This is a genomic window from Micromonospora sp. CPCC 206060, assembly GCF_036906895.1.
GTDB lineage: Bacteria > Actinomycetota > Actinomycetes > Mycobacteriales > Micromonosporaceae > Micromonospora.
This window is the reverse complement of record NZ_JBAKHU010000034.1, coordinates 1-55,951: the sequence shown is the minus strand read 5'-3', so window position 1 is coordinate 55,951 and position 55,951 is coordinate 1. Positions and strand designations below refer to the sequence as shown.

The 55,951-nt window shown below is 71.8% G+C and carries 59 protein-coding genes (1 of these 59 cut by a window edge); 27 read left to right on the top strand and 32 right to left on the bottom strand.

The genetic code is table 11. The features are described 5' to 3' along the window. The 11 genes from V6U90_RS20755 to V6U90_RS20705 form a co-directional block, all read right to left on the bottom strand. Positions 1 to 354 carry the beginning of a RecB family exonuclease gene (locus V6U90_RS20755; protein ID WP_334439173.1) on the bottom strand. Its footprint begins 468 nt before the window's first position, so 354 of the gene's 822 nt are visible here — the first part of the coding sequence; the start codon lies at positions 352 to 354; the stop codon falls past the left edge of the window. Between the two features lie 208 nt (positions 355 to 562). Next, positions 563 to 1,177, bottom strand: a complete 615-nt coding sequence (locus V6U90_RS20750; RefSeq protein WP_334439134.1) for a MarC family protein — start codon at positions 1,175 to 1,177, stop codon at positions 563 to 565. A gap of 40 nt (positions 1,178 to 1,217) precedes the next feature. Next, positions 1,218 to 2,105, bottom strand: a complete 888-nt coding sequence (locus V6U90_RS20745; RefSeq protein WP_334439132.1) for a PHP domain-containing protein — start codon at positions 2,103 to 2,105, stop codon at positions 1,218 to 1,220. Between the two features lie 42 nt (positions 2,106 to 2,147). Continuing rightward, positions 2,148 to 3,353 carry a hypothetical protein gene (locus tag V6U90_RS20740; protein ID WP_334439130.1) on the bottom strand — a complete coding sequence of 402 codons (1,206 nt, stop codon included), beginning with the start codon at positions 3,351 to 3,353 and terminating at the stop codon, positions 2,148 to 2,150. 68 nt (positions 3,354 to 3,421) lie between these two features. Then, positions 3,422 to 4,171, bottom strand: coding sequence for a SigE family RNA polymerase sigma factor (locus V6U90_RS20735; RefSeq protein WP_334439128.1), 750 nt, complete (start codon positions 4,169 to 4,171; stop codon positions 3,422 to 3,424). 102 nt (positions 4,172 to 4,273) lie between these two features. Continuing rightward, a complete protein-coding gene (locus tag V6U90_RS20730; protein WP_334439125.1) occupies positions 4,274 to 5,146 on the bottom strand; it encodes a PH domain-containing protein in 873 nt (290 codons plus the stop codon). Between the two features lie 6 nt (positions 5,147 to 5,152). After that, a complete protein-coding gene (locus V6U90_RS20725; protein WP_334439184.1) occupies positions 5,153 to 5,329 on the bottom strand; it encodes a hypothetical protein in 177 nt (58 codons plus the stop codon). Between the two features lie 98 nt (positions 5,330 to 5,427). Beyond that, the gene (locus tag V6U90_RS20720; RefSeq protein ID WP_334439123.1) at positions 5,428 to 6,111 is read right to left on the bottom strand and encodes a DUF6758 family protein; all 684 of its coding nucleotides are present in this window, start codon (positions 6,109 to 6,111) and stop codon (positions 5,428 to 5,430) included. Between the two features lie 90 nt (positions 6,112 to 6,201). Next, positions 6,202 to 6,879 carry a TrmH family RNA methyltransferase gene (locus V6U90_RS20715; protein WP_334439121.1) on the bottom strand — a complete coding sequence of 226 codons (678 nt, stop codon included), beginning with the start codon at positions 6,877 to 6,879 and terminating at the stop codon, positions 6,202 to 6,204. A gap of 61 nt (positions 6,880 to 6,940) precedes the next feature. Then, on the bottom strand, positions 6,941 to 7,450 hold the full coding sequence (locus V6U90_RS20710) for a hypothetical protein (protein WP_334439119.1): 510 nt from the start codon (positions 7,448 to 7,450) through the stop codon (positions 6,941 to 6,943). A gap of 116 nt (positions 7,451 to 7,566) precedes the next feature. Beyond that, on the bottom strand, positions 7,567 to 8,082 hold the full coding sequence (locus V6U90_RS20705) for a MaoC family dehydratase (protein WP_334439117.1): 516 nt from the start codon (positions 8,080 to 8,082) through the stop codon (positions 7,567 to 7,569). 676 nt (positions 8,083 to 8,758) lie between these two features. On the opposite strand from V6U90_RS20705, the gene trxA reads away from it, so the two are divergent. From trxA to V6U90_RS20690, 3 genes are all read left to right on the top strand, one after another. Further along, positions 8,759 to 9,121 carry a thioredoxin gene (gene trxA, locus V6U90_RS20700; RefSeq protein ID WP_334439115.1) on the top strand — a complete coding sequence of 121 codons (363 nt, stop codon included), beginning with the start codon at positions 8,759 to 8,761 and terminating at the stop codon, positions 9,119 to 9,121. Positions 9,122 to 9,282: 161 nt separating this feature from the next. Beyond that, positions 9,283 to 9,720 (top strand): hypothetical protein, encoded by a 438-nt coding sequence (locus V6U90_RS20695; protein WP_334439112.1) that lies wholly within the window; start codon positions 9,283 to 9,285, stop codon positions 9,718 to 9,720. Further along, positions 9,705 to 10,655 (top strand): HTTM domain-containing protein, encoded by a 951-nt coding sequence (locus tag V6U90_RS20690; protein WP_334439109.1) that lies wholly within the window; start codon positions 9,705 to 9,707, stop codon positions 10,653 to 10,655. The genes V6U90_RS20695 and V6U90_RS20690 overlap by 16 nt, the downstream gene beginning before the upstream one ends. On the opposite strand, the gene V6U90_RS20685 is transcribed toward V6U90_RS20690, so the two are convergent. After that, complete coding sequence (locus tag V6U90_RS20685) at positions 10,622 to 11,041, bottom strand: thiol-disulfide oxidoreductase DCC family protein (RefSeq protein WP_334439106.1); 420 nt, start codon at positions 11,039 to 11,041, stop codon at positions 10,622 to 10,624. The genes V6U90_RS20690 and V6U90_RS20685 overlap by 34 nt on opposite strands. Before the next feature lie 78 nt (positions 11,042 to 11,119). On the opposite strand from V6U90_RS20685, the gene V6U90_RS20680 reads away from it, so the two are divergent. Together V6U90_RS20680 and V6U90_RS20675 are read left to right on the top strand one after the other, a co-directional pair. Continuing rightward, a complete protein-coding gene (locus V6U90_RS20680) occupies positions 11,120 to 12,166 on the top strand; it encodes an Rv2578c family radical SAM protein (protein WP_334439103.1) in 1,047 nt (348 codons plus the stop codon). Between the two features lie 26 nt (positions 12,167 to 12,192). Continuing rightward, on the top strand, positions 12,193 to 12,600 hold the full coding sequence (locus tag V6U90_RS20675) for a CoA-binding protein (protein ID WP_334439101.1): 408 nt from the start codon (positions 12,193 to 12,195) through the stop codon (positions 12,598 to 12,600). Positions 12,601 to 13,153: 553 nt separating this feature from the next. Here the strand turns inward: V6U90_RS20675 and V6U90_RS20670 are convergent. Further along, positions 13,154 to 14,350, bottom strand: a complete 1,197-nt coding sequence (locus tag V6U90_RS20670; RefSeq protein ID WP_334439098.1) for an acyl-CoA dehydrogenase family protein — start codon at positions 14,348 to 14,350, stop codon at positions 13,154 to 13,156. A gap of 152 nt (positions 14,351 to 14,502) precedes the next feature. Continuing rightward, positions 14,503 to 15,309: an SDR family NAD(P)-dependent oxidoreductase gene (locus tag V6U90_RS20665; RefSeq protein ID WP_334439095.1), complete on the bottom strand. Its 807-nt coding sequence runs from the start codon at positions 15,307 to 15,309 to the stop codon at positions 14,503 to 14,505. Between the two features lie 116 nt (positions 15,310 to 15,425). Here V6U90_RS20665 and V6U90_RS20660 point away from each other — a divergent pair, with 116 nt between their 5' ends. After that, on the top strand, positions 15,426 to 16,064 hold the full coding sequence (locus tag V6U90_RS20660) for a DUF4190 domain-containing protein (RefSeq protein WP_334439092.1): 639 nt from the start codon (positions 15,426 to 15,428) through the stop codon (positions 16,062 to 16,064). A gap of 76 nt (positions 16,065 to 16,140) precedes the next feature. On the opposite strand, the gene V6U90_RS20655 is transcribed toward V6U90_RS20660, so the two are convergent. Continuing rightward, a complete protein-coding gene (locus V6U90_RS20655; protein ID WP_334439089.1) occupies positions 16,141 to 17,097 on the bottom strand; it encodes an HpcH/HpaI aldolase/citrate lyase family protein in 957 nt (318 codons plus the stop codon). A gap of 109 nt (positions 17,098 to 17,206) precedes the next feature. Between V6U90_RS20655 and V6U90_RS20650 the strand changes: the two genes are divergently transcribed. Then, entirely contained in the window at positions 17,207 to 18,034 is an 828-nt protein-coding gene (locus V6U90_RS20650) for an SDR family NAD(P)-dependent oxidoreductase (RefSeq protein ID WP_334439169.1), read from the top strand. Here V6U90_RS20650 and V6U90_RS20645 read toward each other — a convergent pair. Continuing rightward, complete coding sequence (locus tag V6U90_RS20645; protein ID WP_334439087.1) at positions 17,929 to 18,933, bottom strand: DMT family transporter; 1,005 nt, start codon at positions 18,931 to 18,933, stop codon at positions 17,929 to 17,931. The genes V6U90_RS20650 and V6U90_RS20645 overlap by 106 nt on opposite strands. A gap of 108 nt (positions 18,934 to 19,041) precedes the next feature. Between V6U90_RS20645 and V6U90_RS20640 the strand changes: the two genes are divergently transcribed. Then, the gene (locus V6U90_RS20640; RefSeq protein WP_334439085.1) at positions 19,042 to 19,740 is read left to right on the top strand and encodes an HAD family hydrolase; all 699 of its coding nucleotides are present in this window, start codon (positions 19,042 to 19,044) and stop codon (positions 19,738 to 19,740) included. Positions 19,741 to 19,828: 88 nt separating this feature from the next. On the opposite strand, the gene V6U90_RS20635 is transcribed toward V6U90_RS20640, so the two are convergent. Both V6U90_RS20635 and V6U90_RS20630 read right to left on the bottom strand, forming a co-directional pair. Further along, positions 19,829 to 20,371 (bottom strand): hypothetical protein, encoded by a 543-nt coding sequence (locus tag V6U90_RS20635; RefSeq protein WP_334439084.1) that lies wholly within the window; start codon positions 20,369 to 20,371, stop codon positions 19,829 to 19,831. 28 nt (positions 20,372 to 20,399) lie between these two features. After that, a complete protein-coding gene (locus V6U90_RS20630; RefSeq protein WP_334439083.1) occupies positions 20,400 to 21,269 on the bottom strand; it encodes a PhzF family phenazine biosynthesis protein in 870 nt (289 codons plus the stop codon). Positions 21,270 to 21,302: 33 nt separating this feature from the next. Here V6U90_RS20630 and V6U90_RS20625 point away from each other — a divergent pair, with 33 nt between their 5' ends. The 3 genes from V6U90_RS20625 (at position 21,303) to V6U90_RS20615 (ending at position 24,590) form a co-directional block, all read left to right on the top strand. After that, positions 21,303 to 22,634 (top strand): magnesium transporter MgtE N-terminal domain-containing protein, encoded by a 1,332-nt coding sequence (locus V6U90_RS20625; protein ID WP_334439082.1) that lies wholly within the window; start codon positions 21,303 to 21,305, stop codon positions 22,632 to 22,634. Then, positions 22,627 to 23,241, top strand: coding sequence for a DUF1003 domain-containing protein (locus V6U90_RS20620; RefSeq protein ID WP_334439080.1), 615 nt, complete (start codon positions 22,627 to 22,629; stop codon positions 23,239 to 23,241). Before V6U90_RS20625 ends, V6U90_RS20620 begins: the two co-directional genes overlap by 8 nt. Positions 23,242 to 23,441: 200 nt before the next feature. After that, entirely contained in the window at positions 23,442 to 24,590 is a 1,149-nt protein-coding gene (locus tag V6U90_RS20615; RefSeq protein ID WP_334439077.1) for an Mrp/NBP35 family ATP-binding protein, read from the top strand. A gap of 59 nt (positions 24,591 to 24,649) precedes the next feature. On the opposite strand, the gene V6U90_RS20610 is transcribed toward V6U90_RS20615, so the two are convergent. Both V6U90_RS20610 and V6U90_RS20605 read right to left on the bottom strand, forming a co-directional pair. Further along, entirely contained in the window at positions 24,650 to 25,075 is a 426-nt protein-coding gene (locus V6U90_RS20610) for a preprotein translocase subunit TatB (protein ID WP_334439075.1), read from the bottom strand. 94 nt (positions 25,076 to 25,169) lie between these two features. After that, positions 25,170 to 26,513 (bottom strand): S1C family serine protease, encoded by a 1,344-nt coding sequence (locus V6U90_RS20605; RefSeq protein WP_442933634.1) that lies wholly within the window; start codon positions 26,511 to 26,513, stop codon positions 25,170 to 25,172. Between the two features lie 351 nt (positions 26,514 to 26,864). Between V6U90_RS20605 and V6U90_RS20600 the strand changes: the two genes are divergently transcribed. Next, entirely contained in the window at positions 26,865 to 27,452 is a 588-nt protein-coding gene (locus tag V6U90_RS20600) for an O-methyltransferase (RefSeq protein ID WP_334439167.1), read from the top strand. A gap of 3 nt (positions 27,453 to 27,455) precedes the next feature. Here the strand turns inward: V6U90_RS20600 and V6U90_RS20595 are convergent, their stop codons facing one another. Further along, positions 27,456 to 28,937, bottom strand: a complete 1,482-nt coding sequence (locus V6U90_RS20595; protein ID WP_334439070.1) for a leucyl aminopeptidase family protein — start codon at positions 28,935 to 28,937, stop codon at positions 27,456 to 27,458. Positions 28,938 to 29,090: 153 nt separating this feature from the next. Further along, entirely contained in the window at positions 29,091 to 29,258 is a 168-nt protein-coding gene (locus tag V6U90_RS20590; RefSeq protein WP_007455245.1) for a DUF3117 domain-containing protein, read from the bottom strand. A gap of 189 nt (positions 29,259 to 29,447) precedes the next feature. Here V6U90_RS20590 and V6U90_RS20585 point away from each other — a divergent pair, with 189 nt between their 5' ends. Both V6U90_RS20585 and V6U90_RS20580 read left to right on the top strand, forming a co-directional pair. Next, complete coding sequence (locus V6U90_RS20585; protein WP_334438948.1) at positions 29,448 to 30,266, top strand: PaaX family transcriptional regulator; 819 nt, start codon at positions 29,448 to 29,450, stop codon at positions 30,264 to 30,266. A gap of 3 nt (positions 30,267 to 30,269) precedes the next feature. Next, entirely contained in the window at positions 30,270 to 31,061 is a 792-nt protein-coding gene (locus V6U90_RS20580) for an enoyl-CoA hydratase/isomerase family protein (RefSeq protein ID WP_334438946.1), read from the top strand. Positions 31,062 to 31,092: 31 nt separating this feature from the next. On the opposite strand, the gene V6U90_RS20575 is transcribed toward V6U90_RS20580, so the two are convergent. Genes V6U90_RS20575 through V6U90_RS20560 form a run of 4 tightly spaced genes read right to left on the bottom strand, consistent with a single transcriptional unit; the run spans position 31,093 to position 33,563 of the window. Further along, entirely contained in the window at positions 31,093 to 31,677 is a 585-nt protein-coding gene (locus V6U90_RS20575) for a hypothetical protein (protein WP_334438943.1), read from the bottom strand. Continuing rightward, complete coding sequence (locus tag V6U90_RS20570) at positions 31,674 to 32,297, bottom strand: DNA-3-methyladenine glycosylase I (RefSeq protein WP_334438941.1); 624 nt, start codon at positions 32,295 to 32,297, stop codon at positions 31,674 to 31,676. Before V6U90_RS20570 ends, V6U90_RS20575 begins: the two co-directional genes overlap by 4 nt. A gap of 55 nt (positions 32,298 to 32,352) precedes the next feature. After that, entirely contained in the window at positions 32,353 to 32,850 is a 498-nt protein-coding gene (locus V6U90_RS20565) for an SRPBCC family protein (RefSeq protein WP_334438938.1), read from the bottom strand. Next, a complete protein-coding gene (locus tag V6U90_RS20560; protein ID WP_334438935.1) occupies positions 32,847 to 33,563 on the bottom strand; it encodes a DivIVA domain-containing protein in 717 nt (238 codons plus the stop codon). Before V6U90_RS20560 ends, V6U90_RS20565 begins: the two co-directional genes overlap by 4 nt. Positions 33,564 to 33,654: 91 nt before the next feature. Between V6U90_RS20560 and folP the strand changes: the two genes are divergently transcribed. Next, positions 33,655 to 34,524 (top strand): dihydropteroate synthase, encoded by an 870-nt coding sequence (gene folP / locus V6U90_RS20555; RefSeq protein ID WP_334438932.1) that lies wholly within the window; start codon positions 33,655 to 33,657, stop codon positions 34,522 to 34,524. A gap of 46 nt (positions 34,525 to 34,570) precedes the next feature. On the opposite strand, the gene V6U90_RS20550 is transcribed toward folP, so the two are convergent. Beyond that, complete coding sequence (locus V6U90_RS20550; RefSeq protein ID WP_334438930.1) at positions 34,571 to 34,948, bottom strand: NADH-quinone oxidoreductase subunit A; 378 nt, start codon at positions 34,946 to 34,948, stop codon at positions 34,571 to 34,573. A gap of 188 nt (positions 34,949 to 35,136) precedes the next feature. Between V6U90_RS20550 and V6U90_RS20545 the strand changes: the two genes are divergently transcribed. The 3 genes from V6U90_RS20545 to V6U90_RS20535 all read left to right on the top strand — a co-directional run bounded on the left by V6U90_RS20545 (position 35,137) and on the right by V6U90_RS20535 (position 39,725). Continuing rightward, entirely contained in the window at positions 35,137 to 36,594 is a 1,458-nt protein-coding gene (locus V6U90_RS20545) for a hypothetical protein (RefSeq protein ID WP_334438928.1), read from the top strand. A 256-nt stretch (positions 36,595 to 36,850) separates the two neighbouring features. Then, positions 36,851 to 38,698, top strand: a complete 1,848-nt coding sequence (locus V6U90_RS20540) for a 2-oxoacid:acceptor oxidoreductase subunit alpha (protein ID WP_334438926.1) — start codon at positions 36,851 to 36,853, stop codon at positions 38,696 to 38,698. Then, positions 38,691 to 39,725, top strand: coding sequence for a 2-oxoacid:ferredoxin oxidoreductase subunit beta (locus V6U90_RS20535; RefSeq protein ID WP_334438925.1), 1,035 nt, complete (start codon positions 38,691 to 38,693; stop codon positions 39,723 to 39,725). Before V6U90_RS20540 ends, V6U90_RS20535 begins: the two co-directional genes overlap by 8 nt. Positions 39,726 to 39,804: 79 nt before the next feature. Here the strand turns inward: V6U90_RS20535 and V6U90_RS20530 are convergent, their stop codons facing one another. After that, entirely contained in the window at positions 39,805 to 40,824 is a 1,020-nt protein-coding gene (locus tag V6U90_RS20530; RefSeq protein ID WP_334438923.1) for a potassium channel family protein, read from the bottom strand. 195 nt (positions 40,825 to 41,019) lie between these two features. Here V6U90_RS20530 and V6U90_RS20525 point away from each other — a divergent pair, with 195 nt between their 5' ends. Then, a complete protein-coding gene (locus tag V6U90_RS20525) occupies positions 41,020 to 41,562 on the top strand; it encodes a helix-turn-helix domain-containing protein (RefSeq protein ID WP_334439165.1) in 543 nt (180 codons plus the stop codon). On the opposite strand, the gene V6U90_RS20520 is transcribed toward V6U90_RS20525, so the two are convergent. After that, positions 41,487 to 44,558, bottom strand: a complete 3,072-nt coding sequence (locus tag V6U90_RS20520) for a hypothetical protein (protein ID WP_334438921.1) — start codon at positions 44,556 to 44,558, stop codon at positions 41,487 to 41,489. The two genes, V6U90_RS20525 and V6U90_RS20520, sit on opposite strands and share 76 nt — an antisense overlap. A gap of 275 nt (positions 44,559 to 44,833) precedes the next feature. Beyond that, positions 44,834 to 47,695 (bottom strand): AfsR/SARP family transcriptional regulator, encoded by a 2,862-nt coding sequence (locus V6U90_RS20515; RefSeq protein ID WP_334438920.1) that lies wholly within the window; start codon positions 47,693 to 47,695, stop codon positions 44,834 to 44,836. A 217-nt stretch (positions 47,696 to 47,912) separates the two neighbouring features. Here V6U90_RS20515 and V6U90_RS20510 point away from each other — a divergent pair, with 217 nt between their 5' ends. The 4 genes from V6U90_RS20510 to V6U90_RS20495 all read left to right on the top strand — a co-directional run bounded on the left by V6U90_RS20510 (position 47,913) and on the right by V6U90_RS20495 (position 50,022). Beyond that, complete coding sequence (locus V6U90_RS20510) at positions 47,913 to 48,530, top strand: ClpP family protease (RefSeq protein WP_334438918.1); 618 nt, start codon at positions 47,913 to 47,915, stop codon at positions 48,528 to 48,530. Beyond that, positions 48,527 to 48,721, top strand: a complete 195-nt coding sequence (locus V6U90_RS20505) for a hypothetical protein (RefSeq protein WP_334438915.1) — start codon at positions 48,527 to 48,529, stop codon at positions 48,719 to 48,721. Before V6U90_RS20510 ends, V6U90_RS20505 begins: the two co-directional genes overlap by 4 nt. Before the next feature lie 71 nt (positions 48,722 to 48,792). Further along, entirely contained in the window at positions 48,793 to 49,479 is a 687-nt protein-coding gene (locus V6U90_RS20500; protein ID WP_334438912.1) for a hypothetical protein, read from the top strand. A 126-nt stretch (positions 49,480 to 49,605) separates the two neighbouring features. After that, positions 49,606 to 50,022: a VOC family protein gene (locus V6U90_RS20495; RefSeq protein ID WP_334438909.1), complete on the top strand. Its 417-nt coding sequence runs from the start codon at positions 49,606 to 49,608 to the stop codon at positions 50,020 to 50,022. A gap of 75 nt (positions 50,023 to 50,097) precedes the next feature. On the opposite strand, the gene V6U90_RS20490 is transcribed toward V6U90_RS20495, so the two are convergent. After that, the gene (locus V6U90_RS20490) at positions 50,098 to 50,961 is read right to left on the bottom strand and encodes an AraC family transcriptional regulator (protein WP_334438906.1); all 864 of its coding nucleotides are present in this window, start codon (positions 50,959 to 50,961) and stop codon (positions 50,098 to 50,100) included. A 298-nt stretch (positions 50,962 to 51,259) separates the two neighbouring features. Here V6U90_RS20490 and V6U90_RS20485 point away from each other — a divergent pair, with 298 nt between their 5' ends. From V6U90_RS20485 to V6U90_RS20475, 4 genes are read left to right on the top strand one after another with little or no spacing between them, the layout of a single operon-like run. Next, on the top strand, positions 51,260 to 52,624 hold the full coding sequence (locus tag V6U90_RS20485) for a glycosyl hydrolase family 18 protein (protein ID WP_334438904.1): 1,365 nt from the start codon (positions 51,260 to 51,262) through the stop codon (positions 52,622 to 52,624). Beyond that, positions 52,513 to 53,058 carry a DUF6767 domain-containing protein gene (locus tag V6U90_RS33945; RefSeq protein ID WP_442933631.1) on the top strand — a complete coding sequence of 182 codons (546 nt, stop codon included), beginning with the start codon at positions 52,513 to 52,515 and terminating at the stop codon, positions 53,056 to 53,058. The genes V6U90_RS20485 and V6U90_RS33945 overlap by 112 nt, the downstream gene beginning before the upstream one ends. Then, positions 53,058 to 53,495: a universal stress protein gene (locus tag V6U90_RS20480; RefSeq protein WP_334438902.1), complete on the top strand. Its 438-nt coding sequence runs from the start codon at positions 53,058 to 53,060 to the stop codon at positions 53,493 to 53,495. Before V6U90_RS33945 ends, V6U90_RS20480 begins: the two co-directional genes overlap by 1 nt. Before the next feature lie 55 nt (positions 53,496 to 53,550). Beyond that, entirely contained in the window at positions 53,551 to 54,171 is a 621-nt protein-coding gene (locus tag V6U90_RS20475) for a hypothetical protein (RefSeq protein ID WP_334438900.1), read from the top strand. A gap of 807 nt (positions 54,172 to 54,978) precedes the next feature. On the opposite strand, the gene V6U90_RS20470 is transcribed toward V6U90_RS20475, so the two are convergent. Beyond that, positions 54,979 to 55,875 (bottom strand): alpha/beta hydrolase, encoded by an 897-nt coding sequence (locus tag V6U90_RS20470; RefSeq protein ID WP_334438898.1) that lies wholly within the window; start codon positions 55,873 to 55,875, stop codon positions 54,979 to 54,981. Positions 55,876 to 55,951: the final 76 nt, after the last annotated feature.

Genomic DNA, 55,951 nt, shown 5'->3' with positions numbered 1-55,951 from the left:
CACCACCCGCTCCACACCCACCGGCTCGGCCGCCGGCTCCTGATTGTCGAGGTAGGACTCCAGCCAGCCGAGTGCCCGCCGGAAGGCGGCCCGCTCCTGTTCCTCGTCGCGGTAGCCGTCGCGCACCCAGGAGCCCTTGAGCAGGCCGGCGACCGCCTCCGGCCGACGCCGGTCGACCGGGAGCGCGTACCAGCCGCGCAGCGCGTTGTGCACGCTCGCGCCGAGCGAGTTGTGCGCCCAGGGCGGGCCCTTCGGCGGCGCAGGCCGGTCCACGTACGCGTACCGGTAGCGACGTGGGCAGTCCGCGTACGCCCCGAGCTTGCTCGGTGTGCAGACGAAGAGCCGCTCGGGCATGCCGGCGAAGCCCAACTGCTCCGGCTCACCGCCGGAGCGTGGTCGGGGCGCCTGGGATCGACGGTCGGGCCGGCCGGCTGGCGAGGATGCGCTACGCACCCCGCGATCCTGCCATCCACCCCCGACACCCACCCGCACCGACATAAGGAAGGGCCCCTTCTTAACGCATTCCGTATGGGAAGGGCCCCTTGTTAACACCTGAGCGGGCTCAGCCCGCCTGTAGGTAGTCGCGGACGAAGGCAGCCACCGCGTCGGCGATCAACTGCACCGCGATGGCGGCCAGCAGCAGACCGGCGATCCGGGTCAGCACCTCGATCCCGCCGGGCCGGAGCACCTTGACGATGCCGCCGGAGAAGCGGAGCACGATCCAGACCGCCACCATCACCGCGACGATCGCCGACGCGATCGCGGTGTAGTCCGCCGGCCCCTCGGCGCGCTGCACGAAGAGCATGGTCGCCACGATGGCACCGGGGCCGGCCAGCAGGGGCGTACCGAGCGGGACCAGGGCGATGTTCGAGGTGGCCTGCTGACCGGGGTCGTCGGCCTTGCCGGTGAGCAACTCCAGGGCGACCAGTACGAGCAGCAGACCACCGGCGGCCTGCAGGGCCGGCAGCGAGACGTGCAGGTACGCCAGCAGGGTCTGGCCGGCCACCGCGAAGACCACGATCACGCCCAGGGCCAACGCCACCGCCTGCCAGGCCGCGCGGTTGCGTTCCCGGGCCGGCAGCGGGCCGGTGAGGGCGAGGAAGATCGGCATCATGCCCGGCGGGTCGGTGATGACCAGCAGGGTCACGAAGACCTCGCCGAACAGTTTGAGATCCACCTGATCACGGTAGCGGCGGGTTTTTTCGCCGCGCCGCGGATCAGGCGGAAGCGACCGGGGTCACCCCGCTGGCCGCCGCGACGATCCGCTCGTACGCCTCCGGGGTGGTGGTGTACGCGCCGAGTTGGACCGTCTTGTGGGTGCCGTGGAAGTCCGACGAGCCGGTGACCACCAGCCCGAGGTCGGCGGCGAGGGCCCGGACGTGGGCCCGCTCGGCCGGTGAGTGGTCCTCGTGGTCGGCCTCCAGGCCGACCAGGCCCGCCCCGACCAGCTCGACGATCAGCGAGTCGGGCACGATCCGACCCCGACGGCTGGCCCGGGGGTGGGCGAAGACCGGCACCCCACCGGCGGCCCGGACCAGCCGGACCGCGTGGAAGACGTCGATGTCGGCCTTGGGCAGCCGGTACCGCTGCCCGAGCCACTGCGGCCCGAACGCCTCGGTGGTGGTGGCGACCAGCCCGGCCCGGATCAGGGCGGCGGCGATGTGCGGCCGGCCCACCGTGCCACCGGCCGCACCGGCCAGCACCTCCGCCCAGCTCACGTCGATCCCGTCGGCGTTGAGCAGGGCCACGATCCGCTCGGCGCGTACCTCCCGGACGGCCCGGACCCGGGCCAGCTCGGCGGCCAGCGCCGGTTCGGTCGGGTCGAAGAGGTACGCGAGCAGGTGCAGCGGGATCGGCGGGTCCGCGCCGTACCACCGGCAGGAGATCTCGGCTCCCCGGACCAGGGTGAGCCCGGCCGGCAGCGCCGCCAGGGCGGGCGCCCAGCCGTCGGTGGTGTCGTGGTCGGTGAGCGCGACCACGTCGAGCCCGGCGGCACCGGCCGCCCGGACCAGCTCGGCCGGGGTGAGCGTGCCGTCACTGGCGGTGGAGTGGGTGTGCAGGTCGATCCGGGTGGTCGGAGCGGGCGGGTACGCGGGCCGGGTCATGGTCCGACGCTACCGGCGGACGACGACCCGACGGTCGGCCGGTCAGCCCGCGCCCCCGACCACCAGCAGTAGTCCGTCGACCGACGGCACCGTCGTCTGGTCCACGGTGCCCCCGGCCGCCACGGCGGGGGCGGCTATCCGGATCAGCGTGCCGCGTGGACCGGCGTGCGTCAGGGTCGCGGGCTCGGACCACCGGCCCGGTGTGGTCAGGGGCGGGCCGGCTACCGCCGGGGCCGGTGCCAGCGCACCGTCGAAGGCCCGGTTCAGGTCGATGAGCAGGGCCGACCCGGTCGGACCGCCGGGCCGTTGGCCGTTGGCGACCAGCCACCGGCCGTCCGGGGAGACCTGACCGACACCGCCCCGGGTGAGGGTGAGGTTGCAGGCGGTACGCAGTGGGGCGAGCTTTCGGGCCGGGTCGAGCAGGGCGAGGCAGGGTCGGCGGGCCGGGCCCGTGACGACCTGGCCGACCACCCGGCCGTCCGGCAGTACGCCGTAGACGGCCGACGTCTCGGTGTTCCACACGGGGGTGAACTCGCCGTGCCCCGGCCGCCAGAGGGCGTAGCCGGCGCTCGGGGCGTCGAGGCGTACCACCACGGCGTCGCCGACGAAGCCGACCGGAACCGCCTCGGCGGGTATCGGGGTACGGACGGTGGCGAGGGCCTTGCCGCCGATCACGCCGGCGGCGAAGAGTTCCGTCCCGTCCCGCCAGGCGACCTGCCGCCCGTCGGTGGTCAGCGCCACCGACTCGACTCCGGCGAGCACCACCTGCGGCGGGTTCTCCCCGTCGACGAACCAGAGGGTACGACCATCGGCCGCCGGTGCGCCGACGACCAGCCACCCACCGGAGATCCGTTGGGCCCGTTCCACCACACCGACCACGGTCAGGTCGATCCGGTTGCCGTCCGGGGTGTGCAGCGCCGTACCGAGCACGAGATCCACCGGTGGACGCTCGTCGGCACCGGACGGGAGGACCAGCAGGGGCGCCGAGGTCGGGCCGTCCGGCCGGGGGGTGGGGTACGGGTCACCGATCACCACGATCTGCCCGGGATGCCGACCCGGTGCGTCGCCTATCTGGGCGACCCCGGCGCTGACCCCGGCTGTGGCGACGGCCGCGAGCGCCAGGCCCGCCATCGCCCGGCGACGCTGGATGTTCCGGCCCCGGCGGATGGCCAGGCCCGCCGGATCGGCGGCGAGCCGGACAGGGTCCGCCACCTGTCGGGACAACGTGTCCCGCAGGGCCCGCTCCAACCTGTCACCTGCCACAGAAGGTGAACGCCCGGACCGGTCGGTCCGGTTGTCGAGGTGCGACGACGTGTTCACCGGGGTTCTCCCACACTTGCCCGTACCGGTGTCCGTGCGACGGCCGGCGGCGGGGACGACGGTACGGCCGGGACGTCCGGCTGGTCCGCCGACCGTACCGGCGACGCGGCGGCCGCCGCCGGTGGGCGCGGTGCGGCCGGTGCCGGCAGTGCAGCCCCACCCGCCGTACGGGTGGTCCGGTCCGGTACGTCCCGCCGCACCGCCCGGCTCCGGCGGACCGGCAGGTCGGCACCTCCGGGCAGGTCGATCCCGGCCTCCGGACCGAGCCGGCGGCGCAGTGTGGCGAGTGCCCGGGAGGTCTGGCTCTTCACCGTGCCGGGGGAGATGTTGAGCAGCGCCGCGGTCTGCGCCTCGGAGAGATCCTCGTAGTAACGCAGCACCAGCACCGCCCGTTGCCGGGCCGGCAGGGCACGCAGGTGCTGCCAGAGCACGTCCCGCTCGACCTGCTGCTCGATCTCGTCGGGTACGGCCCGCTCGGGCAGCACCTCGGTGGGGCGTTCGCCGTGCCAGCGCCGACGCCACCAACTCGTCGAGGTGTTCACCAGGACCCGGCGGGCGTACGGCTCGACCGCCTCGATGCCGCCGAGCCGCTTCCACGCGAGGTAGGTCTTGGTCAGCGCGGTCTGCAACAGGTCCTCGGCGGTCGCCCAGTCCCCGGCGAGCAGGTAGGCGGTACGCAGCAGCGCGGCGGAGCGGGCCGCGACGAACTCGCGGAACTCCTCCTCCAGGCTGTCCCTGGCCGCCACCGATCGCCTCCCCCGCCCGAACCACAAGCAGGCTGTCACACCGGACCGGCCGGAGTCGACGGCGGAAGGTGCGGGTGTCCTCCGATGAACGGGTGGAAACCTTCAGGCGCCGTCGTCGGCCTTGGCCTCGTCGGCCTCCTTGCCCAGCCGGGCTTCGACGGCCTGCGGCTCGTACATCTCCTCAACCACACGCAGGTAGAGCTCGTTGGGGTTGGGGAGATTCTTGATCTCGCGCAGGGCCTGGTCCTGGCCGGCGGACTCCAGTACGAAGGTGCCGTAGTTGAGCGCCCGGCCGGTCGGGGACTGTTCGTACTTCATGTCGGTGACCCGGGCCAGCGGCATCATGGCGACCTTACGGGTGATGATCCCGTTCACCACCATGACCCGCTTGTTGGTCAGGATGAATCGGTCGTACCACCAGTCGGCGACCTTCCAGGCGACCCAGCCCATCACGACGAACCAGGCCAGCACCGCGACGGTGGTCAGCGCCCCGACGTCCTGACCGGCCAGGAATCCGGACAGGTACCCGAGGACGAAGGTCGCCGCGATCCCGACCAGCAGTGGCGTGGCCAGGTGGATCCAGTGCCGCTTCCACTCGCCCCGGTAACGCTCGGTGGGGAAGAGGTAGCGGGCGACCAGCGAACTCGGCTCGTCCTCCAGGGGGAGCACCCGTCGCGGGCCCGAGGGCAGACCCGAGGCGTCGACCCGCAACCCGGCCAGTTCGTCCTCAGTGAACTGAGGCGGCTGGTAGCCGGCTTCCGGATCGCGGACCCAGGCCCGGCCCGACCGGTCCTCACCCGGATAGGCACTACCCGTCGGGTAACCCCCGTCGTCCGGAAGGGATGGTCCGTCCGGACCGTCCGGTCGCCCCGGCCCGTCTTCGGGCCGGATACGCGGGATCGGTTCGGTGTCCCGGTCCCGTCGACGCCGTTCGTCGTCGTCGGGCTCGGGCGGCTCGCCGGGCGGCTGTCCCATGGACGGCTAGGCGACGAGGTTGGTGAAGAAGTCGCCGAAGCCCTGCGCAATGTCCACGATGCCGCCACCCAACGACTTGAAGACGTCAGCGGCGGAGTCGGGACGGAATGCGATGAAGAAAATCAGAAACGCAAGTCCGGCCCAGGTGAGCACCTTCTTGACCATGACGGGCCATCCCTCCACGCGGCGCCGGGGTGCCGTACCGCAACAGTACCCAGAGTATCAGTGACGTTTCTTACCGTGAATATCTACGTATGTTGTCCGCCATTCCGGGCGGCTTGTCAAGCCTTCCCCTGCAGGTACGGAGAGGGAGCGCCGTAAACAAGCTCGGGCGGTGTCCACTCAGTGAGATCCTGCAAGATGATCTCCTCCGCGAGGACATGACCCGCGCTCGCCGGCCAGGCTATCGCATGAAGCCAAATTCCCCGAGCCTCGCCGGCGTAGGCGCTCCGGTCTGTCGGTGATCCGACGGGCCACAGTGGAGTGGGGTGGCCGCCGGCACGGATCTTGGCGTGCGGCAGGTGTCCCGGATGGCCCGGCCCCGGCTCGGTCAGCGCCCCGGCCAACTCGGGCCCGGGATCGGGACCCGGGATGCCGGCGTACCGGGTACCGAGGCCGACCCCGGGTTCCTCGGCGACCAGGATCAGGTCGGCGGGGCCACCACCGAGCGGCTCCGGACCGGTGCAGGCGACCACCGTGGCGCGTACCCCGCCCCGGTCGTCGCCGGCCCAGCCGACACCCGTGACGGTCCAGCCCGACGGCAGCGGCCAGGGGCACCAGAGCGGCTTCGGGGACTTCCCGCCCCGGATCCGCTCGGTGGCGCTGGCCAGGATCTCCGGCCCGACGTGCGCGGGTACGTGGTACGGCGGTACCGGCCCGCAGACGGCACAGCGCCAGTCGGAGTTCATCAGGTCGGGCGCCCGGACCCGGCCACCACATCGAGGGCAACTCACCGCGACACTCACGTCCCCACCGTCCCGCCGTACCGCCCCGCAGTCAAGGAGACCCGCCCGATCATGAGCTGGTTCGGCCGGATTGGTAAGGATCGACCTGGCTCACCCGGGTTCGACTGGTTGCCCGACGTCGAATCCAGGGACCGGCGGCCCGGGGTCCACCGGGGGTGGTCCGGCGTGCGCCCGGATCCAGGCGTGCATGGCGATACCGCTGGCCACCCCGGCGTTGATCGACCGGGTGGAGCCGTACTGGGCGATGGAGAAGAGCTGGTCACAGGCGAGCCGGGCGGCTTCGGAGAGCCCCGGCCCCTCCTGCCCGAAGAGCAGCACGCACCGGCGGGGCAGGGTCACCGTCTCCAACGGACGGGACCCGGGAAGGTTGTCGATCCCCACCACCGGCAGTCCCTGGCCGGCGGCCCAGTCGGCGAAGTCCCCGATCGTCTCGTGGTGCCGGATGTGCTGGTAACGGTCGGTCACCATGGCGCCCCGACGGTTCCACCGGCGCCGACCCACGATGTGCACCTCGGCGGCGAGGAACGCGTTCGCGTTCCGGACCACCGTGCCGATGTTGAAGTCGTGCTGCCAGTTCTCGATGACGACGTGGAAGTCGTGCCGGCGCAGGTCGAGATCGGCGACGACCGCCTCGTGCCGCCAGTACCGGTACCGGTCGACCACGTTGCGCCGGTCGCCCCCGGCGAGCAGCTCAGGGTCGTAGCGCGGGTCGTCCGGTGGATCGCCGGGCCACGGCCCGACGCCCACCTCAGGCTGCTCACCGGTCACGGTCGTCGAGGGTACGGCGCGACCGGGCCACGGCCCGGCGGCGGGTGCGGGGTACGGGTGCTCAGCGCAGGCCCAACGCCTCGCCGAGCCGCTCCAGGAACCGCCGGTCGGCCGGCGACCCCACGGAGCCCCCGTCTCCGTCGCCCGCGCCGGACGCCCGGCAGACGCGGGCGGCCACGGACTGCACCCACTGCCGGTAGGCGGCGGAGTCCGCCGGGTCCGCCCGGCGGCCGAGCACCCGGACCGCAGCCCGGCAGGAGGCGAGGACGTCGATCAGATCGGTGAGCGGGTCCGCCCTGGGCCGGGGTGCGACGGACTCCGCGTAGACGGCTGCGGCGACGGCCCGGACCAGGTCGCTGTCGAAGGCCCGACCGGCGGCGAGCCCGTCCAGGCCGGCGATCCCCTCGGCGACGCCCCGGCGGGGTCGGCCCGGGCCCGGCGCGGTGGCCACGACGATCACCTGGCCGGGCAGGCGGGTCAACAGCTCCCATTCCGCGACCGAGTAGTCGGCGACCGGTGCGCCGGCCCAGTGCCCGGTAGAGGGCGGCTCTCCGGCGACGGAGTGGCTCATGGGGACCTCCGGCGCCAGCATATGTCGCTGGCGCCGCGCCGGGACGCGTCCGGGCCGAAACCCGACCGGCTCCGGCGGGCGTGGCCGCCGGGACCACACCCGTGCGGGGCGGGTGTCTAGCGCGGCTCGGGGAAGCTGGGACGCTCGGGGTCGACCCCGTCGGGCACGGCCGCCTCGGCGTACTCCCGCTTGGGCACCATCACCTTGCGCCGGAAGACGCAGACCATAATGCCGTCCTGGTTGTAGCCGCGGGTCTCCACCGAGACCACTCCCCGGTCCGGCTTCGACCCGGACTCCCGCTTGTCCAGCACGGTGGTCTCGCCGTAGATGGTGTCACCGTGGAAGGTCGGCGCGACGTGCCGCAGCGACTCCACCTCCAGGTTGGCGATCGCCTTTCCGCTGACGTCCGGGACGGACATGCCGAGCAGCAGGGAGTAGATGTAGTTGCCGACCACCACGTTGCGCTTGAAGTGGGTCGCCGTGCCGGCGTAGTGGGCGTCCATGTGCAGCGGGTGGTGGTTCATGGTGAGCAGGCAGAACAGGTGGTCGTCGTACTCGGTGACGGTCTTGCCCGGCCAGTGCCGGTAGACCGCGCCGACCTCGAACTCCTCGTAGTAGCGGCCGAACTGCATCTTTGTGCCTCCCGACTCCACGGCGATGAAGTGAGGCACAGCATGCCTTACCGCTGGTTAAGGCCGGAGTGTGGGCGCCGACGGACGCGAGATGTCACAGCGGGGCCGGTGTCGCCGCGCCGTCGCGTCGAACCGGTCACACCGACGTGGGCACCGGGTCGCCGCCCGGTCATGGCACGGGCGGAACGGGTACTGGTCCGAGGGGCATGATCCGGGGCCGGAGTCGACTCATCCGGGGCCGGACGCAATGAGCGGCGGGGCCCTCCCCGGCACCCGCCGCCCACGCTCTGATGCATGTGATTCTGCCGCACCGAAGGGGCTGCCAGGAAGACTTATGACAGAGACCGAGGTCACATTTATCATTTTGTAACAGCACTCAGCGTAGTCACGCTCTCGCCAAATATCGATCAAGGCACGCCAGATCACCCCTCGTCAACCCCAGATTCCCCAGGTTGACGAGACCGTGACCTCACCGGACCCTGGAAGCGCTCCCATCACCACCTGTCACGCAACTGCAGGATGCAATTGCAGATTGCGTCGATCACACCGACCGAGGATCATCGATGAACATGAGCAACTTCACCCGGCCGGGGTTTGGATTGCGGCAGGGCGGGAATTCCCCGGGTTCCGACCTGGTTCCATCGACGTAGGCAACCTACGGTGATCGGAGAGAGCAATGGCAACCGTTGAGCTGACCTCGGCGAACTTTGACGAGGTGACGAGCCGGGACGGGATCGTCCTGGTCGACTTCTGGGCCGAGTGGTGCGGGCCCTGTAAGCGGTTCGCCCCGGTCTATGAGCGCTCCTCCGAGAAGCACCCGGACATCGTCTTCGGCAAGGTGGACACCGAGGCCCAGCAGGAACTCGGCGCGAAGTTCGACATCCGGTCCATCCCGACCATCATGGCCATCCGGGACGGCGTGATCGTGTTCGCGCAGCCCGGCGCGCTGCCCGAGTCGGCCCTGGAGTCGGTCATCTCGCAGGTTGAGGCCCTGGACATGGACGACGTACGGAAGAAGTTGGCCGGCCACAAGCACTGAGCAGTTCCCGACCGCGCCGGTTGGGCCCACCCGGGCCCGACCGGCGCGGTCGCGTTTCCGGGTTACTGACCGGCTTCCCCGGGGACTGACCGGACGTACCACAACGAATAGGCGGGAGTGGGACTCCCGCAGCGGTGCATATCGCGTATGGTCGCCAGCCGATGGACATGTTGACGACCCGGGGTCGCGCCGTCCGGCTGGTCGCCACCGCCGTCGGCGCGGCACTGCTGCTCGCCGGCACCTTCTGGGGCACGGACGACCACTTCCCGTTCGGGCCGTTCCGGATGTACTCGACCTCCAACCCCGCCAACCAGCCCGCCCCGGACACCCGGGTGGAGGGGGTGGACCGCGCCGGGTCGGTGGTCGCGCTGGACGAACGGCGTACCGGCATCCGACGGGCCGAGATCGAGGGGCAGCAGGACCGGTACGCCGCCGAGCCGGAACTGCTGCGCGAGGTCGCCGAGGCGTACGCCGAACGCAACCCGGCAGCGCCGGCGCTGGTCGAGGTCCGCGTGGTCGTCCGGTGGCACGGGATCCGGGACGGCCGACCCACCGGCCGGTTCCACGACGAGACGGTGGTGTCGTGGCGGGCGCCGTGACCAGCGTCGGCCGGTGGCTGACCGAGGCGGTACCACGTGGCCGGGTGGCCGCCTTCCGCACCCTGGTCTACCTCTTCGTCGCCGCCGACCTGGTGATCTTCACCCCGTGGGTACGGACCCGCGCGGACGTCCCCGGTGAGCTGTACCAGCCGCTGCTCATCGGCCGGATCCTGCCGCTGCCCACCCCGACCCCGCTCCTGGTCCACACGATCTTCTGGGTCCTGCTGGGTGCCGCCCTGCTCGCCGCGACCGGCCGCGCCCCACGGGCACTCGGCTGGCCGGTCTTCCTGCTCTATCTGGAGTGGATGATCATCGCGATGAGCTACGGCAAGGTCGACCACGACCGGTTCGGCCTGCTCGTCGCCTTGGCGGTACTGCCGACCGTCGGGGCCGCCCGGCACGGTGACCGGACCCGCACCGAGGCGGGCGGCTGGGCGCTGCGGGTGACCCAGATCGCGGTGATCTGCACGTACTTCCTGGCGGCCTGGGCGAAGCTGCGCTTCGGGGGCCTGGAGTGGATGACCGGCTCGGTGCTGGCCCGCGCCATCCTCCGGCGCGGCACGGATCTGGCGGACCTGATCGCCGGGGTGCCGTACCTGCTCATCGTGGCCCAGTTCGGCATCATGGCGTTCGAGCTGTCCAGCCCGGTGGTCTTCGTCCTCCGGGAGCGGTGGCGGCACCTGACGATCGGCTTCTTCTACTCGTTCCACCTGGTCACCATGGCGACGATCACCATCTCGTTCGCGCCGCATCTGATCGCGATGACCAGCTTCCTGCCGTTGGAACGGGTCCGGCCCCTGCACTGGCTGCGACAGGCCCGGTCACCCCGGTCCGCTGCGGCGCCACCCGGCCCGGTGGACCCGCCCGCCCCGCAGCCGGCGGGTCAGGTCGACGACACCGGTCAGGTGGTACCCGGCCGCCCGGTGGGGCCGTAGAGGCGCTCCCGGGCCTCCTGCGGCAGCGCACAGGCGGCCGTACCGCCCGGCATGCGGTGCCGGTTGCGGGCCACCCAGCGGTACGCAGGCCAGGCCAGCAGGCGTACCGGCGGGAACCGCAGCACTCCACCGGCGGCCCGCCAGAGTGGACCGCTGTCGCCGAGCAGGCGGGCGATGGCGTCCGGGCCGGCGGCGCGCCGCCCGTCCACCCCGACCCACTGGACCGCCTGCTCGCACTCCTCCTCGGTCAGCCCGAGGTCGGCGAGGTCGGCGAACTGCCAGGGCACCACCCGGGCGCGGGTGGGGATCCGCCGCTCGACGAAGTTGGCGCAGCTGGTGCAGAACGCGCAGTCTCCGTCGTAGACGAAGGTGCCGGTGCTGGTCATGCCTCCATCCTGCCCCGTCCGGGGGAACGGCGCCGCACCGGCTTGCACTTCTGTCGTACGCGTGTTCGAATATGGGCCATGCGCTGGGAACACCTGACCGCTCCCCCGGTCGACGGAGTTCCCCGGACGGCAGCGCCAGCGGCACCACTCCTGCCGCTGGCGCTGCCCGGCGCGACCGTCCGGACCTTCGACACCCCGGGCTTCGCCGGCATGACGTTCTACGAGGTCCGGGCAAAGTCGATCATCAACCGGGTGCCCGGCACCTCCCAGGTCCCGTTCGAGTGGACCATCAACCCCTACCGGGGGTGCAGCCATGCCTGTGTCTACTGCTTCGCCCGCAACACACACACCTGGCTCGACCTGGACGCCGGCGCCGACTTCGACCGGCGGATCATCGTCAAGGTCAACGCGGGGGAGCTGATCCGCCGGGAGCTGGCCGCGCCCCGGTGGCGCGGTGCGCCGGTCGCGATGGGCACCAACGTGGACTGTTACCAGCGCGCCGAGGGCCGTTACCGGCTCATGCCGGAGATCCTCAGGGCGCTGCGGGACTTCGCCAACCCGTTCTCCATCCTCACCAAGGGCACCCTGATCCTGCGGGATCTCCCGCTGCTGCGACAGGCCGCCGAGGTCACGCGGGTCGGGTTGTCGTTCTCGGTCGGCTTCGTCGACGAGGCCCTGTGGCGCACGGTCGAGCCGGGCACGCCGAGCCCGCGTCGCCGGTTGGCCGCCGTCCGCATGCTCAGCGACGCCGGGTTCGACGTCGGGGTGCTGATGGCACCCGTCCTGCCCGGCCTGACCGACACCGACGACTCGATCGAGGAGACGGTGGCCGCGATCGCTGCCGCCGGGGCGACCGGTGTGACGCCACTCGCGCTGCATCTGCGCCCCGGCGCCCGGGAGTGGTACGCCGCGTGGCTGGCCCGGGAGTTCCCCGGGCTGGTTCCCCGCTACCGGGAGCTGTTCCGGGGCGGCTCCTACCTGCCGGCGACGTACCAGCGGGAGCTGACCGCCCGGGTCCGGATCGCGGCCCGCCGGTACGGCCTGCCCCGCCCCGGGGCCACCCCGACCCGCCCGACACCGGCCGCCCCGCCCACGTCGGTGAACGAACAGCTCACCCTGCTCTGAGCGGTCCCCGGCGGTAGAGTCGCGGGGTGCGTACCGCGAAGCAGATCCTCACCCGGACCGCCACGATCGCGGTGGTGGGTGCGTCCCGCGATCCGCGCAAGCCGGCGCACAGCGTCCCGTTGCAGATGCAGCGGTTCGGTTGGCGGATCATTCCGGTCAACCCGACCGCCGACGAGCTCTTCGGGGAGCGGGTCTACCGGTCCCTGGCCGACATCCCGCACCCGGTGGACCTGGTCAACGTCTTCCGGCCCGCCGAGGACGCTGTCGAGGTGGTCCGGCAGGCGGTGGCGATCGGCGCGCCGGCCGTCTGGCTCCAGCTCGGCATCGTCTCGGCGGAGGCCCGCCGGATCGCCGAGGAGGCCGGGCTGGACTACGTCGAGGACCGGTGTCTGGTGGTCGAACGGGCCACCACCGGCCTGACCCGGCTGCCCTAGGGCCACCCGGGCCTTATCGCGCACGGCAGCACGACCAGCGTCCCGGTATCGGGTGACGGTTTGGCGGCTGACGGCTGACGGCTGACGGCTGACGGCTGACGGCGACGGTCATCAACTTCGGCGCTGTCGAGCTGCTCCGTTTACGCGTGCAGCGGGCCCAAGCCAACCAGCCGCCACCCCGGACCCGTCCTCAGCACCACCCGGACCCGTCCCGCAGCACCCCCGGCACACCGCCACACGCTCCAACCACCACGCAACCCGGTGACCACACCCGCCACGCCACTCGGCACAAGACCACGCCACTCGGCACAGACCACGCCACTCGGCACAGACCACGCCACTCGGCACAAGGCCACGTCACTCAGCGCAGACCACGCCACTCGGCCACTGAACCGACTGCAACCCCCGGCACACGCGCCGCACACCGCCGCGCCGCACACCGCCGCGCCGCCCGGCGTCCGCCGACTGCTCCGTCTGCGCCAGCAGCTCGACAGCGTCCGGTACGCCCACCGCCCCATGCGGCGGCGCACCGGACGCCCACCGGCCACCACGATCAGAGCTTGTACTCCTTGAGCAGACCCCGGGAGATGATGGTCTTCTGGATCTCCGAGGTGCCCTCCCCGATCAGCAGGAACGGTGCCTCCCGCATCAGCCGCTCGATCTCGTACTCCTTGGAGTAGCCGTAGCCGCCGTGGATGCGGAAGGCTTCCTGCACCACCTCGGCGCAGTACTCGGACGCGAGCAGCTTGGCCATCCCGGCCTCGACGTCGTTGCGCTGCCCGGCGTCCTTGAGCCGGGCGGCGTTGACCATCAGGGCGTGCGCCGCCTCGATCTTCGTACCCATCTCGGCGAGCTTGAACGCGATGGCCTGGTGCTTCGCGAGCGGCTGGCCGAAGGTGCGGCGCTGCTGCGCGTAGGCGATGGCCAGCTCGAAGGCCCGGATGGAGATGCCGCAGGCCCGGGCGGCCACGTTGACCCGGCCGACCTCGATGCCGTCCATCATCTGGTAGAAACCCCGGCCCAGGTTCTCCGGCCCGCCGAGGACCGCCGACTCCGGGACGGTAACCCCGTCGAGCACCATCTCGGTGGTCTCGACGCCCTTGTAGCCCATCTTGTCGATCTTGCCGGGGATGGTGAGCCCGGGTGCGGTCTCCCCGAAGCCGGGCTCCTTTTCCAGCAGGAAGGTGCTCATGTTGCCGTAGACCGAGTCGGCGCCGGTGTCGGTCTTGACCAGGGTGGCCACCACCGAGGAGTACGCGCCGTTGGTGAGCCACATCTTCTGCCCGTTGAGCACGAAGGTGTCGCCGTCGCGGACCGCCCTCGACCTGATCGCCGAGACATCCGATCCGCACTCCGGCTCGGACATGGAGAAGGCGCCGCGTACCTCGCCGGTGGCCATCCGGGGCAGCAGCGACGCCTTCTGCTCGGCCGAGCCGTGCTGGGAGATCAGGTACGCCACGATGAAGTGGGTGTTCACGATGCCGGAGATGGACATCCAGCCCCGGGACAGTTCCTCGACCACCAGGGCGTAGGTCAGCAGCGACTCGCCGAGCCCGCCGTACTCCTCGTCGATGGTGAGACCGAACAGCCCCATCTCCCGCATCCCGTCGAGGATGTCCGTGGGGTACTCGTCGGCGTGCTCCAGCCGCTGGGCGTGCGGGATGATCTCCTTGTCGGCGAACTCCCGTACAGTCTCCAGGATCGACCGCTGCACGTCGGTCAGGCCGGGGGTCTGGGCGAGTCGGGCCATCGCAGCCTCCGTGATCGGCACACCTACTGATCGGTAACTAATCGTTCGGTAAGTATCGACCCACGGCCCGGCCAGGCCAAGGTGACCAGTCCACACACCCACTGTGAAAAGGTTCACCGCCGAGAGGGGCCGGCGCGACCCGCTCGGAGCAACTAGCGGAACTGCGCCTCCCGGACACTGTTGCCGCCATCGACCACCAGCATCTGCCCCGTGATGTAGGACGCGGCCGGAGAGCAGAGGAAGGCGATCGCTGCCGCCACCTCGTCCGGCGTACCCGGCCGGCCGACCGGGGTACCCAGCCCCTGCTTGATCTCCGCCATGGTGGAGGCCGCCGTGTAGATGGTGCCCGGCGCCACCGCGTTGACCGTCACTCCGTCGGCGATCATCTCCATGGCCAACGCCCTGGTCAGCCCCACCACCCCGGCCTTCGCCGCCGCGTACGCCGCCTCGGTGGGCAGCGCGTTGATCGGGCCGGCGGTCGCCGCGAGGTTGACGATCCGCCCCCAGCCCCGCTCCGCCATGCCGCCGATGAACGCCCGGCTGCACAGAAAGGCGGTGTTCAGGTTCCGGTCGATCTCGCCGCGCCACTCGTCGTACGTCAACTGCCCCACCGGGCGCAGCACCTCCGGACTGGCCCGGCTCGCCAGTCCCGCGTTGTTGACCAGCACCTCCACCTCGCCGAGCTGTTCGGTGATCGCATCGGCCAGCGCACCCACCTCGGACTCGTCGGTCAGGTCGGCGACGAACCCGGTCGCCCCCAGCTCACCGGCCCGCTCGTGGATCCGCCGAGTGGTGGAGACGATCGCGACCCGGGCTCCCAGGTCGACCAGTCGTCGTGCCGTCGCGTAACCGATGCCGTCGCTGCTGCCCGCCCCGGTGACCAGCGCAACGCGCCCGTCCAGTCGGGAGGTGACCGGCTCGGCCACCGGGACCGCCTCGTCGCGTACGTCGAATCCCATGCCGTGATCCTGCCCGCTGGACCACTCCCCGGCAATGAAGTGCACCGGCGGGGCGGACCCGCTGGTCGATCGTGACTACCCTGACGGCGCAACCCTGCGTACGACGGAGAGACCTGATGACCTATCCCCCTCCACCCGGCGACCCGAGTTCGCCGGCCCCGTTCGGCCAGCCCGCCGGCCCCCCGCCCGACCCGACCCTGCCGTACGGCGGCACGCCGGTCTCCGGCCAACCGGGCGGCGAGGCGTACCCGGGCTACGGCCAGCCGGCGGCGAACCCGTACCCCGGTTACGGAGCCCCGGCCATACCTGCGCCGGACTACGGCACTCCCGCGCCTGCTCCGGGCTACGGGGCTCCCCCACCGGCTCCCGGCTACGGGGCACCGACCCCCGACCCGTACGCGCCGGCCGGCTACGGCCCGCAGCCGGGTTACCCGGTGTACGGCTACGCCCCGGCCCCGCAGACCAACGGCCTCGCCATCGCCTCGATGGTGGTGTCGATCGTCTCCTTCGTCGGTCTCTGCGGCTACGGCCTCGGCGGCTACCTGGGCATCCTCGGCGCGATCCTCGGCCACGTGGCCAAGCGGCGGATCAAGGAGAAGGGCGAGAGCGGCGACGGGATGGCGCTCGCGGGCATCATCATCGGCTGGATCTGCACCGTCATCGCGGTACTCGCCACCATCGCCATCGTGTTCTTCATCGTCTGGGCGGCCAACCAGGACCCGTCCAGCTACGACGGCGGCACCACCGTCGACTGACCTGCGCCGCCCGGACCTGCGCCGCCGCGTGGATCCGGGGCCCGGTGACCGGGCCCCGGCACCACGCCGGGCGGGGTCAGCCGGCCGGCGGCGTGAAGGTCGACGTGCGGGTCATCCCGGCGGCCCGGCCCTTGGCGGCGACCACCAGCGCCATCTTGCGGGACGCCTCGTCGATCATCTCGTCGCCGAGCATCACCGCGCCGAGCTTCCCGCCCGCCTCCGAGGTGTAGTACTCGTACGCGTCGAGGATCAGTTCGGCGTGGTCGTAGTCGGCCTGGGCGGGCGAGTACACCTCGTTGGCGGCCTCGATCTGCCCCGGGTGCAGCACCCACTTGCCGTCGAAGCCCAGCGCCGCCGAGCGCTTCGCCACCTCACGGAACCCGTCGGTGTCCCGGATCTGCAGGAACGGCCCGTCGATCGCCTGCTTGTCGTGCATCCGGGCGGCCATCAGGATGCGCATCAGGATGTAGTGGTAGGGGTCACCCGGGTAGTCCGGGATCAGGGCGCCGACCACCAGTGACCTCATGTTGATCGAGGCCATGAAGTCGGCCGGGCCGAAGATGATCGTCTCGACCCGGGGCGAGGCGGCGGCGATCGCGTCCACGTTGACCAGACCGGCGGCGTTCTCGATCTGCGCCTCGATGCCGATCCGGCCGACCTCCAGGCCCAGGGTCTTCTCGATCTGGGTCAGGGTCAGGTCGAGCCACTGCACCTGGGCGGCGTTCTGCACCTTGGGCAGCATGATGCAGTCGAGGTTGGCGCCGGCCCCCTCGACCACCTCGATGACGTCCCGGTAGGTCCACGGCGTGGTCAGGTCGTTGACCCGGACCACCCGGGTCTTGCCGGCCCAGTCACCCTCGTTGAGCGCCGCCACGATGTTCTTCCGCGCCTCCGGCTTGGCCAGCGGCGCGACCGCGTCCTCCAGGTCGAGGAAGACCTGGTCGGCGGGGAGGCCCTGGGCCTTGCCGAGCATCTTCACGCTCGATCCGGGGACGGCGAGGCAGGACCGGCGGGGGCGCCCGACTGCGGCCATGACGGCTCCTTCCAGGGTCCGCACCCACACGGCCGGGACGGACTTAACGATCGCAAAGGTGATGGTGACGCCACGGTAACCTCACGCCATGACCGGGGAGAACGAGGCTGTGGAAGATTTCACTGGGCGACGCCGGGTGGTGGTGACCGGGGCCAGTTCCGGTATCGGACTGGCCGCCGCCGTCGAGCTGGCGCGGCGTGGCGACCAGGTGACGCTGGTCGGGCGGGACCCGGCCCGGCTCACCGCCGCCGCCGACCGGGTACGCGAGGCGAGCGGCGAGCGGCCGGACCTGTTCCGGGCCGACTTCGCGGTGCTCGACGACGTACGCCGGCTGGCCGGGGAGTTGCGGGCCGCGTACGACCGGATCGACGTGCTCGCCAACAACGCCGGGGCGATCGTGCTGGCGCCGGTGACCACCGTCGACGGGTACGAGCTGACCATCCAGGCCAACCACCTGGCGCCGTTCCTGCTGACCCACCTGCTGCGGGACCGGGTGGGGCGGATCGTCAACACCGCCTCCGCGGCGCACCGCAGCGGTGCGCTCGACCCGGACGACCTGAACGCCCCGCTGCGCCGGTACCGGTCGATTTCGGCGTACGGCACCAGCAAGCAGGCGAACATCCTCTTCACCGCCGAGGCGGCCCGGCGCTGGCCGGAGCTGCCGTCGTGCTGCTTCCACCCCGGGGTGGTGCGCACCCGGTTCGCCAACGACAACCGGATCGTGGCGTTCGGCATGCGCTTCGCACCGTTCCTGCGTACCCCGGAACAGGGCGCGGCGACCCTGGTCTGGCTCGCCACCCAGGACCCGTCCCGCCTGGTCGACGGGGGTTACTACCTCGATCGGCGGCCGCGCCGGCCGCTGCCGAAGGCCAATGATCCGGCGCTGGCCGCCCGGCTCTGGGCGGCCAGCGTCCGGGCGCTCGGGCTGCCGGGCTGACGCCGGGCACCGCCGAGTAGGACCACGGCCACGCCGACGAGCAGCAGCCCCAGACCGGGCAGCGCCCACGGCCGGGGTGTCTGGTCCAGCCAGAGCCAGGCGATCAGGGCCGCGCCCGGTGCCTCCAGCAGGGCCAGCACGCTGACCGTGGTCGCCGACATCCGGTGCAGCGCGTAGTTGAACATCGAGTGCCCGAGGAGCTGCGCCCCGACCACCAGACCGAGGATGGCCAGCCAGGTGGCGTCGTCGAAGCCGGTGAGCGGTACCCCGCCGACCAGGCAGACCAGTAGCAGGAGCAGCGCGCAGACGCCGTAGCAGACAGTGGTGTAGGTGGTGGTGCTCAGGCTGGTCCGGGCCCGCTCGCCGAGGGCGGTGTAGACGGCTGCCGCGACGGCCCCGCCGATCGCGAGCAGGTCACCGAGGAACGCCCGGGGATCCGTCCGGAGGTCTGCCCCGGTGGCCACCAGCGCGCCCAGCACCGCGAGCCCGATGCCGGCCCAGACCACCGGCGGGGGTCGTCGGCCCTGCCCGAGAGCGATCAGGCCCTGCCAGACCGGTTGGGTGGCGACCAGTCCGGCGGCGGTGGCCACCGAGGTCAGCTGGGTACTCGGCATCCAGGTGGCGAAGTGCACGGCCAGCGCGGCCCCGGCCAGGGCGCTGTAGCCGGCCTGCCGGCGCCCGTCGCCGTGCCGCAGCGCGGCGAACTCGTCCCGCCGTCTGGTCAGGGAGTACGGCCCGATCACCGCCACGGCGAGCGCGTTGCGCCAGAACGCGATCGCCAGGGCCGGTGCGGCGGCGAAGGCGATCAGCGGGGCCGAGGAGGAGACGGCGGCGACCGCCAGGACGACCGCTGTCGACGTCAGCGGGTCGAGCGGCGCTCTGAGCTGGGGCGGGGGCACGGGGCGTAATCCTGACAGAGCATGGGGCAGCACAGAACGTCAACATCCCATTACGATCATCGCGTCCACGTGCCGGTGCTCCCCCACCCGCTCTGGAGGCGCTCCACCATGCCCGCATACCGTGCGGTCCTGTTCGACTTCTTCGGCACCCTCACCCGCTCGGTGCAGCGCAGTTCGGCGCACACCACCGTCGCCGACCTGCTCGGCTGCCCGGCCGACCTGCTGGCCGACCTGCTCGACCGGTCGTACTACCTGCGGGCCAGCGGCCGGCTCGGCAATCCGGAGGACACCCTGCGCTGGGTCTGTGAGCAGGCCGGGGCGTATCCGTCGGCAGCGGAGCTACGGGCAGCGGTGAACGCCCGGCGTGCGGCGGTGGCGAGCGACACCCGGCTGCGCCCGGACGCGGTGACCGCCCTGCGCGGGCTACGCGACCGGGGCGTACGTACCGCCCTGGTCAGCGACTGCACCCACGAGTTGCCGGCCGTGCTGCCGAAGCTGGCGGTCGCGCCACTGCTCGACGTGTGGGTGTACTCGGTCGAGGTAGGGCGCTGCAAACCCGATCCGGCGATGTACCTGACCGCCTGCGGGCGGCTCGGGGTGGCCCCGGACGACTGCCTCTACGTCGGTGACGGTGGCAGCCAGGAGCTGAGCGGGGCGCAGCGGACCGGGATGACCGCCGTTCAGCTCGCCGCCCCAGACCTGGCCGGGCATCTGGCCTTCAACGTGGACCGGTCCTGGCAGGGCCGGGTCCTGCACTCGCTGAGCGAGGTGGTCGATCTGGTCGACCACACCCCGGAACTGGTCTGATCCGGGCCCGGCATGCCGGGCAGCGGGGCCGGCGGGTGCCGGCCAGCAGGGCGTCCGGGTGCCGGCCAGCGTGGCCTCCGGGTGCCGATCAGCGGGGCCGGCGGACCCGGTGCAGCCGGAACGGCCGGCGGGTCGCCCGGACCGCCGGACTGTCCCGGGGCGGTTCGGCGAGCGAGTCCGCCGGTAGCGACTCCCCCGCCGAGGGGGTGCCGGCCGGGGTCAGCCGGTTCAGCGCGCAGTCGGCCGCGATCCAGCGTTCGACCAGCTCGGCCGGGCTGCCCGGGGCGTTGAGCCGCTTCGTGGCGACCAGCAGGGCCTGCACCGTCCACTCCTCGCTGTCCGGCTGGACCCGGCTGACCCGGGCCGGCCAGGTGACGATCCGGCCGCCGTGGTCACCCCGGAGGGTGACCTGCGCGGTCGCCGCTTCGGCCAGGCCGGGCGCGGACTGCTCGCCCGGGCCGCTGACCAGGTAGAGCGCGCCGTCCAGTGGTACGCACCAGAGGGCGAGCTGCGGACCGCCCGCGACGCTCACCCAGGCCACTGCCGCCTTCTTGATGGCCTCCTCGACCAGCGGCGTCGTCGACCCGTCGGCCGGTGTCGTCGTCGCCGACCCGGTCACCTCATCCGTCATACGGGCATCCTCCCCGAGACCGGCCCGGTCAGCCTACGAACGGGGGTACGACGATCTCCCCCCGGGCGACCGGCACCACCGCACCGGCCACGGTCGCGCCCAGGACCGATCCGTCGCCAGCGGTGACCGTGCAGGTCAACTCGGACGGGCGGTTGATTTCCACGCCCTGCCGGACCAGGTAGTCCGACCGCCCGTCACCGGGCAGCAGCCCGCTGGCGACCAGCCACACCCCCAGGCCCAGGGCGGCCGACCCGGTCGCCGGATCCTCCGGCACCCCCTCACCCGGCACGAAGACCCGGGCGTGCGCGGTTTGCCCGACCGAATCCCAGGAGAAGACGCTGACATGCTCGACTCCGTAACGGGCGGCAGCCGCCGTGTCCAACCGCGCCCGGATCACCGCGTCCACCGTCACCGGCAGGTACGGGAACTCCAGTCCGCAGCCGGCGACCCGGGGCGGGGGCCCGCTGTGGTCGGCGACGGACAGACCGACCACCTCCAGCAACGGTTCGGGGTCCAGTTCGGGCCCGAGGGTGGGTGCGCCACCGGTCAGGGTGGCGCGGTTTCCGTCGACCTGTACCGGCAGCAGACCGGCGCCACACTCCTGGGTCACCTGTCCCGCCGGGAACAGGCCACGCCGGACCGCGGTGACCGCGGCTCCGACGCTGGGATGGCCGGCGAACGGCAGCTCACGTACGGTGGTGAAGATCCGCGCCCGGTAGGTGGCGCCCGCCTGGGTCGCCGGCAGGACGAAGACGGTCTCGGAAAGGTTGAACTCCACCGCGAGCTGCTGGAGCTGTGAGGCGGCCAGCCCTTCGGCGCCGAACACGACGGCGAGCGGGTTACCGGCGAACGGGCGGTCGGTAAAGACGTCCACGATCTCGTAGGACAAGGTCGACATGTTGATAAACCCTAGGCGCTTAGGCTGGTTCCTGTGACCACGCCGACCCGGGTGTACATCGCCCGACTCGCTTCCGTCGCCGTCTTCGACCCCAACGGTGACCAGGTGGGCCGGGTCCGGGACGCGGTGGCGCGGATCCGCCCGACCAACCGGCCGCCGGAGGTGGTGGGGCTGGTCGCGGAGATGCCGATGCGGCGGCGCATCTTCCTGTCCATCAACCGGATCATCTCCATCGATCCGGAGGCGGTGGTGCTCGGTACCGGGACGCTCAATCTGCGCCGGTTCGAGAAGCGCCCCAACGAGTTGCTGGTCCTGTCGGATCTGCTCGACCGCCGGGTGCAGGTCGAACCCGGCGGGAAGTCGGGCACCGTGGTCGACGTGGCGATGGAACGCAACCGCAGCGGCGAGTGGTCCCTGACCCGGGTCGCGGTACGCGAGCAGGCCGGCCGGCTCAGCCGTCGGGGACACCTGCACCAGGCCGAGTGGGAGAAGGTACGTGGGCTCAGCGGGATGGGCGACACCCGGGGCACCGCCAACCTGCTCGCCGTCCTGGAGGACATGCGTCCGGCCGACCTCGCGAACGCGTTGCAGGATCTGCCGGACAGCCGGCGCAACGAACTGGCGGCGGCCCTGGACAACGCCCGCCTGGCCGATGTGCTCAGCGAGCTGCCGGAGCACGACCAGGTGGAGATCCTCGCCGGGCTGGACCGGGAACGGGCCGCCGACGTGCTGGAGGAGATGGATCCGGACGACGCCGCCGATCTGCTCAACGAGCTACCCCCGCCGGAGCAGGACGTGCTGCTGGACCTGATGGAGCCGGACGAGGCCGACCCGGTGCGCCAGCTCTTGAAGTACACCCCGGGTACGGCCGGCAGCGTGATGACCTCCGAGCCGGTGATCCTGCCGCCGGACGCCACCGTCGCCGAGGCGCTGGCCCGGATCCGGGAGCCGCAGCTCTCCCCGGCGGTCGCCGCGCAGGTCTTCGTGACCCGCGCGCCGATGACCACCCCCACCGGCCGGTACCTGGGCATGGTGCACTTTCAGCGACTGCTCCGGGAGCCACCGGCGGATCTGCTCGGCGGGGTGGTGCTCAACGACATCGACCCGCTTCAGCCGAACACCCCGCTACCGGAGATCACCCGCCGGATGGCCACCTACGACCTGGTCGCCATGCCGGTGATCGACTCGGCGAACCGGCTGGTCGGGGCGGTCACCGTGGATGACGTCCTGGACCATTCGCTGCCCCGGGACTGGCGGGACCGGGACGCGCCGGCCCGGGGGATCAGCGAGACCCCGGCCGGCGGTGCCTCGGCCGGTCATCCCGTGCCCCGTCGGGAGCCGCTGACCGGGGGCGTTGATGGTTGATCCGAGGCGGGCGGGCCGGCTGGACCAGCCGCGCGAGCCCCGGCGGCTCCGGCTGCCCCGCTTCGATCCGGAGGCGTTCGGGCGGTGGTCCGAGGGGATCGCCCGGGGCATGGGTACGGCCAACTTCATCGTCTACATGACGGTGGTGATCCTGGCCTGGTTCGCCTGGAACACCCTCGCGCCGGCCGAGCTGCGCTTCGACCCGTACACCTTCACGTTCCTGACCCTGATGCTGTCGTTGCAGGCCTCCTACGCGGCGCCGCTGATCCTGCTGGCGCAGAACCGGCAGGCGGACCGGGACCGGCTCGCGCTGGAGGAGGACCGGCGGCGGGCCGCCCTGCAGAAGGCGGACACCGAGTACCTGGCGCGGGAGATCGCGGCGCTGCGGATCGCGATGGGTGAGGTCGCCACCCGGGACTTCCTCCGCTCGGAGCTGGCCCGGTTGGCGGAGGAACTGGACGAGGCGAACCAGCGGCGGCAGCGGCTGGAGCGCCGCCAGCACGAGCGGCCCGGTCAACGGGTGGCGGCGGAGACCGGCGACGCCGACGGGCCGGGGCGGGCGCTGGACGAGCCCCGCGACGATCTGGACGGCGACGGGCCGGCATGAGCCGCCGCGCGCCTCAAGGGGCCAGGCGCGCGGCGACCATAACGATCGTCGCACCCGGAGGGTACGGCGTCCAGGGCTAAAGCCGCATTTCCCTCTCGTTGGGTCGAGCCCGACGGTTCACCACTAATGCCGCATCGATTGCCTCACATCGGCCCCTCTGCCCCCCGGTGGGCAACCGGCCCCGACGTAGCATTGCGGTCATGTCAGCACCCGTCAGCACCGTCAACGACGCCGTCCAGGCCGCCCTGGCCACCGTCGACGATCCGGAGATCCGCCGGCCCATCACCGAACTCGGCATGGTCCGCTCCGCCGTGGTCGGCGACGACGGCGTGGTACGGGTGGAGCTGTTGCTCACCGTCGCCGGCTGCCCGCTCAAGGACAAGCTGCGCACCGACATCACCGCTGCCGTCGGCGCGGTGCCCGGGGTCACCGGGGTGGAGATCGAGTTCGGGGTGATGAGCCCGGAGCAGCGGCAGTCGCTCCAGGCGAAGCTGCGCGGCGGGGCCGCCACCGAGGAGCCGGTCATCCCGTTCGCCCAGCCGGGCTCCCGGACCCGGGTGTACGCCGTGGCCAGCGGGAAGGGCGGGGTCGGCAAGTCCAGCGTGACCGTCAACCTGGCCGCCGCGCTCGCCGCGAAGGGGCTCTCGGTCGGTGTGGTGGACGCGGACATCTACGGCCACTCGGTGCCCCGGATGCTCGGCGCGGACGGCCGGCCCACCCGGGTCGAGGACATGATCATGCCGCCGCAGGCGCACGGCGTGAAGGTGATCTCCATCGGCATGTTCACCGCCGGCAACGCGGCGGTGGTCTGGCGCGGGCCGATGCTGCACCGGGCGTTGCAGCAGTTCCTCGCCGACGTTTACTGGGGCGAGCTGGACGTCCTCCTGCTCGACCTGCCGCCGGGTACCGGTGACGTGGCCATCTCGCTGGCCCAGTTGCTGCCCAACGCGGAGATCCTGGTGGTGACCACTCCGCAGGCCGCTGCCGCGGAGGTCGCCGAGCGGGCCGGTGCCATCGCCCTGCAGACCCACCAGCGGCTGGTCGGCGTCATCGAGAACATGTCCTGGCTGGAGCTGCCCGACGGCACCCGGATGGAGGTCTTCGGTGCCGGTGGCGGGGCCACCGTCGCCGAGTCGCTGACCAAGGTCGTGGGCGCCCAGGTGCCGCTGCTCGGCCAGGTCCCGCTGGACACCCGGGTACGCGAGGCCGGCGACAGCGGTACCCCGATCGTGCTCACCGAGCCGGACGCGCCGGCGGCGGCGGCGCTGCGTCAGGTCGCCGACCGGCTGGCCGTACGACGTGAGTCGCTGGTCGGCAAGCCGCTGGGACTCACGCCCGCCGGTCGCTGACCCCGGGTCCCCCGGCGGCGGGGCCGGTTCGCCGCCCGGGACCGGTACGCCCCGGTGGATCAGGTGGCGTCGAGGTCGTACGAGCGGGTACGCGGCCGGGGCGTCTCGACCGCCTCGGTGGGCCCGGCGGCCGGGGCCGGCCGGCGGATGTCGGCAGCCGCCGCGACGTCCTTCAGCTCCCCGTGCACACCCTTGACGTCGGCGCGGAGGTTGTCGTAGACGCCCTGCAACGGCTTGCGGATCGCCGCCTCGTCCTCCTCGCTGAGCAGGTGCTTGCGGATGAACGCCTTCGGGTGCAGATCCTCCAGCTGGATGTCGGTGCCCAGCTCCCGACTGAGGTCGCCGGTGGCGTTGGTCGCCATCCGGCGCAGGTTGCGCAGCAGCCGGAGGCCGTCACCGATCACCGTCGGCAGCCGGTCGCCGAAGATGAGCAGAGCCAGCAGCAGGAGCGCTCCGATCTCCCACCAGTTCAGGTTGTCGAGCACGCGGGCAGCCTCCTCGTCGGCATCCAGCCAAGAGTACGCACGAGACGGCCCGGTCCGGGAGGGGGCGGCCAGGGCTTTACCCGCCGGACGCCGGCTATTTCACATCGGCTGCCAGGGTCACCGAGGTGTTCTGCCGGTCCGATCCCCGGCGGTACTCCACGGTGACGACCGAGCCGGGGGCGTGCTTGCGGACCAGGGCGATCAGGTCGCTCGGCTCCGCCAACGGGCGGCCGGCCAGCCGGAGGATCACGTCCCCGGCGCGCAGGCCACCGGTCGCCGCCGGACCGGACGGCTCGACCGCCGACAGGCGTACCCCGGAGGCCGCCCCCGAGCCGGCGTCACCGACCGTGGCGCCGATGACGGTACGACGGGCCTTGCCGGTGTCGATGATGTCCTGGGTGATCCGTTTGGCCTGGTTGATCGGGATGGCGAAGGCAAGGCCGATGTTCCCCGCCTCCTCCGCGTCCGCCGCCAGGGACTTGATCACCGAGTTGACCCCGATCACCCGGCCGGCCCCGTCGACCAGCGGCCCGCCGGAGTTGCCCTGGTTGACCGCCGCGTCGGTCTGGATGGCCGCGTAGTAGCGGGTCGTGCCGCCCGGTTCGCCCGCCCGGATCGTCCGGTCGAGGGCGCTGACGATGCCGGCGGTGACCGTGTTGGCCAGGGAGAGCGGCGATCCGAAGGCGAGCACCGGGTCGCCGACCGCGAGCGCCTCCGAGTCACCGAACTCGACCGGGCGCAGGCCGGTCCGGGACACCTTGATCACCGCGATGTCGGACTCCGGGTCCTTGCCGACCACCGTCGCCGGGGCGGTGGAGCCGTCGTTGAAGGTCACCGTCGCCCGGCCGGAACTCACCTCGACCACATGATCGTTGGTGATCACGTAGCCGTCGGCGCTGGCCACGAAGCCCGAGCCGACGCTGGTGCCACCCCGGCCGCTGACCCGTACGGTCACCACGCTGGGCAGCACCCGCTCGGCGACACCGGCCAGCGAGTCGGGCCGGCGCTGGGCCGCCGCCGGTGCCTCACCGGGCTGGGCGCCGAGGGCCGTACCACCGCCAACCCCACCACGGACGGCGAAGGCGTAGCCGAGCGCACCGCCGAGCATCCCGGCCAGCAACGCGGTGACCAGGGAGATCAGGAAGACCGGACCGAGCCGCCGGCTGGTGGGCGCGTCCGGGTCCTGGACCGGCTCGGGCTCGGCGGTCCCGCCGGCCGGGGCCGCCTGGAGCACCAGGGCGGTCGGGGCGTGCGGGTCCCGCCAGGGGTCGGCGAGAGCGTCCGACCACCAGGGGGAGCCCGGGGCGCCCACGTCCGTCGAGGGGCCACCTCGTGTCGTGGCGGTCGCCGTCGTCGGAACCGGCTGCCCCGCACGGACCGGCGGGTACGCCGGTGCCGGGGTCCCGCCGGGCTGGCGCCAGTTCCAGCCGTCGGTCACGTCCAGTGCCTCCCAGTCCGTCCCGGAAACCGTCCACCGCATCATCGACTACCGCCGCATCACGGTTCCCGTCCCGTCTCCAGGATTGCACGGGCGGCCGGACGGGGTCAGCGGTTACGACCGCCGACCGCCGACCGCCGGACGGGTCAGCGGCTGCGACCTGGGACCGCCACCTCTAGGCTCTTACCGGCAAACCCGCCCCCGCCGCGCTCCGCGCCGGTACCTGCCCGCGCCACGCGTGCCGGTGTCCGGTGTCCGCGCCGCGTCTCGCCCTGGAGGTGCCCCATGGTCACCGTCGCCAGTTCCCTCGCCGCGACGAACGCCCAGGCAGCGCAGTTCGTCGAAGCCTACGTGCCCGAGGACCTCGTGCTCCGTACCGCCCGCAGCCTCGCCAAGGAGGTCGGCCTGACCCCGGTCACCCCCTCCTCCGGGGCGACACTGCGGTTGCTGGCCGCCGCCGGCAGCGCCCGGGCCGTGGTGGAGATCGGCACCGGTACCGGGGTGAGCGGGGTGTGGCTGCTCCGCGGTATGCGGGCGGACGGCGTACTCACCACGATCGACGTGGAGGTGGAGCACCAGCGGATCGCCCGGCGGATCTTCGTCGAGGCGGGCTTCCCGCCGGGGCGTACCCGGATCATCACCGGCCGGGCGCTGGACGTGCTGCCCCGGCTCGCCGACGGCGCCTACGACCTGGTCTTCGTGGACGCCGAGGTGGCCGAGTTCAGTGCCAGCGTGGACGCCGCCCGGCGGCTGCTCCGCCCGGGCGGGGTGCTCGCGGTCAACGGGGCGTTCGCGGGCGGCCGGATCGGCGATCCGGCCGCCCGGGACGTCGAGACGGTGACCGTACGCGAGACGGTGAAGGCGATCCGGGAGTCGGAGGAGTGGGTGCCGGCGCTCCTTCCGGTCGGCGCCGGGCTGCTCGCCGCCGTCCGCTGCTGACCGTCAGTCGAGGGTGGCCAGCCAGCGCAGCAGCGAACGGACCCCCCAACCGGTGGCGCCCCGGGCCAGTTCCCGGTGGTCGCCCTCGGCCCAGGACGGTGCGGACATGTCGATGTGCAGCCACCGGTCCCGCAGGTCGCCGGTGAACTCCCGCAGGTAGAGCGCGGCCAGCGTGGACCCGGCGCCCTGGGTCGGCGCGCTGTGCAGGTCGGCCAACTCGCTGCCGAGGTACTCGACGTAGTCGGCGGTGAGCGGCATCCGCCAGGCGTACTCGCCGGCCTCGGCGATCGCCGCCAGCATCTCCCCGGCCAGTTCGTCGTTCTCGCTGAACAGCGCGCCGGTGCGCTTGCCGAGGGCCACCGCGTTCGCCCCGGTCAGGGTGGCCAGGTCGATCAGGTAGTCGGGCGACAGCTCCTGCACCGCGTAGGCGAGGGCGTCGGCCAGTACCAGCCGGCCCTCGGCATCGGAGTTGGTGGTCTCGCTGGTGATGCCGCCGTAGTGCCGGATCACGTCACCGGGACGGAACGCGGCACCGCTGACCATGTTCTCGGCGAGCGGGGCCAGGGTGGTAATCCGTACCGGCAGGCCCAACGCGGCGGCGCCGAGGGTGGTGGCGAGCACGGCGGCGGCACCGCCCATGTCCTTGCGCATCAGCTTCAGGGCGTCCTTGGGCTTGATCGAGATGCCGCCGGTGTCGAAGGTGATGCCCTTGCCGACCAGCACCACGTGGGTACGCGCGCCCGGCGGCTGCCAGCTCAACTCGACCAGGCGGGGGCCCTGTGCGGAGCCACCCCCCACCGCCAGGATGCCCCCGAACCCCTCGGCGGCCAGTTCGTCCGGTTCACGCACCCGAACGGTGAGGTGCTCGACGCCCGCGGCGGCCGAGACGATCTGGTCGGCGAACCAGGCCGGGCTCTTCAGCGACGACGGGGTGTTGGTCAGGTCCCGGGCAAAACGGGTCATCCGGGCGGTGGTGACGGCGGTCTCCACCACGTCGGTGTACCCGGCCGGGTCGCCCACCGCCACGACCACCTCGGCCAGCGCCGACTCGTCCCCGGTGTGCTGCGCCATCCGGAACCGGTACGACGCCAGCAGCAGCCCCTCGGCCAGGCCCCGGATGGCAGCCGGTGGGACACCGTCGGGCAGGGCGATGGTGACCGAGGTCTCACGGGCGGCGGCCCGGGCCACCCCGGCACCGGCGCTCCGCCAGCCGGACTCGTCACCGTCACCGATCCCGACCAGCAGCAGCCGGCCGGGCTCACGCAGCGGGCGGAGGGAGAGCTGGGTCTCGCCGGCCCGACCGGTCAACGCGGCGGCGTCGACCAGGGCGGCGGCCTCCGCGACCAGTTCGTCGGGCAGACCCGGTCGGACGGGTCCGACGATTGCCGGGCTGTCGTCGCCGCCCTGCTGCGGGGCGGCGGGGCGGATGGGCAGGACGAGCGTGTCGAACCCGTCGGGCTCGGCTACGAGACGGATGGCGAGCACGCCGGCCGTACCTCCTGAAGTCGGGTGAAGGCGGGCCGCCGACCCCTCGGTCCTGGCGTCCACACCGGGTGAAAACCCCTGAGCCACCGGGGGGCCGGTGGCTCAGGGGTCACGAACGTCCGGGCGCCAACCGCCGCCCTCGCCGCTGGTTGGTCAGCCTGCGGCGGCCTTCAGCGCGTCACCGAGCGCGTTGGCCTCGTCGGGAGTCATCTCGACGACCAGCCGGCCACCGCCCTCCAGCGGAACCCGCATGACGATGCCCCGGCCCTCCTTGGTGACCTCCAGCGGACCGTCGCCCGTCCGCGGCTTCATCGCCGCCATGTTGTCTCCCCTCAGACCTACATCAGGGTTGGTGGGTTACCCCACAGCCACCTCATCCGTAACCACCGTCCGCGAACGAACGGTTCGACCAACGATTTTCCCTGATGAACACCGCCGGACCCAAACTGAACCAGCATTGATGTAACAGCATCTAGCATATCGCGGGAAGGCCTGTCACAATGTGCGGTCATGCAGGCACGGTCGGCACTCTTCGACCTGTACGGCGACTATCTTCGCCCCCGGGGCGGTCGCGCGCCGGTCGCCGCCTTGGTCAAACTCCTCTCGCCGCTCGGCATCGCACCACCGGCCGTCCGCACTGCGGTCTCCCGGATGGTCCGACAGGGCTGGCTCCACCCGCTCCGGCTGGCCACCGGACCGGGCTACTCGATCACGTCCAAAGCCTCCCGCCGGCTGGACGAGGCCGCCGCACGGATCTACCGGACCGGCCGGATCGGTTGGGACGGCCGGTTCGACCTGATCGTGCTCACCTCCACGGGCGCCCGCCGGGACCGGCAGCGGCTCGCCGCCGGCCTCGCCTTCCTCGGGTACGGCATGCTCGACGAGCAGACCTGGGTGGCCACCCGACCGGGCGAGGACATCGACGGGATGCTCACCGAGGCGGGGGTGCGCTACGAGCGGTTCACCGCCGCACACGCCGGTGGCACCTCCGGCGCGATGGAGGTGGTCCGCCGGGCCTGGGACCTGGCCGAGATCGGCCGGGCGTACGAGAGCTTCGTGGCCGAACAGCGTCCCCTGGTCGGCTCGGTCAACGGGCGCAGCTCGGACGAGGAGGCGTACGCCGTCCGGTTCCGACTCGTGCACGCATGGCGTACCTTCCTGTTCCGGGACCCGCAGTTGCCTCCGGCGCTGCTGCCCGAACGCTGGCCCGGCACCAGCGCGGCGAGCTTCTTCGACCGGCACGCCAACCGGCTGCGGCCGGCCGCTGACCGGTACGTCGAACAGTGCCTCGACGCCAGCAACCGCATCAGCCGACAGAAGGGCCGTTGATCCGTGACCGAGCCGTTACTCGTCGACCGCACCGATGCCGTCGTCACCCTGACCCTCAACCGGCCGGACGCAATGAACGCCCTCGACGTGGCCCTCAAGGAGGCGCTGCGGGACACCCTGGCCGAGCTGGAGACCGACCGGAGCTGCCGGGCCGTGGTGCTGGCCGGGACGGGCGGGTCGTTCAGCGCCGGTCAGGACCTGCGCGAGCACGTGACCACCCTGGAGTCGTCCGGCGCGGACCCGCTGGCCACCGTGCGCGCCCACTACAACCCGATCGCCGCCCGGCTGGCCAACCTGCCCAAGCCGGTGGTCGCCGCAGTACACGGCATGGCGGCCGGGGCCGGCGCGTCGCTCGCCTTCCTGGCCGATTTCCGGATCGGTGGGCCGAAGACCAGTTTCCTGATGGCCTTCGCCCGGGTCGGTCTGGCCGCGGACACCGGCGCGTCCTGGTCGCTGCCCCGGCTGGTCGGGCACGCCAAGGCCGTCGAGCTGCTGATGCTCGCCGAGCCGGTACGCGCCGAGGAGGCCCACCGGCTGGGCCTGCTCACCCGCCTGGTCGACGACGACGAGCAGGTGCTGCCCACCGCGCAGGAGCTGGCCGCCCGGCTGGCCGCCGGCCCGACCGTGGCGTACGGGGCGATCAAGCGCCAACTCTCGGTGGGTGATGCGGGCACCCTCTCCGAGGCGCTGGCTGCCGAGGCGCAGGCCCAGTCGATCTGCGGGGCGACCGCCGACCACCGGGCCGCCACCTTCGCCTTCGTCAACAAGGAGAAGGCGACCTTCCAGGGACGCTGACCCACCTTGACGGCCGATCCCCGACAGGAAATCAGTCGTCGTCCTCCTCCGGATCCTGGTTGGCCACCGCGCCGAGCACGAACGCCTGCATGGCCAGCTCGTCACCGGAGGGCGACACGAAGGCGGGCAGCTCGCGGGGGCCCAGCTCCAGCACGTACGACCAGAAGATCCGCGCCGCCTCGCCCGGGGAGGCCGCCTCGATCGGCAGGTTCACGCTGACCAGCCAGTCCCGGCGCTCGGGGGTGGGCCCGAGCCGGTCGGCCAGGGCGGTGAACACCGTGGCGTCGAGCGGGGTGACCGGCCCGGTGGCGGTGAGCCCGGCGGCCGGCAACGGGTCGTCGAAGGCCCGGCGGGTGTAGGTGACCACGAGCGGGGCCGGTACCTCCGCCGACTGCGGGTCGTCGGGGTCGTGCCCGTCGCCGGCCGACCGGGCCACCCGGCCGAGCGCCACCACCGAGGGCGGATCGTCCCCGACGGCCACCACGACGCCGTCACCGGGTCGTGGCCGGTCGCCACCGTCGAGCCCGGTCAGCTCCAGCGTCTCGTGGTGCACCAGCCGCTCGGCCTCGTGCCGGCCGGCGGGCAGCACCACCAGCCAGGCGTGCCGCCCGTTCATACCGCCGCCCCGTCCCGCCCAGTCATGGTGACCATCCCACCACGCGGGGCGGGCAGCTCGACGTGGCAGCCGTCCAGATGGTCGTCGACCATGCCGGTGGCCTGCATCAGGGCGTACGCCGTGGTCGGCCCGACGAACCGGAACCCGCGCTTCTTCAGCGCCTTGGCCAGCGCGGTGGATTCGGCGGTCAGCGCGGGCACCTCCGCGAAGGACCGGGGGCGGGCCGGGCGGGGCGGTGGCGCGAAGGACCAGAGCAGCGCGGAGAGCCCGTCGGGCAGGTCGAGTGCGGCCCGGGCGTTGGCGATGGCGGCCTCGATCTTGGCCCGGTTACGCACGATGCCCGCGTCACCGAGCAGCCGTTCGACGTCGGCCGGGCCGTAGCCGGCGACCTTCTCGATCCGGAACCCGTCGAAGGCGAGCCGGAAGGCGGCCCGCTTGCGGAGGATGGTGAGCCAGGAGAGCCCGGACTGGAACGCCTCCAGGGTCACCCGTTCGAAGAGCGCGTCGTCGCCACGCCGGGGCCGGCCCCACTCGTCGTCGTGGTACGCCATGTAGTCCACCGTGCCCGCCGACCAGCCGCAGCGGGGGCGCCCGTCAGCGCCGATCACCAGGTCCGTCACGGGTCCCACGGTAGGGCAAGTGCCGACGCCCGGACCGGGGCGGGCGTCGGTCGGGTCAGGGCAGCCGACCCTGCTCCACCAGCCGGCCGAACTTCTTCAATGCCTGGGTGAGGCTGAGCTTGGAACCGGGCCAGAGCACCGGCCAGGCCAGTCGGCCGGCGGCCCCGCCGGGGAGGTGGAACCACTCGTGCCAGACCACCTGGGTGCGGTCCCGGTCCATCTGGGTGCAGCGCAGCACGCCTGGACCGCGCAGCAGCCGGCCGCAGTGCACCACGCCGACCTCGTACGGCGGGTCCACCCGGACGACCCGCATCTCGTCCCGCAGCACCGCCGGACCGATCGCGGTGACCGCCTCGATCAGGCTGCCCTCCCCACCGTCGCCCTGCACCACCCGTACCCGGGTGAACGGGACCCAGTCGGACTGCCGCTCCCATGCGGTGAACGCGGCGAAGACCCGCTCCGCCGGCGCGTTGACGATCACGGTCGCGGTGACCTCACCGGAGCCGGGCCGGGAGGCCTCCTGGAACTCGTCGGTGCCGGCGGGGTCGCTCACGCCGACTCCGACCGCACCACGGGATCGGACGGAACCGCTGCGGCGTCGCGCTCCCGGTCGTCGGCGTCGGCCTTCGCCGTCCCGGTCACCTCGATGCGCGGCGCGCCGTCCAGTCCTTCGTCAGCCGATGCCGTGTGCCCGATGCCGTCGGCCGGCGCCGTGTGCCCGATGCCGTCGGCCGGCGCCGTGTGCCCGATGCCGTCGGCCGGCGCCGTGTGCCCGATGCCGTCGGCCGGCGCCGTGTGCCCGATGCCGTCGGCCGGCGCCGTGTGCCCGATGCCGTCGGCCGGCGCCGTGTGCCCGCCACCGTCAACCGGCGCCGCGACAGCGACCGGCATCGCGTCGCGGTGGGCACCGAGTGCCGCCTCGCGGGACCGGCGCAGGTCGTCCGCCTCGGCCGTACGCCCTTCGCGCAACGCGGTGACCTCCGCTTCCAGTACCTCGATCAGCTCGCTCTTGTAGCCGATGTCGTAGGCGGCCCGGCGCAGCACCTGGTCGACCTGGGCCATCCGGTACCCCCGCGGCGCCGTGTCGAAACGGACCCGACCGATGTCGGTCTCCGCAAGGGGGCGGTTCCCGGGCAGCGCTACGGAGCGACCGTCCGGCTCGGTCGGCGCCAGGCCGGGGTCGCTCCCGGTCACCAGTACGGTCACGCCGAACACCACCGCGCCGACGGTCAACGCCACGACAAGTATGAGCAGAAGCTGACCCATAGACAGATCGTGGCACGCGGGGATGCCCGAGGCGACCCCGCCACCCCGGGTCGACTAGCGTCGGTGCGGACGGTGGTGAGGAGGTTCGGGCATGTCGGACACACTTCGGCTGGGTGGGCGCTCCTTCGCCCCGGGCGACCTGGCCGTCATGGCCATCGTCAACCGCACCCCGGACTCGTTCTTCGACCGGGGTGCGACGTTCGGCGCGGACAGCGCGCTCCGGGCGGTCGAACGGGCGGTCGCCGAGGGCGCCGACATCATCGACATCGGCGGGGTCAAGGCCGGTCCGGGCGAGGAGGTGGACGTGGCCGAGGAGATCCGGCGCACGGTGGCCACCATCGCGGCGGTCCGGATGGAGTTCCCGGACGTGGTCATCTCGATCGACACCTGGCGGGCCAAGGTCGCCGTGGAGGCGGTGGCGGCCGGCGCGGACCTGCTCAACGACACCTGGTCCGGGGCGGATCCCGCGCTGGCCCGGGTCGCCGCCGACACCGGTACCGGTCTGGTCTGCTCGCACGCCGGCGGGCTGGCCCCCCGGACCCGTCCGCACCGGGCGGCGTTCGACGACGTGGTGACCGACGTGGTCACGACGGTGACCGGCCTCGCCGAGCGTGCGGTCGGTCTCGGGGTACGCCGGGACGGCATCCTGATCGACCCGGCGCACGACTTCGGCAAGAACACCCGGCACTCGCTGGAGATCACCCGCCGGCTGGACGAGCTGACCGCGACGGGCTGGCCGGTGCTGGTCGCCCTCTCCAACAAGGACTTCATCGGCGAGACCCTCGACCTCGGCGTGGACGAGCGGTTGGAGGGGACGCTGGCGGCGACGGCGGTCTCGGCCTGGCTGGGTGCCCGGGTCTTCCGCGCCCACCAGGTCCGGCAGACCCGGCGGGTGCTGGACATGGTGGCGTCGGTCCGGGGCGACCGCCCGCCCGCGCTGACCCGGCGGGGCCTGGCCTGACCGGGCCGCAGCCCGGACCGGCGTCGGCCCGCCGGCCGTCGGGTGGTCAGCTCCAGCGCAGAATGTTGCGACGCCAGGCGTAGAGGATGCCGACCGCGAGCACCGCGACGAAGATGCCCATCTCGGCGACGGTGACCAGCCCGAAGCCGGGCCGGTCGAAGACCACCGCCCACGGGAAGAGGAAGACCGCCTCGACGGCGAAGAGCACGTAGAGGTAGGCGTAGACGTAGTAGCGGATCTGCATCTGGGCCCAGTCGGTGCCGACCGGGTCGAGACCGCACTCGTAGGCCGCCCGTTTGCCGGGCGGATCCGCCGGACTGGCCGGGCGGAGCAGACGGTTCGCGCCGAAGGCGCCGAGGAAGACGAGTGCGCTCGCGAGCAACAGCAACCCGAGCGTGGCGTACGACCCGAGGTATCCGCTCACGGCTGACCAGCCTACCCGGCGGCAGCGGCGGACGCGCCCACCCGACGTTCGGTGATCATGTCGTTACGCTTCACACAAGTTACGGTTTTGTTTCCGAGAGGGACTAGTGCCGGAAAGCAACGATCCCGGAGAGTGAATCAGCCGATCAGCCGGTTGTGGAAATGGCGCAATCACTCTCCGGAGGACAGATGGTACGTGTCGTGGTCCGGGCAGCCGACCGGCGTGCCTCCCGTACCTCTCGTACCGCCCTCCTGCTGGTCGCCTCGGCACTGGTGGCGGCCCTGACGGCCACCGCCGCCGCCCCGGCCGCTGCGCTCGGGGTACCGGCCGCCACCCGGCACGTGGCGGCCACCGCGCTGCTGACGCCCGACCCGGTGACCGACCCTGCGGGTGATCCGCCGGTCGACCCCGGCGGCAACCCGGCGGACCAGCCACCACCGGTCGACCCGCCACCCGGCCCGGAGCCGACCGTCCCGCCACCCACGGAGACCCCCACCGATCCCGCGACCACGCCACCGGCCACGCCGACGGACAGCCCGACCCCGGAGGTACCGGCCACCGGTGAACCCACGCCGCCGCTGCCGGCGCCCTCGTCCGCCGCGCCGCTGCCCGGACAGTCCGCAACAGCGCCCCGACCGGACCGGTCCCACCTCGGGGTCTACGTGACCACCAGCGACGTCACGCTCGCCCCGTCGTACTGGAACAGCGGCGACTCGCGGGCGGACCTGCGGGTCACCGTCACCAACACCGGCCGGACGACCGAGTCGGTGCGGCTGGCGTACACCCTGCCGGCCGGGGTGACCGACGCCGGCACGGACGGCTGCTCGTCCCAGGACGGCCACCGCTACCGGTGCGGCGCCTGGGCCGCCGTCGCCGGTGCCCGGTTCAGCATGCGGATCCGGGTACGCGTTGACGGCGACGCCTGGCGGCGGATGCCGCTCAACGGCTCGGTGCAGGTGACCGCCACCGCACCCGGACAGTCCGGCCAGGTCAGCGACAGCCAGGGCTTCGCGGTGCTCTTCCCGCCCGGGCCACCGGTGCCCGGGATGACCCTCGACGCCGACGAGGTGAGCTTCGACATCACCGGCGCGAGCAGCGTCCTGGACGTCGAGCTGGGCAACACCGGCGCGGTGGACGCGACCGGCGCGGTCGAGGTCGTCCTCCCGCCCGGGGTGACGGTGGACGGGTCACCCGCCGGCTGCGCGCCGGCCGGTACCGACCGGACCCGCTGCGCGGTGGGTACGGTCACCGCCGGCCGGCACGCCCACCTGCGGTTACCGGTCAGCGCGACGCCCCGGGCCCAGCGCAGCGCCCCGCTGGCCGGGGCGGTGATCGGGCTGCTGACCCCCCGGGCCGGCGCGCAAAAGCGGATGCAGATGAGCTTCCGGATCGTCGCCGCGGCGGCCGCACCGGCCCTGGTGGCCTCGCCCGCGCCGACCGGGTCGCATGGGGTGCTGCCGGGGGCGGTCGCGACGGCCGGTGACGACGGGCTGAGCGGTGCGCAGCAGACCGCGATCGCCCTGATCGTGGTCTCGGTCCTGCTCGTCGTGCTGGCACTGGTCCTGGCGACCACCTCGCTGCGCCGCCGTTCGCTCGGCGACCCGCCGGTCGAGGTGCGGCCCGGTCCCACTCCGGCGACCGACTGACGCCGGGCCACCTTCCTCGATCAACTATCAGGTCGGTGACCGCCGTTCAGTCCCGGATCCGGTGATCTGGATTACGGCACCCGCTCAGAATCGGGGCAAAACTGGATAAGAACTGTCATCTACCTGTCCCAAACTCGCAACCTCCGGGCCGGTAGGGGTAGCGGTTGGACGTAGGCTCTGAGATGAAAAGCAGAGTGGGCCGGACCTTCCCTGGGGCGACCCGCCCGGCCGGCCGGCGCTCAAGGAGGGTGCAGCTGTGACCAAGCAGGTCCGCCAACTGGATCGGGTGGTCATCCGGTTCGCCGGTGACTCCGGTGACGGTATGCAGCTCACCGGCGACCGGTTCACCTCGGAGACCGCGCAGCTGGGCAACGACATCTCGACGCTGCCCAACTTCCCGGCCGAGATCCGGGCTCCCGCCGGTACGCTGCCCGGCGTCTCCAGCTTCCAGGTGCATTTCGCCGACTACGACATCCTCACCCCGGGCGACTCGCCCAACGTGCTGGTCGCGATGAACCCGGCCGCGCTCAAGGCCAACCTGGCCGACCTGCCCCGGGGCGCGGACATCATCGTCAACACCGACGAGTTCACCAAGCGCAACCTGGCCAAGGTCGGCTACCAGGTGAACCCGCTGGAGGACGGTTCGCTCGACGGGTACGCCCTGCACCCGGTCGCGCTGACCTCCATGACGGTGGGCGCGCTGGCCGAGCAAGACGTGTCCAAGAAGGACGCCGAGCGGGCGAAGAACATGTTCGCCCTCGGCCTGCTCTCCTGGATGTACTCCCGGCCGTACGAGTCGACCCTGCGGTTCCTGGAGCGCAAGTTCGCCACCCGTCCGGAGCTGGTCGCGGCGAACATCGCGGCCTTCAAGGCCGGCTGGAACTTCGGCGAGACCACCGAGGACTTCTCGGTCCGCTACGAGGTGAAGCCGGCGAAGATGCAGCCGGGCACCTACCGCAACATCACCGGTAACGCGGCGCTCTCCCTCGGCCTGGTGGCCGCCGGGGTCCGTGCCAAGCTGCCGGTCTTCCTCGGCGCCTACCCGATCACCCCGGCCTCGGACATCCTGCACGAGCTGAGCAAGCACAAGCGGTTCGGCATCACCACCATGCAGGCCGAGGACGAGATCGCCGCGATCGGTGCCGCCCTCGGCGCGTCGTACGGCGGCGCGCTCGGCGTCACCACCACCAGTGGCCCCGGTGTGGCTCTCAAGGGCGAGACCATCTCGCTGGCCGTGGCGCTGGAGCTGCCGCTGGTGATCGTGGACGTGCAGCGGGCCGGGCCGTCGACCGGTATGCCGACGAAGACCGAACAGGCCGACCTGAACATGGCCCTGTTCGGCCGGCACGGCGAGGCGCCGGTCGCGGTGATCGCGCCGCGCTCCCCCGCGGACTGCTTCCACGCGGCCATCGAGGCGGCCCGGATCGCGCTGACCTACCGCACTCCGGTGATCCTGCTGTCCGACAACTACGTCGCCAACGGCTCCGAGCCGTGGCTGCTGCCCGATGTGAACAGCCTGCCCGACCTTCGGGTGGAGTTCGCCACCACGCCGAACAGCGAGGACGGTTCGGCCTTCCTGCCGTACCTGCGCGACCCGGAGACGCTGGCCCGGCCGTGGGCCATTCCCGGCACCCCGGGTCTGGAGCACCGGATCGGCGGTCTGGAGAAGGCCGACAAGACCGGTGACATCTCGTACGACCCGGCGAACCACGACTTCATGGTCCGGACCCGGGCGGCCCGGATCGAGACCATCCCGGTGCCGGACATCGAGGTCGAGGACCCGGACTCCGACGCCCGGGTGCTGGTGCTCGGCTGGGGTTCGACGTACGGACCGATCGGGGCGGCCTGCCGGCAGCTCCGCCAGCGCGGGCTCTCCATCGCCCAGGCCCACCTGCGGCACCTCGCGCCGATGCCGGCCAACCTCGGTACGGTGCTCGCCGCCTACGACCGGGTGGTGATCCCGGAGATGAACCTCGGCCAGCTCGCCCACATCATCCGGGCCCGCTACCTGGTCGACGCGATCGGCTACAACCAGGTCCGCGGCCTGCCGTTCACGGCCAACGAGCTGGAGACCATGCTGGAAGAGGTCCTGAAGAATGTCTGAGCCCGTCGCCGTCAAGCTCACCACCAAGGACTTCAAGTCCGACCAGGAGGTGCGCTGGTGCCCCGGCTGCGGGGACTACGCGATCCTCGCCGCCGTGCAGTCGTTCATGCCGGAGCTGGGCATCCCCCGGGAGCGGATCGTCTTCGTCTCCGGGATCGGCTGCTCGTCGCGCTTCCCGTACTACATGAACACGTACGGCATGCACTCGATCCACGGTCGGGCGCCGGCGATCGCCACCGGCCTGTCGGTGTCCCGGCCGGACCTGTCGGTGTGGGTGGTCACCGGTGACGGCGACGCGCTCTCCATCGGCGGCAACCACCTGATCCACGCGCTGCGGCGGAACGTCAACCTCAAGATCCTGCTGTTCAACAACCGGATCTACGGCCTGACCAAGGGGCAGTACTCGCCCACCTCCGAGGTCGGCAAGGTCACCAAGTCGACCCCGGTCGGCTCGCCCGACGCGCCGTTCAACCCGCTGTCGCTGGCGCTCGGCGCCGAGGCGACCTTCGTGGCCCGGACGATCGACTCCGACCGCAAGCACCTCCAGTCGGTGCTGCGGGCCGCCGCCGAGCACGAGGGGTCGGCGTTCGTGGAGATCTACCAGAACTGCAACATCTTCAACGACGGGGCGTTCGACCAGCTCAAGGAGCCGGCCACCCGGGACGACTTCCTGATCCGGCTGGAGCACGGCCAGCCGATCACCTTCGGTGCCGAGGGCCGGTTCTGCGTGGTGCACCCACCGGGCGGGTTCGGCCTGGAGGTGCGGGAGACCGCGTCGGTACGCCCCGAGGAGATCGTCGTCCACGACGCCACCGTCGCCGACCCGGCGTACGCCTTCGCGTTGAGCCGGCTGCCCGGCCTGGACCTGCGGAACACCCCGATCGGCGTGCTCCGCAACGTCGACCGCCCGTCCTACGACAGCGTGGTACAGGCGCAGGTCAGCGCGGCCCAGGCCAAGGTCACCGACAGTCCGGAGCAGCAGCTCGCCGGCCTGCTCACCTCCGGCGACACCTGGACGATCCTCTAACCCGACGCTGAGGGGGTGGGTCCGCACCCACCCCCTTCGCCGTAACGCGGTACTGCCGCCGCCGGAGCTGACGTCCTGTTCAGGCGACCACGTTCGCGTTGGCCTGCGGCCGGTCGTCCCGGACGTGCACCAGCATGTCGCCGGTCTCGATGACCGCGCCGGCCTGGTCGGAGAGGGTGACCACCCGGCCCCGCCGGACCAGCGCGATCACCAGGGCGTCCAGCTCCCGGGGGGACCGGCCCACCTCGTCGCGTTCGGCCGACCGCATCGCCAGCGCCATACCCTGGCCGGGGGTGAGCAGGTCCTCCACCACGTCGATCAGCGGCGGCGCCGAGGTGGAGAGGCCGAGCAGCCGGCCGGCGGTCGCCGAGGAGACGATCACGTGGTGCGCGCCGCTCTGCTTGAGCAGCGGGGCGTTTTCTGCCTCGCGCACTGCGGAGATGATCCGCACCTGGCCGGCGGTGAGCTGCCGGACCGTCAGCGTGACCAGCACCGACGCGTCGTCGCTGTCGGTCGCGATGATCACCGCCTTGGCGCTGCGGACGTGGGCCTCCTGGAGCACCGACGAGCGGGTCGCCGAGCCCTCGATCGCCACCAGCCCGGCCGAGGTGGCCTGCCGGACGGCGGTCGCGCTGCGCTCGACCACCACGATCTTCTGCTTGTCGAAGCCGTTCTCCAGCAGGGCTGAGATCGCACTACGGCCCTTGGTGCCGTAGCCGCAGATGATGACGTGATCCTTCACGGTCCTCCTCCACCGCGACAGGCGACGGCCGGTCCGGTACTGCTCGGTCAGGACTTCCAGGGTGGTACCGACCAGGATGATCAGGAACAGCACCCGGGCGGGGGTGACGAAGAAGACGTTGACCATCCGGGCCGAGTTGGACGCCGGGGTGATGTCCCCGTAGCCGGTGGTGGAGAGGGACACGACCGCGTAGTAGGCGCAGTCGAGGAGGGTGAGACCGTCCTCGTTGACGTCGCGGTAGCCCGCGCGGTCCAGGTAGACCACGCCGACGACCGCGAGCACCAGACCGATCGCCGCCATCAGGCGCAGGCTCAGCGCGCTCAACGGGCCGCGGCTCACCGCGGGGAAATGGATCACTGCCGGTTTTGCTCCGCTCCTGCGCCCACCTGCACGTGCACAACATAGCCGGTACCCCGTTACCCGCCCGGCCGGGTCACCATGCGGGTTCGCCCTACCGGGTCGCGCGCCGGGTCGCCGGGCCACGGTCCCCGTGCCGGGGAATCACCCGGCATGATGGGGAGCGGGGTCGAGGGTGTGGAGAGTGAGGGCCGGATGTCACTGCTGCGTCGGGTGATCGGTGGAGTGCTCCGACGGGTACGCCTGCGGCAGGGCCGGACCCTGCGGGACGTCGCCGAGGCGGCCGGGGTGTCCGTGCCGTACCTGTCGGAGGTCGAACGGGGTCGCAAGGAGGCCTCCTCGGAGGTGCTCGCGGCGGTCTGCCGGGCCCTCGGCATGCACCTGTCCGACCTGCTGGAGGAGGCCCGCGACGACCTGCGTCGCATGGAGCCCCGGATCCCCGCCGCGCCGCGTGTCCCGGCCACCTCGGGTACCCCGGTCCCCCGTGCGCGCATCCACCGGCAGCCCCGGTGTGCGGCGCGGGTGTTCCCGTGCCGCACCCGCCCTGACCGGAACGGGTCCGGCCGGAGCGCCATCGGGGGCGCCCCGGCCGGGGTTCAGCTCACGTCATGGTCGGCGACCGGTCAGCCCACCCACCTGGTCGGGGGCGGGCTGACCGTCGGTCAACCGCGGACCGATGCGTCGATCATGGTCAAGCTACTGATCACGGCTTCGACCTCGGGCATCCCCTCGGTGTAGTCGCCGTTGGCGATCCGCACCGACGCGGCCTCGTACCGGTCGGTCAGCAGGCCGTGCCGGCTCTTCGCCTTCGCCACGATGCAGTTGCCGACCGGGTCCCACGTCTCCTCCGAGCCGCCGGCCACACAGTCGGTCAGGTGCCGCTGCCCGGCGAGCGGGTCGAAGGCGCCGTTACCGGCCGTGCACGGTGCGCCCCGGCTGGGCGCGTTGCAGTTCGCGTACGCCTGGAGGGCGGTCGCGAAGGTGTCCTTGATGATGCTGCCGTCGCTGTCGTCGGCGACGATCCGGTTGGCACCGAAGAGCACCGCGCGGAGCAGGTCGTCCTGCATCAGGGTCCGGCCGAAGCCGAGCTGCGTGTACGCCTTGAGCAGCTTCGCCGTCCTGGTCAGCTCGGCGTTGCTCCGGTAGATGTCGGACGCCTCGTTGTTCAGGTCGTCGTACACCTGGGCGTAGTACGCCGCCCGCCGGCCGGCCACGAAGTTGGTCATCCGGGTCCGGACGTCCGTGTTGACCTGCTCGTTGCCGGAGTAGTAGGCGCCGGACTCGAACATCGGCTTGTAGACCGCGTCCCAGTTGTCGAGGTAGTCCTCGATGCCGTAGCAGAAGACGGTCTCGCCCGACTCCTTGTACTCCCGGCAGGTCTCGCCCAGCGGGGTGGTGAGGGTCCGCACCTGGTAGTCACGCACCTCGGTACCCCACTGCACGCGCAGCCGCATCTGCACCCGCAGATCCGCCTTGGTGATGTTGAACTTCGTGGTGAAGCTGCGCCGGATGTTGACCATGGTGGCGTCCTGGCAGAGGAACACCTTCGGCTTGTCCGGGTGGGCGTACTGGGCGAAGGCGAACACGTTCGGCGCCGAGGTCAGCGCGATGTTGTTCGGCCGGCTCAGCGGCATCCCCGTACCGTTGCACGCCGGCACGACGGCCGGGTCGGTGAGCTTCCCGGCGTCCGGCATTGCCTGGTCGATCGGGCCGAAGAGGTTGTACTCCTTGTCGTCGCTGTACTTCTTGCGCACGGCGGTGAGCTTGAGCCGCAGGTCACCGACCGCGTTCAGGTAGTCCGCGGTCAGACCGGTGAACAGCACGTTGGTCCGCTTGCCGTCGGTACCCGGCGTCGTCTTCGGCTTGCTCAGCGCCCGGTTCACGGTCAGGATGTCCTGCCCGGTGGAGATGATCCGGGCGGTCTCGGTCGCCGAGACCTGCTTGGCGTAGTCCGGGTTCTGCAGGGCCAGCACCCCGTAACCACGGGCGGCGAAGGACCAGGTGGCCGGGTTGGGCTTGGTCAGCGTGCTGCTGGTGGGCAGCCCGTACCGGTTGCCGGCGTACCACTCCAGGTAGCCGAGCGCGCCGTTGGGCTCCCAGGTGTTCAGCGCCTGCACCGGGTCGGTGGTGCTCCACCCGGTGCTCGGGCCGGTCAGCGGGGCCCGGGTGGCCAGCATCGTCGCGGTGGTACGGAGGATCCCCTCCGGCTCGGTGTAGCGGTCCCCGCCGCCGTTGTAGCTGGGGATCGGCTGGCCGTACCGGGCCTCGTAGTCGATGTACTTGTTCATCATCAGGTTGGTGTCGTAGAGGATGTCCTCCTGCTGCCCCTTGATGATCTCGGCGCCCCACATGTCCAGCCGGGGCATCAGCCGCAGCAGTTGCGTCTCCAGGTTCGCCAGCTGGGCGTTCGTCGCGTTCTGCAACTGCATCATCTCGTCGAACCTGGTGACCATGTCGCCGTACAGGTTGGTCAGGCCCTGTTCCAACCGGTCGAACCGGCTGTGCATGTTGGTGTGCAGCGTGGCGATGTCCTGCCGGATCTTGGCCAGCTCGTCGAGCATCACCTGCTCCGGGGACGGCACCCCGGAGAAGAGCGGCAGCACCGCGGTGATGGCGCCCAGCACGTTCCCGGTCAGGGTGAGGGTGCTCATCGAGAAGATGGCCTCCCCGAGACCCAGCCCGGCCACCGCCGGAATGAAGTTGTTGATCGCGGTGGCGACCTGCACCGCCGCCTTGCCGACCCCGGCGGCGATCTGGCCGGCCCGGGGGTTGGCGAACCCGAGCAGGGTGGCGAGGATCTCGATGGCGGTCGCCGCGCCGTCGATGATCTGCTGCCGCTCGGCCGCGAGGTTCCGCTGGTTCTGCTGCTCCGCCAGGGTCGGGCGGGGCCCGCTCGGCGACACCGGGTACTTCGCGTCCAGTTCCTTCATCAGCGCCAGCGTGGCGTCGTTCTGGGCGCTGATCAGTTCGAGCTTGGCGGCGAGCTGCTCCTGGCCCTCCTGGAGGTACCCGGTGCTGTTGGTGAGCTGGTCCATCAGCGCCTGCACGTTGACGTTCGTGGCGATCACCGGGTCGGCCAGCAACTGGTCGGTGGTCGCGTTGGCGCTGATGTTCATACCGGCGCCGATCGCACCGTCCCAGGCCTGCCGGAACGCGCTGTCGATGGTGCCCCGCTGGTTGACCCTGCTCCAGATCAGGTCCTGGATGGCGTAGAGCTGGCTGAACGCGGTGTACTGGAACTTGCTTCCCGCCACGTAGTCGGCCGACATCGCCCAGGTCTTGATGTCCTTGCCGATGGTCGACTCCAGCAGGTCCCGGATGATCGGGGCGGCCTGCGCGGCGGCCGGGTGCAGCGTGGTCAGGTTGATCAGCTTCATGGCGTAGTCGAAGGCCGGCCGCTCCAGGTCCTGGGCGGTCAGGTTCGAGTCGAACCAGCTCCGCATGGACGCCATCCGCTGGTGCAGCTGTTCGGTCGTAGCGTACGGGTTCTTCTCCCGGTACCCGACGAGGTCGGCGCTGAGCATCATGTCCCGCAGCCCGTTCGGGCCGGGATTCTTCAGCCGGGCGTACGAGGTGAAGAGGCGGTTCTGTAGCTCCTGGTTGTTGACCTCGACCGCGCCGGCCGCCCGGACCGGCTGGGCCAGGGTCAGCGAGACGACCACGGCGGTCGCCACGGCGACCACCCGGGCGAACAGGGATCGGCGGCGGTGGTTTCTATATCGGATCTCGGGCACGGTTGTTCCTGGCACAGGTGTTCCCCCCACAGTGATGGACGGGAACGAGTGTCAGGCCCGTCGATGGGGGTCGGATGGGATCCGGGCTCGCCACGGTCCCACTGGATTCCCATCGGCCTGTGCTACCGGCCGGGCCGTCGACCGGATCGTCAACCGGGTCGGCTCGGTCATCCGGCGGACGGGACGGACCGTCCGGCGGGTCCACGGTACCCGGGAGGTCGGGCCGGGCGATACCCCCGGGCCGGGCCGGAAGGCGACCCCGCGCGGCCGGGCCGTCAGTCGGCAGGCCGGGCGGCCGGGCCACCCGGCCAGGGAGCGTGTGCGCGAAGCAGGGCGTTCACCCCGTCCCGGGACAGCTGCGAACCCCGCTGCCGGGCCCCGGCCCACTGGTCGCCGGTGAGGGCGTCCCGGACCACTGCCAGATGCCGGGGTGCGTCCACCGGGTCCATCATGTCCGGCACGAAGCCGTACCGGGATCCGTGCCGCTCGACCGCCGCGAGCAGGGCCGCGCCGTCCAGCGGCCGGCCCAGCCCGGCCAGCGCCGCGGCGCCCGTGTGCACGATGATCAGCCACGAGGTGACGTCGCTGTCACGCTCCAGCAGGTCGAGTACGGACAATCCGGCGGCCAGCGCACCGGCCGGATCGGCCAGGTCGAGCGCCACCTTCATCGCCAACCAGGACGACGAGACCTCGACGAACCCGTGCCCGCAGCGCCGCGCGACCTGCACCGACTCCGCCAGATCGACCCGCGCCCGGTCGACCTGGCCGGCAATCCGGCGCAGCATCCCCAACGCCGACAGGGCCTCCGCCTCGATCGCCGGTTCCCCTGCGTCCCGGGCCAGCGCCACCGCCGACCCGGCATCCTGGATGGCGTCCGGGATGGCGGTCGCGCCGGCCACCGCTTCGAAGAGCGCCCGGTACGCCAGGGCCAGCGTCCCGGTGACGGTGTCCCCCGCCTCGCGGGCGGCCTCGACCGCCTCGCGCATCGACCGCCCGGCGGTCGCCGGGTCACCGGCCAGGTACGCCAGTCCGCCCAGCCCGAGCAGGGCCCGCGCCCGTACCCCCGGTTCGGCGTCGGGGGCAGCCGCCATCGCCGCCCGCAACCAGCCGGTCCCCTCGACGATCTGCCCGGTCCGGTACCAGTACATGGCGAGGGCACCGCCCAGCCGCAGCGCGTACCGGCCGTCCCCGGCCGCCAGGGCCGAGGTGAACGCCGCCCGGATCTCGGCCTGCCGCTGCGCCAGGCCGGCCAGCGCCACCCCCGATCCCGGGCCACGGACCTGCCGCTCGGCGTCCTCCGCGTACCGCAGCACCCAGTCCCGGTGGGCTGCCCGGGCGGCGGCCAGTTCCGCCGGTTCCAACCGGGACCACGCGTACTGCCGCAGGGTCTCCAGCATCCGGAAGCGGCGCGGGTTGGTGCGCGGCTCCACCATCACCAGCGACTTGCGGACCAGCGCCGCAACCGGTGCCAGCGCCTGCCCGCCGACGACGGCCTCGGCCGCCGGCAGGTCGAACCCGCTGGCGAAGACGCTCAACCACCGGAAGGCCCGCTGCTGCGGGGCGTCGAGCAGGTGGTAGCTCCAGTCCACCGCGTCCACCAGGCTGCGGTGCCGGTCCGGCACACCGGTCGGGCCGTCGGCCAGCAACGCCAACCGGTCGTCCAGTCCACCGGCGATCTGGTCCACGGACAGCACCTGGCAGTGCGCCGCCGCCAGTTCGATGGCCAGCGGCAGCCGATCCAGTTCGGCGCAGATGGTGCGGATCTTCTTCTGGTCGTCCGGCCCGGGCGCCCAGTCGGGCGCGACCGCCGCCGCCCGCTGGTCGAACAGCTCCGCCGCCTGCTCACCGGAGAGCACCGGTACCTCGAACACCGTCTCGCCCGCCACCCGCAGCGGTTCGCGGCTGGTCGCCAGCACCCGCAACCCGCCGCACCGGGCCAGCAGCGCGGCGACCGCCGTCGCCACCGGGGCCACCAGGTGTTCACAGTTGTCGAGTACCAGTAGCAGCTCACGCGGACCGAGCACCGCCGCGAGCTGGTCCAGCGTCGCGACCGCCGGTAGGCCCAGCGCCGCCCCGACGGTCTCCACCAGCAGCTCCGGTGCGCCGAGGCCGGCCAGTTCCACCAGCCACGGACCGTCCCGGTCCGGCCAGCCACGGGCCACCTGAAGGGCCAGCGTGGTCTTGCCGACCCCACCCGGTCCGGTCAACGTCACCAGCCGGTGCTGCCCCAGCATCCGGTCCACCGCAGCCCGTTCGCCCGGCCGGTCCAGCAACCGGGTGACCGCGAACGGAACGTTCCGGGTACGCTCCGCCGTCGCCGTCGCCGTCGCCGACGCCGAACCGGTCACCGTGGCCGTCCCGCCCGGGCCGGCCAGACCCGGATCCTGCCGCAGCACCGCAGTCTCCAGTTGCCGCAACGCCGGCCCCGGGTCGAGACCCAGTTCGTCGGCAAACACCGCCCGGGCGGTACGCAGCGCGTCCAGCGCCTCGCGCTGCCGGCCGGCCCGGTAGAGGGCGAGGGCGTACAGCTCCTGGCCGCGTTCCCGGAACGGGTACCCGGCGACGTGCCCGGCCAGGTCACCGACCACCGCGACGTGCTCACCGAGGGCGAGCAGGGCGGCGTACCGCTCCTCGACGGCGTCCAGCCGGAGACCGGTCAGCCGGGTCACGTCGGGCTGCACGAACGCGTACCCGGTGAACTCCGCGTACGGCTCGCCGCGCCACAGGGCCAACGCCTCATCGAGCCGACGGAGCGCGCCGGCCGGGTCGTCCTGCCGCATCGACCGGGCGCCGAGAGCCACCAGCCCGGCGAACCGCTCCGTGTCCACATTGTCCGCGCCCAGCCGCAGCACGTACCCGGGGCCCTGGCGGGCCAGCAGTTCCCCGGTCGGACCGGCGCTCCGCCCCGGATCCAGCGCCCGCCGGAGCTGCTTGATGTAACCGTACAAAGTGGTCAGTGCGGGCGTCTTCGCATCCGCCCAGACCAGGTCGATGATCCGCTCGGCCGGGACCATCCGCTGGCGGGCGAGCAGCAGTGCCGCCAGCACGGCACGCTGGCGGGTGCCCCCGAGGTCGACCGGTTGCCCGCCGACCGTCGCCACCATGGGCCCGAGCACCCCGACCCGCACGTCCGCCACGTTCCGCCACCTCCCGCCTGCCGGGCACGATGCTACGGACGACCCACGCTCGGGACGATGGCCGGTACGGCCCGTCCCGGCCCCCGGTCGCTTCTGCTGTCGGCAGATCTGCCGGGGGGAGAATCGCTGGGCCACCGGGTACCGGCCCCCGCACGCTGGACGGGCCGGTCACCGGGCGGTGTCTCCGCCCGCTGGCCATCGGAAAGGCGGGACAGTCATGAGCATCGTGTGGGCACGGGCGGCCACCGAGCCCGGCGCGGCCTTCGGTGACCAGGTCTTCGAGCGCCTACTGCGGGAACGGATCATCTTCCTCGGTACCGAGGTGACCGACGCTTCGGCCAACATCATCTGCGCGCAGCTCCTGCTGCTCGCGGCCGCCGATCCGGAACGGGACATCCATCTCTACATCAACTCCCCCGGTGGATCGGTCACCGCCGGGCTGGCCGTCTACGACACCATGCGGTACGTCGAAAACGACGTGGCCACCGTCGCGATGGGATTCGCCGGGTCGATGGGGCAGTTCCTGCTCTGTGCCGGCACCCCCGGCAAGCGGTTCGCCCTGCCGCACTCGCGGGTCATGATGCACCAGATCTCCGGCGGCATCGGCGGTACGACCGCCGACATCAAGATCCAGGCCGAGAACATGCTCCACATGAAGCGAACCATCCAGGATCGGATCGCGTTCCACACCGGACGGACGCCCGAGGAGATCGCCCGCGACTCCGACCGGGACCGGTGGTTCACCCCGGAGCAGGCCCGCGAGTACGGCCTGATCGACCATGTCATCACGCACGCCGCGCAGCTGGCCGGCCCGGGCCAGCCGGCCCGGCCGTGACGACGGTGCCAGGGGTGGCCGGCCGGACCGGGGTGACCTGGTTCCTGGGTACCCTCCGGGGCAGCGTCGCCGGTACCCCGTTCCAGGTGCGGATGCGCTACACCCGCACCTGGAACCGGAACGGAAAACACGGCTGGCGGATCGTCGCCGCGCACGCCAGCGAGGTGCCGGCCACCGCCGGTGTTCCCTAGGGGAGTCCCGGACGGGACGTTCCGGGATTTCACCGGTCGTGCCCGCCGCCGGCCGGTGGAAGCATCGACGCATGGCTGCTTCGCGGGGGGTACGACGGTGGCGTCAGCTGACCGTCTGGTTACATGTCGTCACCTCGGTCGGCTGGATGGCGCAGGCGCTGACCATCTGCGTGCTGCTGACCACCAGCCTCACCGCGGACGACCGGGCCGTGGCGGTCAGCAACACGGCCTCGGCCGAACTGCTCGACATGCGGCTGCTGGCACCGATGGCGAACGCGTCGGCGTTCACCGGCTTCATGCTGGCCGCCGCCACGCCCTGGGGGTTCTTCCGGCACTGGTGGGTACTGACCAAGTTCGCGATCACCCTGGTGCAGCTCTACCTCGGCATCTTCGTGCTCTCCGACGCGCTGCACGAGTCGGCGGCAGCCGCGGTGGCCGGTACCACCGGCCCGACCCGGGCGATGGTGGTCGGTTCCGCCTGCATGGCCGGTGCCATCGCCTTCCAGGCCTGGCTGTCGGTGACGAAGCCCTGGTCGACCACCCGTTGGACGGCCAACCGGGGGCGCGGCGGGGCACCCCGGACCGCGCCGGTCTGGGTCTTCGTCGCCACGGTCTGCGGCGGACTGCTCGACTTCGCCGTCGCCTGGCTGCTCGGGCACCCCGCCCCGCTGCTCTCCCTGACCATCCTCGGTACCTGGCTGGTGCTGCGCTGGCGCGCCGAGCGGCGGGAGTCCCGGCCGGAGCCGGTCGCCGCCTGACGCGCACCCCGCAGGTCCGACGGCGGACCGTCGCACCGGATTACCGGCGGGTCCTCCGGATGCCGGACGTCACCTCCCGGAAGCACTGGAAGAGTGGCGGTGACATCCGAGCGGAGGAGAACCATCGTGGACTGGAAACTCGAACTCGTCGTCGTACCGGTCTCGGACGTGGACCGGGCGAAGGCGTTCTACACCGAACAACTCGGCTTCCGGCTGGACGTCGACCACCGGGTCGGCGACAGCTTCCGGGTCGTGCAGCTGACCCCACCCGGATCGGCCTGCTCCATCACGATCGGCGTCAACGTCGGTGCCGGGGAACCGGGCACCACCAAGGGACTGCACCTGGTGGTCGACGACATCCGGGCCGCGCTGGTGCACCTCGACGGGGTGGGGGTGGCCAACAGCGGTATCCAGCACTTCGAGGACGGCAACATGGTGGCCGGACCCGACCCGGAGGACCGGGACTACGGCTCGTTCATCTTCTTCGACGACCCGGACGGCAACAGTTGGGCGGTCCAGCAGGTCCGGCAGAGCGGACGGTGAGCCGGGTCGGACCCGACTGGCGGATCAGGCCGGCTGCCCCGCCCCGCCGGGTCACCCACTCAGCCGGCCACCCGCTCAGCCGGTCACCCGCTCGACCGGGATCCACAGCTCGGCGTCCGCCTGGCTGCCATCGTCGGACAACCGGGTACGGGAGATCTGCGGTCCCGGCCGGCTGCGGTACGGGTTGGACGGAAACCACTGGGTGAACACGTCCCGCCAGAGGTACTGGAGAGCCTGCGGGAACTGCCCCGAGCTCTCGAAGACCGCCCACGTCCCGGCCGGTACGGCCAGCACGTCCAGGTCGTCCGGGGCAGCGCTGGTCACCACCGCGTGCCAGTAGTCGAGTTCGGTACCCTCCGCCCGGCTGCCGGCGAGGTTGTCGCTGGCGTTGACGATCCCCTGCGGCTCCTGGTCGGAGAGGGCCTCGATCCGCCGGACGACCTCCTTGTCGACGCTCTTCACGAACTCGACGATTGCCGGGTTCATCCCCTCATGCACCAGCGGGACGCGGGCCCTCCGGCCGGCCAGCTGGAAGCTGTCCTTCTCCACGATCCGGTATCGCATGCTGTTGCTCCCTTCGACGATGAGGCGGAAGGAGAGCTGCGGCTGCGAGCGCAGCGCGGCACCCGTACGCCGGGCCTCGCCGGGGCCGACGCCGTGCACGGCGCGGAACGCCCGGGCGAAGGCCTCCCCCGATCCGTAGCCGTAGCGCACCGCGACGTCGAGCAGCGTCTCCTCACCGGCGAGCACCTCGGCACCCGCCACGGTGAGCCGGCGGCGGCGGATGTACTCGGACAGCGGGATCCCGGCCAGCGCGGAGAACAGTCGCCGGAAGTGGTACTCCGACGTCACCGCGATCCGCGCCAGCTCGGTCACCTCGATCCGCTGGTCGAGGTGCCGCTCGATGTACTCCATCGCCTGGTTGAGCCGCTCCAGCATCCGGCTCTCCTTTCCCTACCGGTCACCCACGCTAGGCAGCGGCCGGCACCCGAACCCGACATCCTGTGCCCGGCCCGGTCGGTCCGCCGCCCGGCCTGCCCGGTCGGACCTCCTTCGCTCCGCCCGATCGGACCTCCGTTCGCTCCGCCCGGTCGGACCTCCTTCGCTCCGTCCGGTCGGCCCTCGGCCGGGGCCGGCACACATAGAGGGAGTTACATTTAACAAAGTTAACTGATACGCTCGCCGGCACCTGCCCACCGACGGCGGGGTACGTATCACATCGACGAGGTGGGGTGCTGTGAGACTACGACGCGAACTCTTTGCCCTGGCGGTCGGCGCGACGGTCGCCACCGTGGTCAACTTCGTCCCGGCGCCGGACAGCCTCGCCGCGACCACCGACGGCACCCCGGTGACGGCAGCCACCGCGTGCTCGGCACCGACCTGGACCGAGGGCACCACCTACTCGGCCGGCAGCCGGGTCACCTACCGGAGCCGGACGTACGAGGCCCTGGTGACCCACACCGCGGTACCGGGCGCCGGCTGGAACCCGGTGTCCGCCCCCTCGCTGTGGCGAGACCTCGGACCCTGCGACGGCGGCACCCCGTCACCGACGCCAACGTCGTCCCCCACCCCCACCGTCTCCCCGACACCGTCGCCCACCCCGACCACCACGCCGTCGCCGACCCCGACCGGCACCTCCGGACCGGGCACCTGCGCGGTCAAGTCCCGGCCGACCGGCAAGGTGCTCCACGGGTACTGGGAGAACTGGAACGGCGCAGCCAACGGGGTGCACCCGCCGCTCGGCTGGATCCCGATCACCGACCCGCGTATCCCCGCCCACGGCTACAACGTCATCAACGCGGCCTTCCCGGTGATCCGCTCCGACGGGACGGTGCTGTGGGAGGACGGCATGGACGCGACGGTACGGGTACCCACCCCGGCCGAGATGTGCCAGGCCAAGGCGGCCGGACTGACCATCCTGCTGTCCATCGGCGGCGCCACCGCCGGCATCGACCTCAGCTCGGCCGCCGTCGCCGACCGGTTCGTCGCCACCGTGGTACCGATCCTCAAGCGGTACAACTTCGACGGGATCGACATCGACATCGAGACCGGCCTGACCGGCAGCGGCAACATCAACCAACTCTCCACGTCGCAGGCGAACCTGATCCGCATCATCGACGGTGTCCTCGCCCAGATGCCGGCCAACTTCGGGCTCACCATGGCGCCCGAGACGGCGTACGTCACCGGCGGCAGCGTGACCTACGGCTCGATCTGGGGCGCGTACCTGCCGATCATCAAGAAGTACGCGGACAACGGCCGGCTCTGGTGGCTGAACATGCAGTACTACAACGGCAGCATGTACGGCTGCTCCGGTGACTCCTACGCTGCCGGCACGGTCCAGGGCTTCACCGCGCAGACCAACTGCCTCAACGCCGGGCTGGTCATCCAGGGCGTCACCATCCGGGTGCCGTACGACAAGCAGGTCCCCGGACTGCCGGCCCAGGTGGGGGCCGGGGGCGGGTACCTGTCACCGAGCCAGGTGGCCCAGGCGTGGAACACGTACCAGGGCGGCTTGAAGGGCCTGATGACCTGGTCGATCAACTGGGACGGCTCGAAGGGGTGGACGTTCGGGGACAACGTCAGAGCGCTCCAGTCCCGCTGACCCCGGCAGTCCGACCGCGCCGCCGCAGCCGCCGGGCCTACGCCGCCCGTGGCCCGGCCCACGTCGCGCCGTTGGAATGGTGCCATCCGGCGTCCGACCTCGCGTCGCCCCGAACCGGAGTATCCCGGCGCAGATCCAGGTTCGCTCCGTCACAGGCGGTACCAGCGCAGGGCCCGTGGCGTGGGGACTTTCGCCTCTGCCCGTCCCGGCGAGGGGCGGGTGATGCTCGAAGGGTGGGTGATCGTTCGTCGCAGCGGCCGGAGCCGCGCTGTCCGGTCCGGCCGGGTGAGCTGTGCACGTTGTGCCAGCCGAGCGTGTCCGGGCCGCAGGACTGCGGTCTGGTGTGGCTGGTGATGGGTGACCCCGACCTGAGGGCGGGCGTGGCTGGTTACGGCCGCCGGGAGACGGGTGCAGCGGAGAGGGAGTGGTTGTGATGGCGGGCATCGGCGGTACGGGCCGGATCGTGGTGGGGGTGGACGGGTCGCCCGCGTCGAAGGATGCCCTGCGGTGGGCGGCGCGGCAGGCGGCGGTGGCCGGTGGCACGGTCGAGGCGGTGATGGCGTGGGAGTATCCGACCTACTACGGGTGGGGTCAGGTCCCTGACGTCGACTTCGAGGGCGGCGCCCGGGCGACGTTGACGGAGGCGGTCGACGACGCTCTGGGCGGAGACCGCACCATCGACGTCGATCAGGTGGTCGTGGCGGGTAACGCCGCACAGGTGCTGATCGACGCGGCGAAGGACGCGGTGCTGTTGGTGGTGGGTAGCCGCGGGCACGGAGGGTTCACCGGTGCGCTGCTCGGCTCGATCAGCCAGCACTGCACCCAGCATGCCACCTGCCCGGTCGTCGTCATCCGCCACGCCACCGCCTGAACCGGTGCCGGCCATGCCATCGCCGGCTGGCCCGCGGGGCCCGGCGCATGTGGACGTGTACTGGCTTCCGCTGGGCGTCGGCGAGCGGACCGGGTTGGTCCGCCGTAGCGGCAAGGTCTTCGAATGGGTCTCGGCCCGTCGTGCGCGCCGGCCGGCCCGCGACCTGTACCACTCCGCTTTGCAGGTGCTGTGCGACGGCGAACGGTTCGTGGTCGAAATGACGCCGGTGTGGCGCCAACCCGCACCGGAGCGTGGCGTGGTGGGTGAGGGTCCGGTCGGGGCGGCGTGGCTGGGTCGGTCCCGACTGTTCCGGTACGAGGTCCGGTGCTGGCGCCACGGTGTCCTGCCGGACGTCGAGTACGCGGTGGCCAGCCCACAACGGCTCAGCACCGACCCGGCGACGGCTCGTCACCTGCTGGACCTCGTTCCCGCCTTTCCACGCCGGGTCTGGGGACGCGACGAGCAGCAGGCCGGGGAGATGTGGAACTCCAACTCGCTGACCGCCTGGTTGCTGGCCCGCACCGGCCATGACCCCGACACGATCCGGCTACCACCGGACGGCCGGGCGCCGGGTTGGGCGGCGGGCTGGACCGTCGCCCGCCGCTCAACCCTGATGCCAACGGAGGAGACCCCCTGCTGGCAGCGGGACGAGAGGATGCGGCAGGCGGTCCGCTGATGCGAAGGCTTGTTGATCGTGCCATTGCTGGTGCTCGACGCGCTGCTCGACAGACTGGCTGCCACGCCCCTCTTGTAAAACGGTCTGGAACGCGGTGGGCCCGTCCAGCAGACCGGCGCACCGAGCGGACCATCCCCGCCCTGGCCTTCGTACCGGCGGTGTTCCTCGGCATCCCCGCAGCCCTTCTGATCCTCCACAACCTGCACGCCCTCGACGGCCGCCGGCAGCGGTGAACGCGCCGGTCGGGAGGGCTACAGCCGATGGCCCGATGTACCCGTGGACGGACGCCGGCCGTGGAGGTCGACCCGTTCCAGAACATCGCCCACGCCATCGCCGGGCACCTGGTGGGCCGACACCCTGTTCATGCCCGGGATGGCCGCCGTCGGCATCGCGCTGACCGCCCACATCGGACCATGGGTCGCAGCCGGATCGGGTGCCGTGATCATGATGCTGATCTGGCTGGCCGAGTTCCCTCTCGCGAGACGGGGAATGTGTTCCGGGGGAACCTGCTCGACCGACCGCCGCCGACGACCCCTCCGGGTCGACCAACCCGATCGCCGACTACCGCCTCATCTACGCCGTCGTCCTGATCGTCCTCGCCCTGACCTACGCCGGCCACACCTGAGTCGCCGGCCGGATCCGGGCTCGCCTCCCCTTCGTCCAGCGCAACCGGTGGATGATCTGACCTGCCTCCAGGCGCGGAGACGCCGGCAACGGATCGCTCGCCGACGAGAACCGGTCGGAGTGACAAACGCCGCCCGGCCCTGCGGTTTCGCAGGGCCGGGCGGTCGTCCGAATGGGCCGAGGTTACGGGGCGACGTGGGTCGCCGCCCAGGAGAGCATGCTGAGGAAGGTGAACGGCGCGGTGTAGTGGAGGTTCAGGTTGTGGCCGGTCTCCGGGACGATGATCAGGTCGAAGTCGGAGGCGTTGGCGTAGTAGGGCGCCTCGGCCTGCTGCACGGCCGCATAGTCGGTGCAGTCCAGGGCATCCACCGCGCAGTACATGTTGTCCTTGGCGCCGATCACGCTGAGCACCGGCACGGTAATGTCCACCGATGCCGAGTTTTGCACCGATGCGGTGAGCATCTCCATGACCGCGACCTGCGGGCCGACCGTCAGGGGTTGGCGGTTGTCGGCGTCGACGGCGAGGACCTGCGGGTCGACCGTAGGCAGGTAGCAGAACGCCGCCTGCCGGGCCGGTGGATTGATCGCCAGGTAGCCCGCGTCCAGGTTGAGCGGTGCGAACTTCGGGTCCTGCGATGCCGGAATCACATCGGCCAGGACCAGGTTGGTGGCGGCGGCGCTGAGCGGACGGACCGCACCGGTGGCGATGAACGCGTCGACGTCGCCGTAGGTCGAGATCCCCTGCCAGGCCGTAACGCTGCCCATGGAGTGGCCGACCCAGATCACCTTCTGGAAGGCGACCGGGCCGATGTTGCCGGCCCGCAGCTTGGTGATCACATCGTGCAGCGCCTTCGCGGTCGCGGCCATGGTGATCTGGCTGCTGTGCGGTTTCGAACTCTCACCCACCCCCACGCTGTCCACACTGAACGTGGCGTACCCGGCGGCGTTCGCGTACTCCCGGTAGGAGTACAGGCCGGGCTGGTAGGGGAAGTCCCAGTATGTCCGGCCGTAGGTACCACCGTGCACCAGCAACTGCACGGTCTTCGGTGTGCCGAACTTCGGCAGGCACAGGTCGCCCACGATGGTCTGGTCCTCAGAGGGCGGTTACGGAGATTGTGTCCCTTTCGGGGCCAAAGCAAACATGCCGGGCTCGTTT

Excerpts from the sequence above, each read along its gene's own strand:
- V6U90_RS20745 (WP_334439132.1), bottom strand. The coding sequence starts at position 2,105 with ATGACCCGGCCCGCGTACCCGCCCGCTCCGACCACCCGGATCGACCTG.
- V6U90_RS20730 (WP_334439125.1), bottom strand. The coding sequence starts at position 5,146 with ATGGGACAGCCGCCCGGCGAGCCGCCCGAGCCCGACGACGACGAACGG.
- V6U90_RS20710 (WP_334439119.1), bottom strand. The coding sequence starts at position 7,450 with ATGAGCCACTCCGTCGCCGGAGAGCCGCCCTCTACCGGGCACTGGGCC.
- V6U90_RS20705 (WP_334439117.1), bottom strand. The coding sequence starts at position 8,082 with ATGCAGTTCGGCCGCTACTACGAGGAGTTCGAGGTCGGCGCGGTCTAC.
- trxA (WP_334439115.1), top strand. The coding sequence starts at position 8,759 with ATGGCAACCGTTGAGCTGACCTCGGCGAACTTTGACGAGGTGACGAGC.
- V6U90_RS20695 (WP_334439112.1), top strand. The coding sequence starts at position 9,283 with ATGGACATGTTGACGACCCGGGGTCGCGCCGTCCGGCTGGTCGCCACC.
- V6U90_RS20685 (WP_334439106.1), bottom strand. The coding sequence starts at position 11,041 with ATGACCAGCACCGGCACCTTCGTCTACGACGGAGACTGCGCGTTCTGC.
- V6U90_RS20680 (WP_334439103.1), top strand. The coding sequence starts at position 11,120 with ATGCGCTGGGAACACCTGACCGCTCCCCCGGTCGACGGAGTTCCCCGG.
- V6U90_RS20670 (WP_334439098.1), bottom strand. The coding sequence starts at position 14,350 with ATGGCCCGACTCGCCCAGACCCCCGGCCTGACCGACGTGCAGCGGTCG.
- V6U90_RS20665 (WP_334439095.1), bottom strand. The coding sequence starts at position 15,309 with ATGGGATTCGACGTACGCGACGAGGCGGTCCCGGTGGCCGAGCCGGTC.
- V6U90_RS20660 (WP_334439092.1), top strand. The coding sequence starts at position 15,426 with ATGACCTATCCCCCTCCACCCGGCGACCCGAGTTCGCCGGCCCCGTTC.
- V6U90_RS20655 (WP_334439089.1), bottom strand. The coding sequence starts at position 17,097 with ATGGCCGCAGTCGGGCGCCCCCGCCGGTCCTGCCTCGCCGTCCCCGGA.
- V6U90_RS20640 (WP_334439085.1), top strand. The coding sequence starts at position 19,042 with ATGCCCGCATACCGTGCGGTCCTGTTCGACTTCTTCGGCACCCTCACC.
- V6U90_RS20635 (WP_334439084.1), bottom strand. The coding sequence starts at position 20,371 with ATGACGGATGAGGTGACCGGGTCGGCGACGACGACACCGGCCGACGGG.
- V6U90_RS20630 (WP_334439083.1), bottom strand. The coding sequence starts at position 21,269 with ATGTCGACCTTGTCCTACGAGATCGTGGACGTCTTTACCGACCGCCCG.
- V6U90_RS20620 (WP_334439080.1), top strand. The coding sequence starts at position 22,627 with ATGGTTGATCCGAGGCGGGCGGGCCGGCTGGACCAGCCGCGCGAGCCC.
- V6U90_RS20615 (WP_334439077.1), top strand. The coding sequence starts at position 23,442 with ATGTCAGCACCCGTCAGCACCGTCAACGACGCCGTCCAGGCCGCCCTG.
- V6U90_RS20590 (WP_007455245.1), bottom strand. The coding sequence starts at position 29,258 with ATGGCGGCGATGAAGCCGCGGACGGGCGACGGTCCGCTGGAGGTCACC.
- V6U90_RS20585 (WP_334438948.1), top strand. The coding sequence starts at position 29,448 with ATGCAGGCACGGTCGGCACTCTTCGACCTGTACGGCGACTATCTTCGC.
- V6U90_RS20575 (WP_334438943.1), bottom strand. The coding sequence starts at position 31,677 with ATGAACGGGCGGCACGCCTGGCTGGTGGTGCTGCCCGCCGGCCGGCAC.
- V6U90_RS20560 (WP_334438935.1), bottom strand. The coding sequence starts at position 33,563 with ATGGGTCAGCTTCTGCTCATACTTGTCGTGGCGTTGACCGTCGGCGCG.
- folP (WP_334438932.1), top strand. The coding sequence starts at position 33,655 with ATGTCGGACACACTTCGGCTGGGTGGGCGCTCCTTCGCCCCGGGCGAC.
- V6U90_RS20545 (WP_334438928.1), top strand. The coding sequence starts at position 35,137 with ATGGTACGTGTCGTGGTCCGGGCAGCCGACCGGCGTGCCTCCCGTACC.
- V6U90_RS20535 (WP_334438925.1), top strand. The coding sequence starts at position 38,691 with ATGTCTGAGCCCGTCGCCGTCAAGCTCACCACCAAGGACTTCAAGTCC.
- V6U90_RS20525 (WP_334439165.1), top strand. The coding sequence starts at position 41,020 with ATGTCACTGCTGCGTCGGGTGATCGGTGGAGTGCTCCGACGGGTACGC.
- V6U90_RS20510 (WP_334438918.1), top strand. The coding sequence starts at position 47,913 with ATGAGCATCGTGTGGGCACGGGCGGCCACCGAGCCCGGCGCGGCCTTC.
- V6U90_RS20500 (WP_334438912.1), top strand. The coding sequence starts at position 48,793 with ATGGCTGCTTCGCGGGGGGTACGACGGTGGCGTCAGCTGACCGTCTGG.
- V6U90_RS20490 (WP_334438906.1), bottom strand. The coding sequence starts at position 50,961 with ATGCTGGAGCGGCTCAACCAGGCGATGGAGTACATCGAGCGGCACCTC.
- V6U90_RS20480 (WP_334438902.1), top strand. The coding sequence starts at position 53,058 with ATGGCGGGCATCGGCGGTACGGGCCGGATCGTGGTGGGGGTGGACGGG.